Annotated in this window: 59 protein-coding genes (1 of these 59 running past the window's edge); 32 read left to right on the forward strand and 27 right to left on the reverse strand. The window is 70.0% G+C overall.

Features of this window, described 5'->3' with window-relative positions; genetic code table 11:
* Positions 1-312 precede the first annotated feature (312 nt).
* From obgE to WDW90_RS14905, 13 genes are all read left to right on the forward strand, one after another.
* Positions 313-1350: a GTPase ObgE gene (gene obgE, locus WDW90_RS14845; protein WP_336488171.1), complete on the forward strand. Its 1038-nt coding sequence runs from the start codon at positions 313-315 to the stop codon at positions 1348-1350.
* 130 nt (positions 1351-1480) lie between these two features.
* The gene (locus WDW90_RS14850; RefSeq protein ID WP_336488172.1) at positions 1481-1663 is read left to right on the forward strand and encodes a hypothetical protein; all 183 of its coding nucleotides are present in this window, start codon (positions 1481-1483) and stop codon (positions 1661-1663) included.
* 119 nt (positions 1664-1782) lie between these two features.
* Entirely contained in the window at positions 1783-2094 is a 312-nt protein-coding gene (locus tag WDW90_RS14855; protein ID WP_336488237.1) for a type II toxin-antitoxin system VapC family toxin, read from the forward strand.
* Between the two features lie 7 nt (positions 2095-2101).
* Positions 2102-3223, forward strand: coding sequence for a glutamate 5-kinase (gene proB / locus WDW90_RS14860; protein WP_336488173.1), 1122 nt, complete (start codon positions 2102-2104; stop codon positions 3221-3223).
* Between the two features lie 102 nt (positions 3224-3325).
* Positions 3326-4624 carry a glutamate-5-semialdehyde dehydrogenase gene (locus WDW90_RS14865; RefSeq protein ID WP_336488174.1) on the forward strand — a complete coding sequence of 433 codons (1299 nt, stop codon included), beginning with the start codon at positions 3326-3328 and terminating at the stop codon, positions 4622-4624.
* Positions 4625-4651: 27 nt separating this feature from the next.
* Complete coding sequence (locus tag WDW90_RS14870) at positions 4652-5245, forward strand: nicotinate-nucleotide adenylyltransferase (protein WP_336488175.1); 594 nt, start codon at positions 4652-4654, stop codon at positions 5243-5245.
* Positions 5246-5365: 120 nt separating this feature from the next.
* Positions 5366-5752 (forward strand): ribosome silencing factor, encoded by a 387-nt coding sequence (rsfS, locus tag WDW90_RS14875; RefSeq protein ID WP_336488238.1) that lies wholly within the window; start codon positions 5366-5368, stop codon positions 5750-5752.
* Between the two features lie 10 nt (positions 5753-5762).
* Positions 5763-6272, forward strand: coding sequence for a 23S rRNA (pseudouridine(1915)-N(3))-methyltransferase RlmH (gene rlmH / locus WDW90_RS14880; RefSeq protein WP_336488176.1), 510 nt, complete (start codon positions 5763-5765; stop codon positions 6270-6272).
* Between the two features lie 29 nt (positions 6273-6301).
* Positions 6302-7651 carry a murein hydrolase activator EnvC family protein gene (locus WDW90_RS14885; RefSeq protein ID WP_336488177.1) on the forward strand — a complete coding sequence of 450 codons (1350 nt, stop codon included), beginning with the start codon at positions 6302-6304 and terminating at the stop codon, positions 7649-7651.
* Positions 7651-8973, forward strand: a complete 1323-nt coding sequence (locus tag WDW90_RS14890) for a S41 family peptidase (protein WP_336488178.1) — start codon at positions 7651-7653, stop codon at positions 8971-8973. Before WDW90_RS14885 ends, WDW90_RS14890 begins: the two co-directional genes overlap by 1 nt.
* A 162-nt stretch (positions 8974-9135) precedes the next feature.
* Positions 9136-10392, forward strand: a complete 1257-nt coding sequence (locus tag WDW90_RS14895) for a divergent polysaccharide deacetylase family protein (RefSeq protein WP_336488179.1) — start codon at positions 9136-9138, stop codon at positions 10390-10392.
* Between the two features lie 69 nt (positions 10393-10461).
* Positions 10462-11019: an RNA pyrophosphohydrolase gene (locus WDW90_RS14900; protein ID WP_336488180.1), complete on the forward strand. Its 558-nt coding sequence runs from the start codon at positions 10462-10464 to the stop codon at positions 11017-11019.
* A gap of 30 nt (positions 11020-11049) precedes the next feature.
* Positions 11050-11670, forward strand: coding sequence for a DUF2939 domain-containing protein (locus tag WDW90_RS14905; protein ID WP_336488181.1), 621 nt, complete (start codon positions 11050-11052; stop codon positions 11668-11670).
* An 80-nt stretch (positions 11671-11750) separates the two neighbouring features.
* On the opposite strand, the gene WDW90_RS14910 is transcribed toward WDW90_RS14905, so the two are convergent.
* Entirely contained in the window at positions 11751-12113 is a 363-nt protein-coding gene (locus WDW90_RS14910; protein ID WP_336488182.1) for a photosystem reaction center subunit H, read from the reverse strand.
* A 40-nt stretch (positions 12114-12153) separates the two neighbouring features.
* Positions 12154-12582, reverse strand: a complete 429-nt coding sequence (locus WDW90_RS14915; RefSeq protein WP_336488183.1) for a response regulator — start codon at positions 12580-12582, stop codon at positions 12154-12156.
* A 207-nt stretch (positions 12583-12789) separates the two neighbouring features.
* Between WDW90_RS14915 and WDW90_RS14920 the strand changes: the two genes are divergently transcribed.
* From WDW90_RS14920 to WDW90_RS14940, 5 genes are all read left to right on the forward strand, one after another.
* On the forward strand, positions 12790-13458 hold the full coding sequence (locus WDW90_RS14920; protein ID WP_336488184.1) for a YoaK family protein: 669 nt from the start codon (positions 12790-12792) through the stop codon (positions 13456-13458).
* A gap of 71 nt (positions 13459-13529) precedes the next feature.
* The gene (locus WDW90_RS14925; protein WP_336488185.1) at positions 13530-14549 is read left to right on the forward strand and encodes a WD40 repeat domain-containing protein; all 1020 of its coding nucleotides are present in this window, start codon (positions 13530-13532) and stop codon (positions 14547-14549) included.
* A gap of 6 nt (positions 14550-14555) precedes the next feature.
* Positions 14556-14819 carry a hypothetical protein gene (locus WDW90_RS14930; protein WP_336488186.1) on the forward strand — a complete coding sequence of 88 codons (264 nt, stop codon included), beginning with the start codon at positions 14556-14558 and terminating at the stop codon, positions 14817-14819.
* 65 nt (positions 14820-14884) lie between these two features.
* Complete coding sequence (locus tag WDW90_RS14935) at positions 14885-15409, forward strand: DUF2937 family protein (protein WP_336488187.1); 525 nt, start codon at positions 14885-14887, stop codon at positions 15407-15409.
* 166 nt (positions 15410-15575) lie between these two features.
* Positions 15576-16814 (forward strand): peptide ABC transporter permease, encoded by a 1239-nt coding sequence (locus WDW90_RS14940; RefSeq protein ID WP_336488188.1) that lies wholly within the window; start codon positions 15576-15578, stop codon positions 16812-16814.
* Positions 16815-16850: 36 nt separating this feature from the next.
* On the opposite strand, the gene WDW90_RS14945 is transcribed toward WDW90_RS14940, so the two are convergent.
* From WDW90_RS14945 to argB, 3 genes are all read right to left on the reverse strand, one after another.
* On the reverse strand, positions 16851-17264 hold the full coding sequence (locus WDW90_RS14945; protein WP_336488189.1) for a metallopeptidase family protein: 414 nt from the start codon (positions 17262-17264) through the stop codon (positions 16851-16853).
* Entirely contained in the window at positions 17261-17998 is a 738-nt protein-coding gene (locus WDW90_RS14950) for a pyrimidine 5'-nucleotidase (RefSeq protein WP_336488190.1), read from the reverse strand. Before WDW90_RS14950 ends, WDW90_RS14945 begins: the two co-directional genes overlap by 4 nt.
* Before the next feature lie 105 nt (positions 17999-18103).
* Entirely contained in the window at positions 18104-18997 is an 894-nt protein-coding gene (argB, locus tag WDW90_RS14955; RefSeq protein WP_336488191.1) for an acetylglutamate kinase, read from the reverse strand.
* A 473-nt stretch (positions 18998-19470) separates the two neighbouring features.
* Between argB and WDW90_RS14960 the strand changes: the two genes are divergently transcribed.
* Together WDW90_RS14960 and WDW90_RS14965 are read left to right on the forward strand one after the other, a co-directional pair.
* On the forward strand, positions 19471-19680 hold the full coding sequence (locus WDW90_RS14960) for a hypothetical protein (RefSeq protein ID WP_336488192.1): 210 nt from the start codon (positions 19471-19473) through the stop codon (positions 19678-19680).
* Between the two features lie 231 nt (positions 19681-19911).
* The gene (locus WDW90_RS14965) at positions 19912-20154 is read left to right on the forward strand and encodes a hypothetical protein (protein ID WP_336488193.1); all 243 of its coding nucleotides are present in this window, start codon (positions 19912-19914) and stop codon (positions 20152-20154) included.
* Between the two features lie 72 nt (positions 20155-20226).
* On the opposite strand, the gene WDW90_RS14970 is transcribed toward WDW90_RS14965, so the two are convergent.
* Complete coding sequence (locus WDW90_RS14970; RefSeq protein WP_336488194.1) at positions 20227-21006, reverse strand: MOSC domain-containing protein; 780 nt, start codon at positions 21004-21006, stop codon at positions 20227-20229.
* 198 nt (positions 21007-21204) lie between these two features.
* Here WDW90_RS14970 and clpB point away from each other — a divergent pair, with 198 nt between their 5' ends.
* From clpB to WDW90_RS14985, 3 genes are all read left to right on the forward strand, one after another.
* On the forward strand, positions 21205-23835 hold the full coding sequence (gene clpB / locus WDW90_RS14975) for an ATP-dependent chaperone ClpB (RefSeq protein ID WP_336488195.1): 2631 nt from the start codon (positions 21205-21207) through the stop codon (positions 23833-23835).
* Positions 23836-23885: 50 nt separating this feature from the next.
* The gene (locus WDW90_RS14980) at positions 23886-24602 is read left to right on the forward strand and encodes a metallophosphoesterase family protein (RefSeq protein ID WP_431311042.1); all 717 of its coding nucleotides are present in this window, start codon (positions 23886-23888) and stop codon (positions 24600-24602) included.
* A gap of 176 nt (positions 24603-24778) precedes the next feature.
* The gene (locus WDW90_RS14985) at positions 24779-25804 is read left to right on the forward strand and encodes a glycoside hydrolase family 191 protein (RefSeq protein ID WP_336488196.1); all 1026 of its coding nucleotides are present in this window, start codon (positions 24779-24781) and stop codon (positions 25802-25804) included.
* A gap of 16 nt (positions 25805-25820) precedes the next feature.
* On the opposite strand, the gene WDW90_RS14990 is transcribed toward WDW90_RS14985, so the two are convergent.
* Positions 25821-26384: a sugar O-acetyltransferase gene (locus tag WDW90_RS14990; protein ID WP_336488197.1), complete on the reverse strand. Its 564-nt coding sequence runs from the start codon at positions 26382-26384 to the stop codon at positions 25821-25823.
* Between the two features lie 543 nt (positions 26385-26927).
* Between WDW90_RS14990 and WDW90_RS14995 the strand changes: the two genes are divergently transcribed.
* The gene (locus WDW90_RS14995; RefSeq protein ID WP_336488198.1) at positions 26928-28817 is read left to right on the forward strand and encodes a putative bifunctional diguanylate cyclase/phosphodiesterase; all 1890 of its coding nucleotides are present in this window, start codon (positions 26928-26930) and stop codon (positions 28815-28817) included.
* A 6-nt stretch (positions 28818-28823) separates the two neighbouring features.
* On the opposite strand, the gene WDW90_RS15000 is transcribed toward WDW90_RS14995, so the two are convergent.
* The 12 genes from WDW90_RS15000 to WDW90_RS15055 form a co-directional block, all read right to left on the reverse strand.
* Positions 28824-29198, reverse strand: coding sequence for a DUF423 domain-containing protein (locus WDW90_RS15000; RefSeq protein WP_336488240.1), 375 nt, complete (start codon positions 29196-29198; stop codon positions 28824-28826).
* A gap of 10 nt (positions 29199-29208) precedes the next feature.
* Complete coding sequence (gene yihA / locus WDW90_RS15005; protein WP_336488199.1) at positions 29209-29862, reverse strand: ribosome biogenesis GTP-binding protein YihA/YsxC; 654 nt, start codon at positions 29860-29862, stop codon at positions 29209-29211.
* Positions 29863-29924: 62 nt separating this feature from the next.
* Positions 29925-31769: a membrane protein insertase YidC gene (gene yidC / locus WDW90_RS15010; RefSeq protein WP_336488200.1), complete on the reverse strand. Its 1845-nt coding sequence runs from the start codon at positions 31767-31769 to the stop codon at positions 29925-29927.
* A complete protein-coding gene (rnpA, locus tag WDW90_RS15015; RefSeq protein WP_336488201.1) occupies positions 31759-32310 on the reverse strand; it encodes a ribonuclease P protein component in 552 nt (183 codons plus the stop codon). Before rnpA ends, yidC begins: the two co-directional genes overlap by 11 nt.
* 70 nt (positions 32311-32380) lie before the next feature.
* Positions 32381-32515, reverse strand: coding sequence for a 50S ribosomal protein L34 (gene rpmH / locus WDW90_RS15020; RefSeq protein ID WP_012253788.1), 135 nt, complete (start codon positions 32513-32515; stop codon positions 32381-32383).
* Positions 32516-32694: 179 nt separating this feature from the next.
* Positions 32695-33240: an adenine phosphoribosyltransferase gene (locus tag WDW90_RS15025; RefSeq protein ID WP_336488202.1), complete on the reverse strand. Its 546-nt coding sequence runs from the start codon at positions 33238-33240 to the stop codon at positions 32695-32697.
* A 99-nt stretch (positions 33241-33339) separates the two neighbouring features.
* On the reverse strand, positions 33340-33558 hold the full coding sequence (locus WDW90_RS15030; RefSeq protein WP_336488203.1) for a hypothetical protein: 219 nt from the start codon (positions 33556-33558) through the stop codon (positions 33340-33342).
* A gap of 69 nt (positions 33559-33627) precedes the next feature.
* Positions 33628-34422 carry an inositol monophosphatase family protein gene (locus tag WDW90_RS15035; RefSeq protein WP_336488204.1) on the reverse strand — a complete coding sequence of 265 codons (795 nt, stop codon included), beginning with the start codon at positions 34420-34422 and terminating at the stop codon, positions 33628-33630.
* 173 nt (positions 34423-34595) lie between these two features.
* Entirely contained in the window at positions 34596-35810 is a 1215-nt protein-coding gene (locus WDW90_RS15040) for an NADP-dependent isocitrate dehydrogenase (protein ID WP_336488205.1), read from the reverse strand.
* Positions 35811-35967: 157 nt separating this feature from the next.
* The gene (locus tag WDW90_RS15045; protein ID WP_336488206.1) at positions 35968-37299 is read right to left on the reverse strand and encodes a pilus assembly protein TadG-related protein; all 1332 of its coding nucleotides are present in this window, start codon (positions 37297-37299) and stop codon (positions 35968-35970) included.
* A 54-nt stretch (positions 37300-37353) separates the two neighbouring features.
* Positions 37354-38076, reverse strand: a complete 723-nt coding sequence (locus tag WDW90_RS15050) for a TadE/TadG family type IV pilus assembly protein (RefSeq protein WP_336488207.1) — start codon at positions 38074-38076, stop codon at positions 37354-37356.
* Positions 38077-38078: 2 nt separating this feature from the next.
* Positions 38079-38702 carry a TadE/TadG family type IV pilus assembly protein gene (locus WDW90_RS15055; RefSeq protein WP_336488208.1) on the reverse strand — a complete coding sequence of 208 codons (624 nt, stop codon included), beginning with the start codon at positions 38700-38702 and terminating at the stop codon, positions 38079-38081.
* Positions 38703-38958: 256 nt separating this feature from the next.
* Between WDW90_RS15055 and WDW90_RS15060 the strand changes: the two genes are divergently transcribed.
* Complete coding sequence (locus WDW90_RS15060; RefSeq protein WP_336488209.1) at positions 38959-39714, forward strand: RNA methyltransferase; 756 nt, start codon at positions 38959-38961, stop codon at positions 39712-39714.
* Positions 39715-39785: 71 nt separating this feature from the next.
* Complete coding sequence (locus WDW90_RS15065; RefSeq protein WP_336488210.1) at positions 39786-42131, forward strand: putative bifunctional diguanylate cyclase/phosphodiesterase; 2346 nt, start codon at positions 39786-39788, stop codon at positions 42129-42131.
* A gap of 14 nt (positions 42132-42145) precedes the next feature.
* Here the strand turns inward: WDW90_RS15065 and WDW90_RS15070 are convergent, their stop codons facing one another.
* The 5 genes from WDW90_RS15070 to WDW90_RS15090 all read right to left on the reverse strand — a co-directional run bounded on the left by WDW90_RS15070 (position 42146) and on the right by WDW90_RS15090 (position 47560).
* Positions 42146-43438 carry an O-acetylhomoserine aminocarboxypropyltransferase/cysteine synthase family protein gene (locus WDW90_RS15070; RefSeq protein WP_336488211.1) on the reverse strand — a complete coding sequence of 431 codons (1293 nt, stop codon included), beginning with the start codon at positions 43436-43438 and terminating at the stop codon, positions 42146-42148.
* Positions 43439-43472: 34 nt separating this feature from the next.
* The gene (locus WDW90_RS15075) at positions 43473-43859 is read right to left on the reverse strand and encodes a response regulator (RefSeq protein WP_336488212.1); all 387 of its coding nucleotides are present in this window, start codon (positions 43857-43859) and stop codon (positions 43473-43475) included.
* Between the two features lie 100 nt (positions 43860-43959).
* Complete coding sequence (locus WDW90_RS15080; RefSeq protein ID WP_336488213.1) at positions 43960-44283, reverse strand: YnfA family protein; 324 nt, start codon at positions 44281-44283, stop codon at positions 43960-43962.
* 59 nt (positions 44284-44342) lie between these two features.
* Positions 44343-45644 carry a sensor histidine kinase gene (locus WDW90_RS15085; protein WP_336488214.1) on the reverse strand — a complete coding sequence of 434 codons (1302 nt, stop codon included), beginning with the start codon at positions 45642-45644 and terminating at the stop codon, positions 44343-44345.
* Between the two features lie 284 nt (positions 45645-45928).
* Positions 45929-47560, reverse strand: a complete 1632-nt coding sequence (locus WDW90_RS15090) for an ABC1 kinase family protein (protein ID WP_336488241.1) — start codon at positions 47558-47560, stop codon at positions 45929-45931.
* Positions 47561-47779: 219 nt separating this feature from the next.
* On the opposite strand from WDW90_RS15090, the gene WDW90_RS15095 reads away from it, so the two are divergent.
* Positions 47780-49060 carry an O-acetylhomoserine aminocarboxypropyltransferase gene (locus WDW90_RS15095; RefSeq protein ID WP_336488215.1) on the forward strand — a complete coding sequence of 427 codons (1281 nt, stop codon included), beginning with the start codon at positions 47780-47782 and terminating at the stop codon, positions 49058-49060.
* Between the two features lie 79 nt (positions 49061-49139).
* On the opposite strand, the gene WDW90_RS15100 is transcribed toward WDW90_RS15095, so the two are convergent.
* Entirely contained in the window at positions 49140-49682 is a 543-nt protein-coding gene (locus WDW90_RS15100; RefSeq protein WP_336488216.1) for a cyclase dehydrase, read from the reverse strand.
* Positions 49683-49695: 13 nt separating this feature from the next.
* Positions 49696-50868, reverse strand: a complete 1173-nt coding sequence (locus WDW90_RS15105; RefSeq protein ID WP_336488217.1) for a zinc-dependent alcohol dehydrogenase — start codon at positions 50866-50868, stop codon at positions 49696-49698.
* A 205-nt stretch (positions 50869-51073) separates the two neighbouring features.
* Here WDW90_RS15105 and WDW90_RS15110 point away from each other — a divergent pair, with 205 nt between their 5' ends.
* Positions 51074-52360: an MFS transporter gene (locus tag WDW90_RS15110; RefSeq protein WP_336488218.1), complete on the forward strand. Its 1287-nt coding sequence runs from the start codon at positions 51074-51076 to the stop codon at positions 52358-52360.
* 24 nt (positions 52361-52384) lie between these two features.
* On the opposite strand, the gene WDW90_RS15115 is transcribed toward WDW90_RS15110, so the two are convergent.
* Positions 52385-53656 carry a hypothetical protein gene (locus WDW90_RS15115; RefSeq protein WP_336488219.1) on the reverse strand — a complete coding sequence of 424 codons (1272 nt, stop codon included), beginning with the start codon at positions 53654-53656 and terminating at the stop codon, positions 52385-52387.
* 214 nt (positions 53657-53870) lie between these two features.
* On the opposite strand from WDW90_RS15115, the gene flgB reads away from it, so the two are divergent.
* The 4 genes in view from flgB to fliQ are tightly spaced (at most 43 nt apart) and all read left to right on the forward strand, a layout consistent with a single transcriptional unit that may run on beyond the window.
* A complete protein-coding gene (gene flgB, locus WDW90_RS15120; protein ID WP_336488220.1) occupies positions 53871-54281 on the forward strand; it encodes a flagellar basal body rod protein FlgB in 411 nt (136 codons plus the stop codon).
* A 34-nt stretch (positions 54282-54315) separates the two neighbouring features.
* Positions 54316-54723, forward strand: a complete 408-nt coding sequence (flgC, locus tag WDW90_RS15125; RefSeq protein ID WP_336488221.1) for a flagellar basal body rod protein FlgC — start codon at positions 54316-54318, stop codon at positions 54721-54723.
* A 10-nt stretch (positions 54724-54733) separates the two neighbouring features.
* Positions 54734-55051, forward strand: a complete 318-nt coding sequence (gene fliE, locus WDW90_RS15130; RefSeq protein WP_336488222.1) for a flagellar hook-basal body complex protein FliE — start codon at positions 54734-54736, stop codon at positions 55049-55051.
* A 43-nt stretch (positions 55052-55094) separates the two neighbouring features.
* Positions 55095-55181: the 5' portion of a flagellar biosynthesis protein FliQ gene (gene fliQ, locus WDW90_RS15135; protein WP_147027942.1), read on the forward strand. Its footprint extends 180 nt past the window's final position; 87 of the gene's 267 nt are visible here — the first part of the coding sequence; its start codon is at positions 55095-55097; the stop codon falls past the right edge of the window.

Below are 55181 nucleotides of genomic sequence, written 5' to 3' on the forward strand. Positions count from 1 at the left end.
CAGCGCCGACCGCGAAGAGAAGCGCGTGACCTGCGGGAGCGATACATCCGGGACCGATGAGGATCAGGAGTAGCTTGCCTCACTGCCCCCAATCAGAGAGGCTCCGAGTTCGCGCCGTTCCCGGCGCGCGGGAGCGATCTGCCGGTCGACCGCTACCGCCTCGATCGGCGCATGTGGGAGCGCCGCCACGATTCGTGGAGCCCGGAGCTTTTGGCGGTGCACGCCTGATCCCGTAGGATCGGGCCCGACCCTTGCTGACCCCCGGTGCCCGCTCTCCCTGCGGGCACCCCCACCGACGATGAGCCTGACCCCGTGAAATTCCTCGACGAAGCCAAGGTCTACGTCCGCTCCGGCGACGGGGGCGCGGGCTGCGTATCCTTCCGCCGCGAGAAGTTCATCGAGTTCGGCGGCCCGAACGGCGGCGACGGCGGCCGCGGCGGCGACGTCTGGGTGGAGTGCGTCGAGGGACTCAACACCCTGATCGACTACCGCTACCAGCAGCATTTCAAGGCCCGAAAGGGCGAGCACGGCATGGGGTCGAACCGGCACGGCGCCAAGGGCGCCGACGTGGTGCTGAAGGTCCCGGCCGGCACCGAGGTGCTCGCGGAGGACGGCGAGACCCTGATCGCGGACATGACCGAGGTCGGCCAGCGCGTGCGCCTGGCAAAGGGCGGCAACGGCGGCTTCGGCAATGCCTATTTCACCACCTCGACGAACCGGGCCCCGAAGCACGCCAATCCCGGCCTCGAAGGCAGCGAGCAGTGGATCTGGCTGCGCCTCAAGCTCATCGCGGATGCCGGCCTCGTCGGCCTGCCGAATGCCGGCAAGTCGACCTTCCTCGCCACGGTGACCGCGGCCAAGCCCAAGATCGCCGATTACCCCTTCACCACGCTGCACCCCGGCCTCGGCGTGGTGCGGGCGGACGGGCGCGAGTTCGTGCTCGCCGACATACCGGGCCTGATCGAGGGCGCGCACGAGGGCGTCGGGCTCGGCGACAAGTTCCTCGCCCATGTCGAGCGCTGCCGCGTGCTCCTGCACCTCGTCGACGGCACGAGCGAGCATGCCGGCAAGACCTACAAGCTCGTGCGCGGCGAGATCGAAGCCTACGGGCACGCGCTGGCGGAGAAGCCTGAGATCGTCGCCCTCTCGAAGGCCGACGCGCTCGATCCCGATACCCTGAAGGAGCAGGTCGCGCGCCTGAAGCGGGCCGCTAAGCGCGCGCCCCTCGTCCTGTCCTCGGCATCCGGCCAGGGCGTGCCGGAGGCCCTGCGCGCCGTGATGGCCGAGATGGATGCGGCGCGTGCCATCGAGGCCGAGCGGGCGACGCCGGTGGCGGCGTGGCAACCGTGATGTGGTAGGCTGCCGCGGAGCGAATCCGCGACGGGCCTGGACGACGACGAAACCGCTGATCATCCGGAGCGAGGAAGCCTAGCGGCTCGCCGGTGAGATCGCCGAGCGGCTCGCGACGGATCTCGACGACGTGATCGTCAGGGCTCTGCGCGCCTACGAAGCGACCGTGCTCCGGCCACACACAACGGCGGCGGAGCAGAGGGCGACTTACGAGGCGCTCCGCGCCGTCGCCCTGTGCGGCGAGGCCGACAGGCGGCCCGGCGCAACGTCCGATCACAGCGATTTCTACGACGAGTTCGGTCTTCCAAAGTAAGTCGGCTGGAACGGGTCGGGACGCCGTGATCGCGCTAGATACCTCGGCCATCGTGGCAATCGCGCTCGGGGAGCCGGAAGCCGGATGCCTTCTCGAACCTGATCGCGGCCCACCGAACGATTAGCGGCGCTCCAACCGCCCTGGAGGCACGAATGGTTCTCGAAGGGCGGATGCGGACCCTGGGCGAGGCGCAACTCCGGACGATCCTGCAGGCCGGCCTGGTCATGGTCGTTCCGTTCGATGCAGCGATGTACGAGCTTGCCTCCGGGGCCTTCCTGCGCTTCGGAAAGGGTCGCGGCCATCCGGCCCGGCTCAATTTCGGCGATTGCCTCGCCTACGCGGTGGCGCGCAGCCATGCGGTCCCGCTCCTGTTCAAGGGCGACGACTTCGTGCACACCGATCTGGAGCCAGCGCACCGCCAACGTCCCTGACCCCGCGATGACCCCGAGCCTCGAAGATTTCCGCCGCATCGTCATCAAGGTCGGCTCGGCGCTCCTCGTCGACCGCGCCCGCGGGCGGCTGCGCCATGCCTGGCTCGCGGCGCTCGCCGAGGACATCGCGGACCTGCACGCGCGCGGGGTCGACGTGCTCGTCGTCTCCTCCGGCAGCATCGCGCTGGGGCGGACCGTGCTCGGCTTCCCCCCCGGGGCGCTGCGGCTCGAGGAGAGCCAGGCCGCGGCCTCCGTCGGGCAGATCGCGCTCGCCCGCCACTGGGCCGAGGCTCTGGGTCACCACGGCATCGTGGCGGGCCAGATCCTGGTGACGCCCCAGGACACCGAGGAACGCCGCCGCTACCTCAACGCGCGCGCCACGACGCTCAAGCTCCTGGAAGTCCGCGCGGTGCCGGTCGTCAACGAGAACGACACGGTGGCGACGAGCGAGATCCGCTACGGCGACAACGACCGCCTCGCCGCCCGCGTCGCCACCATGATCGGCGCCGACGTGCTGGTGCTGTTCTCGGACATCGATGGACTCTACACCGCGCCGCCGAAGTCGGACCCGGACGCGCGGCACCTGCCCGTCATCGAGCGCATCACCCCCGAGATCGAGGCGATGGCGGGCGGGCCGGCTTCCGACCTGTCGCGGGGCGGCATGCGCACCAAGGTCGAGGCGGCAAAGATCGCCGCGGGCGGTGGCACCCACCTGATCATCGCAGACGGGCGCGAGAAGAATCCGCTGCGGGCGATCATGGAGGGCGGGCGCTGCACGTGGTTCCTGTCGGGCTCGACGCCGACCGCCGCGCGCAAGACCTGGATCGCGGGCTCGCTGGAGCCGCGCGGCAGCCTGATCATCGACGACGGCGCCGCCCGCGCGCTGCAGGGCGGGGCGAGCCTGCTGCCGGTGGGCGTGCGCGCCATCGAGGGCAGCTTCGGCCGCGGCGACGCCGTCCTGATCCGCGACCTGGCGGGGCGCCATCTCGGGCGCGGCCTCGTCGCCTACGACAGCGCGGAGGCCGCCCTGATCATCGGGCGCCCCAGCAGCCATATCGCCGACCTGCTGACCCATCCGGGCCGCTCGGAGATGGTGCACCGGGACGACATGGCGATGTTCGCGGAATGACCGGTATTCGCGGGCCCGGGTTGTTTCGCCCGGTCCGTCCGTGCGAATACGGGGCACATTTTTAGGCGGCCACGGATCTCACGAGCCGCGAGGATCGCCGCCGTGCCCGTTCTGAACCTGAAATCCGACCTCGCGAACGCCGATGACCTGGGCGCCCAGATGGCGGAGATCGGCCGGCGCGCCCGCGCCGCCGCCCGCCAGATGGCGCTCGCCTCCGCACAGACAAAGGACATCGCGCTGCGCGCCATCGCCGAGCGGATCCGGGCGAGCGGCGAGGCGATCCTGCGCGAGAATGCCCGCGACGTCGCCGCCGCGCAGGCCGCCGGGCAGACGCCCGCGCTCATCGATCGCCTCACCCTCGACGAGGCGCGGCTCGCGGGGATCGCCGACGCGGTCGAGAAGATCGGCGCGCTGCCGGATCCCGTCGGGCGCCAGCTCGCCGCCTTCGAGCGGCCGAACGGGCTCCTGATCGAGCGCATCGCCGTGCCGCTCGGCGTCGTCGGCGTCATCTTCGAGAGCCGCCCGAACGTGACCGCCGATGCCGGAGCGCTCTGCCTCAAGGCCGGCAACGCCGCGATCCTGCGGGCGGGCTCCGACAGCCACCGGACCGCGCTCGCCATCGCGCGCGCCATGGGGGAGGGGCTCGCCGAGGCGGGCCTTCCCGCCGACGCCATCCAGATCGTGCCGACCCGCGACCGCGCCGCGGTCGGCGCCATGCTGAGCGGCCTCGACGGCTGCATCGACGTGATCGTGCCGCGCGGCGGCCGCGGCCTCGTGGAGCGCGTCCAGGCCGAGGCCCGGGTGCCGGTCTTCGCCCATCTCGACGGCATCTGCCACGTCTACGTGGCGGCCGGCGCCGACCTCGACATGGCCCGCACCGTGCTCCTGAACAGCAAGCTGCGCCGCGTCGGCGTCTGCGGGGCGGCCGAGACGCTCCTCGTCGACCGAGCCTGCGCGGATACGCACCTGAAGGCCCTCGTGGCGGCGCTCCTCGACGCCGGCTGCGCCGTGCGGGGCGACGAGGCGGTGCGCGCCGCCGATCCCCGCGTCACGCCCGCCAGCGAGCAGGATTGGCGCACCGAGTATCTCGAGGCCATCATCTCGGCCCGCGTGGTCGACGGGCTCGACGCCGCGATCCAGCATATCGAGGCGAACGGATCCCACCACACCGACGCGATCATCACGGAGGACGCCGCCGAGGCGACGCGCTTCCTCGCCGAGGTCGATTCGGCGATCGTCACGCACAACGCCTCGACCCAGTTCGCCGATGGCGGCGAGTTCGGCTTCGGCGCCGAGATCGGGATCGCGACGGGCCGGATGCATGCCCGCGGCCCGGTCGGCGTCGAGCAGCTGACGACCTTCAAGTACCGGGTCCACGGCAACGGCCAGACCCGCCCGTGATCGGACGCGCATCGGCCTGAGCCGGCGGTGCCCGTCCGCCTGCCGCCCTCTGCGCCGGGCCAGCGGATCGGCCTTTACGGCGGCTCCTTCAACCCGGCCCATCTCGGCCACCGGCACGTCAGCCTGACGGCGCTGCGGCGCCTCGGGCTCGACCGGATCTGGTGGCTCGTCACGCCCGGCAACCCGCTGAAGGATCGCGGCCTGCTCGCGCCGCTCGCCGCGCGCGCCGCCCTGGCGCGCGAGGTCGCCGCCGACCCGCGGATCGCCGTCACCGCCTTCGAGGCCGAGATCGGTGCGCGCTTCACGCGCGAGACCCTGCGCTACCTGCGGGCGCGGCGGCCGGGCGTCCGCTTCGTCTGGATCATGGGCGCCGACAGCCTCGCGAGCTTCCACCGCTGGCGCGGATTCCGGGAGATCGCCGGTCTGATGCCGATCGCGATCGTCGACCGGCCGGGCTTCACGCTGCCGGCGCCGGGCGCGCCGGCCGCCCGGGCGCTGGCGCGCTACCGCGTCCCGGAGCGCGACGCGCTGCAGCTCGCCACGATGACGCCGCCCGCCTGGATCTTCCTGCACGGCCCGCGATCACCCATGTCCTCGACGGCCCTGCGGACGGCCGGATGAGCCGGGCTTAACGCGACTTGGCAACTTGAAAACGGGCGTGGAACCATCCACTCTCTGATCTGTACGGGCGAGACCCCGTCATCCGTCGTCATTCGAGGAACCAGGACGCTGTCCGAGACGATCCAAACGGGAACCAACGGTTCCGAGAACGCCGCCCTCGCCAGGGCCGAAGATCTGAAAGCGCTCGCGCTCGGCTGCCTCGACGAGATGAAGGCCGAGGAAACCATCGAGATCGACCTCGTGGGCAAGACATCGATTGCCGACACGATGATCGTGACCTCGGGCCGCTCGCAGCGCCACGTGGGTGCCATCGCCGACAAGATCATCCAGGACATGAAGGACAAGGGCTTCGGCACCGCGCGTGTCGAGGGTCTTCCGGCCTGCGACTGGGTCCTGATCGATGCCGGCGACGTGCTCGTGCACATCTTCCGGCCGGAAGTCCGCGGCTTCTACAATCTGGAGAAGATGTGGGGCGCCGACCGTCCGGTCGGGCGCCTCGCCGGCTGACCCTCGGCCGTTGCGTCTTCTCGTGGCCGCCATAGGTCGCCTGAAGCAGGGCCCTGAGCGGGACCTCGCCGCGCGATACCGCGAGCGCGCCGCCGCGCTCGGCCGGGGCCTCGGCTTCGCCGCCTGCGACGCGATCGAGATGCCGGAGAGCCGGGCCCGGCGCGCGTCCGACCGCTGCGCGGAGGAGGCGGGCGCCATCCTCAGCCACCTTCCCACCAACGGTGTGCTGCTCGCCTATGACGAGCGCGGGCGCTCCGACCTCCCGAGCGAGCGGCTGGCCGAACGGGTCGGCGCCTGGCGCGATTCGGGGCGGCCGGTCCTCGTGGTGGCGATCGGCGGTGCCGACGGGCTCGACGAATCCGTACGCAACCGCGCCGACCTGACGCTCTCGTTCGGGGCTGCGACACTTCCCCACGGGCTGGTGCGCGTGCTTGCCTTCGAACAGCTCTATCGCTCGCTCACGATCCTCGCCGGCCACCCGTATCACCGCGGCGACCCGGGCGGGCAGCAGCCGGCATGAGGCAACGGGCGAGCCGGCGGGGGGACCGCATGCGGCGTAGATTCGGGGAGGCCCTCGGTGTCGTGATCGTGCTGGCCGGCGGCTTGGTCGGCGGCTTGGCCGGGCCATCGGCGCGCGCCGAGCCCGCCGCTGGGGCAGCCGATCCGGACAGGATCCGGCGCGCGACCGAGGAACGCGACCGCCGCTCCGAGAACCTGAAGCGGATCGAGGAGGCGCTCAGTGCGAGCGGCAGCGCCCGCGCCCAGCTCGAAGCCGAGGTCGCCGCCATCGGCAGCGATCGAGCGAAGCTCAACGCCGCCCTCCTCGACGCGGCGCGCCAGTCCCAGGCCACCGAGGACCGGATGAGCCGGCTCGAGGAGCGCCTCAGGACGATGGGCGCGAGCGAAGCGGCGATCCGTCGATCGCTGGAAGCGCGCCGCGGCGTGATCGCCGAGATCCTGGCCGCTCTGCAGCGCATGGGCCGGCGCCCGCCGCCCGCGGTGCTGGTGCAGCCCGAGGACGTGCTCGCGGTCATCCGCACCTCGATGCTGCTCGGCGCCGTCGTGCCGGAGCTGCGGGGCGAGGCGGAGACGCTGGCCAGCGATCTCGCCGAGCTGATGCGGCTGCGCGGGCTGATCGCGGCCGACAAGCAGGGGCTGCAGAACGACCTCGCCGGCTGGGCGAAGGAGCAGCAGCGGCTGAACGCACTGCTGACGGCGCGCCGCGCGCGGCTGGCCGAGATCGAGAGCGGGCTCGCGGCCGAGCGCACCCGCGCGGCCGAGCTCGGCGTGCAGGCCAAGAGCCTGAAGGACCTCGTCGACCGGATGGAGTCCGAGGTCGGCGCCGCTCGCCGCGCCGCCGAAGAGGCCAAGAACGCGGAGCTGCGCGAGGCGCGGCTGACGCAGGAGCGCTTCGCCGCCGCGGGCTTCCGCGACCCGGCCCGGCTCAGCCCGAAGGTGAAGTTCGCCGAGGCGCGCGGCGACCTGCCGAGGCCGGCGAGCGGGCGGCTTCTGCGCGGCTTCAACGTGCCGGACGGCAATGGCGGGATGACGCGCGGCATTTCGCTCTCCACCCGCCCGAGGGCCGTCGTGTCATCGCCCGCGGACGGATGGGTCTCCTTCGCCGGGCCGTTCCGCTCCTTCGGCCGTCTCTTGATCATCAATGCGGGCGATGGCTACTATCTCTTGTTGGCAGGTATGGATCAGATCAACGTCGAGGTTGGCCAGTTCGTGCTCGCTGGGGAGCCGGTGGCCAGCATGGGCGAGGGCGGGCCGAATCCGCCGGCGAGTGACGGTGACCGCGGCGATCCTGTCCTGTACGTCGAGTTCAAGAAAGATGGCGGCTCCATCGACCCGGAGCCTTGGTGGGCGAAGGGCCCCAGCGAGAAGGTTCGCGGATAATGCGCAAGATGTCCCTCCTGATGCTCGGCGCGTTGCTCGGCGCGGGCACGTCGATGCTGGCGACGCAGACCCAGTTCCTGTCCGGCCCGAGCGCCGTGGCCGCCTCCGCCGAGACCTATCGCCAGCTCAGCCTGTTCGGCGACGTGTTCGAGAAGGTGCGCACCGACTACGTCGAGAAGCCCGACGAGTCGAAGCTGATCGAGGCCGCCGTCAACGGCATGCTCACCTCGCTCGACCCGCATTCGAGCTACATGGACGCCAAGGCGTTCCGCGACATGCAGACGACGACGCGCGGCGAGTTCGGCGGCCTCGGGATCGAGGTCACGATGGAGGACGGCCTCATCAAGGTCGTGACCCCGATCGACGACACCCCGGCCTCGAAGGCGGGCCTGCTCGCCAACGACGTCATCACGCAGATCGATGACGACCAGGTCCAGGGCCTGACCCTCAACCAGGCCGTCGACAAGATGCGCGGGCCGGTGAACTCGCCGGTGAAGCTCAAGATCACGCGCAAGGAGGCGAAGGACCCGATCGAGGTCACGCTCACCCGCGACGTGATCAAGATCAAGCCCGTGCGCTCCCGCACCGAGGGCGGCGACGTCGGCTACATCCGCCTGACCCAGTTCAACGAGCAGACCTTCGACGGCCTGCGCTCCTCGATCGACAAGCTCTCGGCCGAGATCGGCAACGACAAGCTCAAGGGCTACGTGATCGACCTGCGCAACAACCCGGGCGGCCTGCTCGACCAGGCGGTGATGGTGTCGGACGCCTTCCTCGACCGCGGCGAGATCGTCTCCACCCGCGGCCGCAACCCCGACGAGACGCAGCGCTTCTCGGCGAAGTCCGGCGACCTCACCAAGGGCAAGCCGATCGTGGTCCTGGTCAACGGCGGCTCGGCCTCGGCCTCGGAGATCGTGGCCGGCGCCCTGCAGGATCACAAGCGCGCGACGATCCTCGGCACCCGCTCCTTCGGCAAGGGATCGGTGCAGTCGATCATCCCGCTCGGCGGCTCGGGCGCGCTGCGCCTGACCACGGCGCGCTACTACACGCCGTCCGGCCGCTCGATCCAGGCGAAGGGCATCGAGCCCGACGTCGAGGTGATGCAGGACGTGCCGGACGAGCTGAAGGGCAAGGACGAGACCAAGGGCGAGGCCGGCCTCAAGGGCCACCTCAAGCAGAAGGACACCGAGGAGCGCGGCGGCTCGTCCGCCTACATCCCGCCGGACCCGGCCAAGGACAAGCAGCTGACCGCGGCCTTCGACTTCCTGCGCGGCATCCAGAAGGGTGCGGCCAACACGCAGAAGCCCAGCCTGCCGAACTGACGCGCCGCGTCGACGGCACCGCTCGCGACAAGCCCCCGCCCGGTCCGCCGGGCGGGGGTTTTCGCGTCTTAAGCCGACATTAACCATGACCGTCCGCAATAGGCGGGGGCCGCGCGATGCGGTCGACGGCCGGATCGCCGGCCGGCCCTGGCCGAGGACGCGGTGAGCGAGCCCTCCGACGATATCCTGACGCGGCCCCTCGGGGTCGCGGAGCCGGCAGCAATCGGCTTCAAGGCGCGGCTCGCGAGGCGGGCCGCGCTGCTGCGCGCGGCCATCGGCGCGCGCCACGTCGCCGTCGCCGCCGCCGGTGCGCTGGTCCTCCTGACCGGATCTGTCTGGCTCACCGGCGACCCCCGCGGCGGCGAGCCGCGCGTGCGCGTCGCCATCGAGCTGCGCGAGCCGGCCCCCGCCGAGCCTCGGCCGCCCGAGGCCGGGACCGCCCAGGTGCCGGAGGCGGAGATCGCGCCCCCGTTGGCCGCCCAGCGCACCGCCGAGGAGGTCGAGAGCGCCTCCGGGGTCATCGTGGTGCGGCCCAGCGGAACCGCTGCGCCGACCGACGCGGTGGTGATTCGCGTTCCCACGCCCTCCGTGAAGCTCGCTCCCGCCCCCGATCCGCGCCTGACCGAGCGCGGCCGCCACGGCAGCCTGCCCCGGATGGGGGAGGGGCGCCTGCGCGCGCTCGACGTCTACGCCCGGCCGGAGGGCGAGGCCGCGACGGGACCGCGCGTGGCGATCCTGCTCACCGGCCTCGGCATCGGGCAGGCCGCGACCGCGAGCGCCATCGTCAAGCTGCCGCCCGCGATCAGCCTCGCCTTCGCGCCCTACGGCGGCGAGGTCGAGCGCGCCGCCGCGCGCGCCCGCGATGCCGGTCACGAGGTGCTGCTGCAGGCACCCATGGAGCCCTTCGACTATCCCGACAGCGATCCCGGCCCGCAGACGCTGCTGACGTCCCTGCGTCCGACCGAGAACGCCGACCGCCTCGCCTGGGTGATGAGCCGGTTTCCCGGCTATGTCGGGCTCGTGAACTTCATGGGCGCCAAGCTGATGAGCGATGCCGGCACGGTCGAGCCGGTGCTGAGGGAGATCGCCGCGCGGGGCCTCGGTTTCATCGACGACGGCACCTCGGCGCGCGGCCTGCCCGCCGGGCTTGCGGCGAAGGCTAAGCTCCCGGCGGCCCGCGCCGAGATCGTCCTCGACGCGGTGCCGCGCCCCGACGCCATCGACAGGGAGCTCGCGCGCCTCGAGGCGCAGGCGCGCGCCAAGGGCTTCGCGCTCGCCTCCGCCACGGCCCTGCCGCTCACCATCGACCGCATCGCGCGCTGGTCCCGCGACCTCGAGGCGCGCGGCATCCGCCTCGTGCCGGCGAGCGCGGCCCTGCGCGGTTCGGGCACCGGCACGCGCCTCTCGAAGGCCGAATAGGCACGATCTGGGGGTGCGGCCCGCTTCCGCCGTTGCCGCTTCGGGAGCAGCTGCCTATGGTCGCGCGCGATGACGAGCGACGAGACCCCTAGCGGCGACCGGGCCGAGCCCGGACTACCCTACCGCCCCTGCGTCGGGATCGCGCTCATCAACCGGTCCGGCCTCGCATTCATCGGGCGCCGCCGCCGCGAAGGCGGCCCGGAGCACGTCGCGGGCGATTATTCCTGGCAGATGCCGCAGGGCGGCATCGATCAGGACGAGGATCCGCGCGCCGCCGCGATCCGCGAGCTCTACGAGGAGACGAACGTCGCCGAGGGGTCGCTCCGCTTCCTCGCGGAGGCGCCGGGCTGGCACGCCTACGACCTGCCGCCCGACGTGATGAAGCAGGCCTGGAAGGGCCGCTACCGTGGCCAGACGCAGAAATGGTTCGCCTTCGGCTTCCTCGGGGCCGACGACGAGATCGACGTGCTGCGTCCCGGTGGCGGGCGGCACAGATCCGAGTTCGAGGCTTGGCGGTGGGAGCCCTTCGCGGGGCTGCCCGACCTGATCATCCCGTTCAAGCGACCGGTCTACGAGGGCGTCGTCGCGGCCTTCTCGGGACTCGCGGCGTGGCACGCGGGGGCGTGATCACGCCCCGGACCGCCTGAGGCCCGGGCCATGCGCTGGTGGTCGATCCCGATCCTGCTCGCCCTCGGCTGGTTCGCCTTCACGCTGACGCCGTTCTGGGCGCTCTACGACCTCGCCCGCGCCGTCGAGGCGCGGGACGTCGATTACGTCGACCGGCACGTGAACTTCCGGACCCTGCGGCTCTCCCTGGTGCGCCAGACCACGGCGGCGGCCCGCGACGCGATCTCGGGCGATCCGAACCTCGAGCCGCGCGAACGGCAGACGCTCAACGACGCGGCGACCGCGCTGGCGCTGGCGCTGGCCGAGACGATGGTGACCGCGAAGACCGTGGTCGATCTCCTCGACGACGGTTGGCCCGAGACTCTCGACGTGCCGAGGCCCGCTTCGGCGACCCCGGCCACGGGCCTCCACATCGGCAGCCTGTCGCGCCTCGTGCCCTACTACCTGCATTCGGAGATGCGAGGCTTCCGGACGGTCGTCATCGCGGTGCCGCCCGAGGCGCCGCGCAGCCGTCAGCTCCGGATCCGCCTGCGCATGCGCGGCTGGGTCTGGCGCCTCGTCGACATCGAGGTGACGGAGGAGCTGCGCGCCGAGATGGCCCAGAAGCTCGCCCGCACCCTCGCCAAGGCGCGGGCCGGCGAGCGGCGTTAGCTGCCGTGGCAGGGGTCGGGCGAGGGTGCGGGCAAGCGGTCGGGCGAGCCTTGCTCCCGGAGGGCCGGCTCCCGCCCGCCCTATTGCGGCTTGGGGGCCGAGGCCGCCGGCAGCTTCGGCTCGCGAGCCTCTTCCAGGTTCTCGGCCTTCTCCTCGTCGGTGTCGCCGCCCTGCTCGATCGCCTTGTCGGGGTTGGCCGCGAGCGCCTTCACGATCTCGATCAGGCGCTCGCATTCGGCCCCGTACCGGTAGGCATCGAGGATGATCGCGGCGTCGCGGAGCGTGCGCAGGTCGCGCACGGTCTGCTTGTTGGCGGTCTCGCGCAGCTCGCTCTTCTGCGCGATGGCCTCTTCGAGCTTGGCGCCCTTCACGTCGCAGGCCGCCTCGGCGGCGCCTGCGAGGATAATCAGGGCGAGCGCGGGGATGGAGATTGCGAGGCGCATGGTCTGGGCTCCGGCCTAAGGCCTGCCGGAACGCGGCCCCTCAGGCGTGATGGGGGTTGGAGCGGCGCAGGAGACCGTTCGTGAGTTCCACGAGCTGGCTCGGCCGGTAGGGCTTCGGGACGAAGATTGACTTGGCAACGGTCTCGGCCTGGGAAAGGCTCCCGCGGCCGCCCGACGTGTACACCACCGGCAGGTCCGGGCACTGGCTGCGGGCGCGGCGGGCGAGGGCGAGCCCGTCCGTGTTGCGGGCGAGATCGATGTCGGTGAAGAGGAGATCGACGCTCTCGCGCGCCAGGATCGCCTCGGCCTCGACCGCGTCGGCCGCGGTCAGGACGCGGTAGCCCTCGTCGAGCAGGGCTTCGGCGGCAAGCTCGCAGACGATGGCCTCGTCCTCGACCACGAGGACGGTCTCGGCAACGCCGTCGAGGAAGGCGGGAACGGCGAGGGCGGCGTAGGCGGCAGTGATCATGACGCAACTCCAACTCACCCGGCGCGCGGCAACGGCCGCGATACCGGATCGGCGGACCAACGGGTCCGCTCGCGCCGGCGTTCGCCGTGTCTCCATCGAATTGCTCAGGTTTGGTGAGCGAAGCCTTAACCCTGCCTGCCCGTGCCCCCACGGAGCTCCCGAAATCGTTAACGAAACGTTATCGCCCGTACTTGGCCATACAGATTCATGAACAGATCCCTGCAATTGACTTACGGTCTGATCCTCACGGCGCTGGCCGGCTACGTGGATGCGCTGGGCTTCATCCGGCTCGGCGGCCTCTACACCTCGTTCATGAGCGGCAACACCACGCAGCTCTCGGTGGCGCTCGGCCATCAGGAGTTCCGCCACGCGATCCTGCCGGCTCTCCTGATCTTCATGTTCTTCCTCGGCGCGATGCTGGGGGGCGGCCTCTCGGTGGTCACGGCGCCGCGCTGGGCGACGCCGGTGGTGCTCGCCTTCGAGGCGCTCGTGGTGATCGGCGCCCTGTCGATCGGCGTCGCGACTCCCGATCTCGGCCTCGCCTCGCTGTTCATGGCGCTGGCGATGGGCGCGCAGAACGCGGTGCTCGTGCAGGTACAGGGATTTCGGGCCGGGACGACCTTCGTGACCGGGGCCCTGTTCAGCTTCGGCCAGAAGGTCGCGCTCGCCCTGTCGCGGCGGGGACCGGCCTACGCCTGGGTCGGTGACGGCGCGGTCTGGCTCGCCCTCCTCGCCGGGGCGGCGGCCGGCGCGATCGTGTACGGACGGATCGGCCTGCTCGCCCTCGTGGTTCCGGCCGCGGTCACGGGCTTTCTCGCCGTCGTCTCCGCCCTGGTGATCGTCCGGCGGCCGCCCGCGGCGGCGAACGCCCCTTGAGCTCAGGCCCGGCTCCGGTATCGAGAGCCTGATCGCCGCGAGCCGAGACGCGTTCATTCGAGAGTCCATCCATGAGTTCATCCCCGACATCCAGCGCCCCGTCCCTCACGAGCCACGTCGCGCCGATCGAGGCGGGTGCCCACGTCACCGCCGCCCATTGGCTGATGGACGCGCTGGCGCTGGCGCTTGGCGACGGGCGCGTGCGGCTCCTGCGCGACGGCGCGGAGGAGGATGTCGCGGCCCATCCGGAGGGCGGGATCCTGGTCGCGGCCGGCGATGCCGTCCGCCTCGTCACGGGCGGCGACGACGGCCGCGTGGTCGAGATCCGGGCCGACGGCCGCGCGAGCGAGCTCGCGACGGCGAAGGGCGGGGCCTGGATCGACGCTCTGGCGCTGCACGCCGACGGCGGGCTCGCCTACTCATTCGGCCGCAACGTCGTCGCGCGCGATGCGAAGGGACGTGAGCGGACGCTGACCGCGCCCTCGAGCGCCCGCGGCCTCGCCTTCGCACCGAAAGGCTACCGGCTCGCGATGGCGCATTACAACGGCGTGAGCCTCTGGTACCCGAACCACGAGACGCCGCCCGAGATCGTCGAGTGGAAGGGCTCGCACATCGACGTGACCTGGTCGCCGGACGGGCGCTTCGTCATCACCACCATGCAGGAGAACGCGCTGCACGGATGGCGCCTCCAGCCGGACCGCGGCCACATGCGCATGTCCGGCTACCCGGCCAAGGTCCGTTCGGTCTCGTGGTCGGCCGACGGCCACTGGCTCGCCACGAGCGGCGCCGAGGCCGCGATCGTCTGGCCCTTCGACTCGAAGGAGGGGCCCACCGGCAAGGCGCCGCGCGAGTGCGGCGTGCGGCCCGCGCGGGTCTCGCGGGTGGCCTTCCACCCGAAGGCTCCGGTTCTCGCCATCGGCTACGAGGACGGCTGCATCCTGCTGGTGCGCTTCACCGACGCCTCCGAGCTGCTGGTTCGGCCGGCCGCCAAGGGCGGAGCGGTCACGGCGCTCGCCTGGGACGCGCGCGGTGGGCGCCTCGCCTTCGGCTGCGCCGAGGGTGCGGCGGGCCTTCTCACGCTGCCGGGCTGACGCACCATGCGCTTCTTCCGGGCGGGCCGCCCGAAGCCCGAGGCGGTGTCGCGTGCCCGGGTCGAGGCCTGGGCCCGGGAGGCGGGGGCGCTCGCGGAGGGCACGATCGTCAAGGCGAGCGAGCTGCTCTGCCCCGATCCGGCCTGCCCGGGCTACGAGACGGTCATCCTGGTGATGGAGCCCGGGCGCCCGAGCCGGGCCTGCAAGGTGGTCAAACCCCTCGACGCGGTGACGCGGGAGGACGTGGCGGCGGCGTTCCGCGCAACTTGAGCGTGTCTGGAACCTTGCCGGGGCTCGTGCTCTTCTGCCAGGACGTCGTCGCGGAGGTGAGGCCCTTGTTCCGAGTCGTCCGCACCTTCGGCCTCGCGCTCGGCCTTCTCGGCGGCGTGGTCGCCGCGCAGGGCCCCGAATTCGCGCAGCAATACGCCCAGCGCCTCGGCGGGACGGTGGACGAGTTGCGCCGCCAGGTCCGGAGCTTCGAGGACGACGCGCGCGCGACGGGCAACAGCCGCGACGGGGCGGTCGACCGCCTTCGCAACAACGCCGACGCCCTCGTTGCCCGCCGCGGCGAGGCCGCCCAGTACGATATCGAGCGCCTCGCCCGGCTCGACGCGCAGCAGCGGTCGCTCGCCGAGGCGACGAGCCCGCTCGGGCGCCTCGTCGCGCTGGTCCGCGACCCCGACCTGTCGCTCGCCCGCGCCACCTATCAGGACTACAAGCCGGCCGTGCCGACGACTGCGGATGGCCTCGTGGCCGGGCTCCTCGGCTTCCTGGCGAGCTGGGGCGGTTGGCGGGTGCTCTCCGATCTCGGCCGCCGCGTGGCCCGCCGGCGCCCGCGCGCCGCGCCGACGGTTGCCTGAGGCGCGCTGCCCGGCTTCCGTGCAGGGGTGCCCTGCACAGGCGCGGGCGGTTGTGACATCATGTGTGGCCCGGGGTCTACAGCAGACCCGGTGCAGCTGATCTACGAGAGACGGGCACGCGCGCGGACGAGGGCCCCCGCGCGCACACGGTTTGTTCAGTCGCATCATGGCGCGCGCGTCCAACCCCACCGTCGATCCGGCGCTCGATGCGGCGGCGCTCCTGCGCCGCGTCGGGTTCTTCGGGCTGTTCGTGATCGTGCCGGTGGTGGCGCAGGTGGCGCGCCGCGCCACCGTGGTGCTCGCGCCGATCGCCGTCATCCTGCTGATCCTGGCAAGCGCGATCGACAACCGCCAGCGTCCCTTGCGGCCCGCCGCCGCGCGGCTCCTCACGGCGCCGGCCTTCCTGGCCGGCATGCTGGTGATCCTGTGGTCGGCGCTCTCGCTGATCTGGACGCCGTTTCCGGGCCCGGCCACCGAGCGCCTGCTCAACCTCGTGGCCACGATCCTGCTGACGCTCGCGGGCTACCTCGCCCTGCCCGACCGGATGCGCTCGGCGAATCTCTACCTGCTGCCGCTCGGGGTGACCGCGGCCGCGATCGTCGCCATCATGATCGGGCTGTTCGGCGACACCCTCATGCGGGGCGGGACCGAGGAGGACAACGCGCTGGACCGCGGCCTGACTCTGCTGGCGCTGCTCGCGTGGCCGGCCGTCGCGTGGCTGCGCTCGCGCCACCGCGACCGCGAGGCCCTCGCCACCGGCCTCGTCGTGGCGGCCGCCCTCGTGGTCTCGCCGAACTCCACGCAGATCGTGGCGCTCGCCATCGGGGCGCTCGCCTTCGCGCTGACGAGCCTGCGCCCGGGCCTCGGCGTCGCGGCGACGGCCTGTCTGTCGGCAGCCCTCCTCGCGCTGGCGCCGCTCCTGCCCTTCGTGGCGCGGCCGATCGGAGCCGCCGTGCTCGGTCCGGTCTCGCCGGGCGTGCTCTCGCTCAAGGCGTGGCAGAAGGTCGTCACGACCGAGCCCGTGCGGCTCGTGACCGGGCACGGCTTCGAGACGGCCCTGCGCGGCCGCTTCGTCGGGCTCCTGCCCACCAATGCCCCGACCACGATGCTGTTCGAGTTCTGGTACGAGCTCGGCATCGTCGGCGCCTTCGCTGCCGCCTTCGCGCTCTACGCCTCGATCCGCCGCAGCGGCCGCGACGTTCCCGCGCTCGTGCCCGGCGCGATGGCGGCCTTCGCCACCGCCTTCACCATCGCGTGCGTGGGCGTCGGCCTGACCGTGATGTGGTGGCTCACGACGCTGGCGATCACGATCCTGGTCTTCGTCTCGATCGAGCGCGGCCAGTTCCGCTCCCGCCGCCCGAAGGTGAGCCTGCTCCGGCGCGTGCGGGACGAGAAGGATGCCTGAAGGGTCCTCCGTGACCCGGGAATCGTCGACGACGCGCTAGGCATCCGCCGCCGCCTCGAGCGCCTCCATGTCGGCGTCCGACAGGCCGAAATGGTGGCCGATCTCGTGGACGAGGACATGGGTGACGAGATGGCCGAGGGTCTCGTCGTACTCGGCCCAGTAGTCGAGAAGCGGTCGCCGGTAGAGCCAGACGGCGTTCGGCATCTGGCCGGTCACGACCTCGCCGGACTGCGCGAGGCCGATGCCGCGGAACAGCCCGAGCAGGTCGAACTCGCTCTCGCACCGCATCTCGGCCAAGGTCTCGGAATCGGGAAAATCCTCGACGACGATCCGGACGCCCGCGCAGAGGGCCCGGAATTCGGCCGGCAGCCGGGCGAAGGCGTCGAGCGCCAGCGCCTCGATCTCATTGAGGCCCGGGGCCTTGGCGTCGGCGAGCCACCTCGCCCTCATGGCGCCTCGCCCGAGACCGGCAGCACGCAATCCTGCAGAAAGGCCGCGAGGTCGTTGGTGATGTGGTCGATATGCGGCTCGCGCACCGCCTCCTGCTCGAAGCTCTCGCGGAACGGGTCGAGGATGCGGGGCACCACCAGGACCGTCGCCATGCCGAGGTCGTGCGGCACCGCGAGGTTGCGCGCGATGTCCTCGAACAGTGCCGAGCGGTGCGGATCGACCCCGTGGCGCTCGAGGAAGCGCTCGTAGGTCGAGCGCTCGGGCTTCGGCACGAAGTCGGCGGCGGCGATGTCGAACACGTCCTCGAAATGGTCGAGGATGCCGAGCTTGGCCGCGACGCGCTCGGCGTGGCGGCGCGAGCCGTTGGTCAGGATCAGCTTGCGCCCGGGCAGGCGCTCGATCGCGTCGCCGAGCGCGGTGTCGAGCTTGATCGCCGAGTGGTCGATATCGTGCGCGAAGTCGAGGAAGTCGTGCGGGTCGACGCCGGCTTCCACCATCAGCGCCTTCAGGGTGGTGCCGTAGCGATGGTAGAAGTGCTTCTGCAGCGCGCGGGCCGAGAGGCCGTCGAGCCCGTAGAGCCGCATGACGTAGAGCGTGATGCGCTCGTCCACCTGCGGCCAGACCCGCGCGTCGCTCGGATAGAGCGTGTTGTCGAGGTCGAAGACCCAGGTATCGACCTCACGGAATCCGCGGGATTCGGGGGTGGTGAAGTGGCTCTCGCCGGAAAGGAACAAGGCTCTCGCGTTTCGTGGCGGCCGCGCGGGCTTGCGCGGCCAAGGCAGTGTAAGATGGATGCCCCGGCGGCGAAAGGAAACCGCCGCGGCGAGAGCGGGGACGGCTCAGCTTCGCCGGATCAGGGTGCCGGCGCCGTAATCGGTGAAAAGCTCGAGCAGCACCGCGTGATTGACCTTGCCGTCGAGGATGACGACCGCCTCGACGCCCTGGTCGATGGCGTAGATGCAGGTCTCGACCTTGGGGATCATGCCGCCCGTGATGGTGCCGTCCGCGATCAGGCGACGGCAATCCTCCACCGTCAGCTCGGGGATCAGGTTCTTGTCCTTGTCGAGAACGCCCGGCACGTCGGTGAGCAGCAACAGGCGCTTGGCGCGCAAAGCCCCCGCGATCGCGCCCGAGAAGGTGTCGGCGTTGACGTTGTAGGTCTGGCCGTCCGCCCCGTAGGCGACGGGGGCGAGGACCGGGATCAGCTCGGCCTTCAGCACCGCGTCGAGGACGCCGCGCTCGACGTGGTCGGGCTCGCCGACGAGGCCGAGATCGAGCGCCTTCTCCTCCTGGCTCTCGGGGTCCTTCACGGTGCGCAGCGCTCGCTTGGCGCGCACCATGTTGCCGTCCTTGCCGCACAGGCCGATGGCGCGGCCGCCCTCGGCGGAGATCCAGCCGACGATCTGCTTGTTGATGGAGCCGGCGAGAACCATCTCGACCACCTCGACGGTGGCCTCGTCGGTGACGCGTAGCCCGCCGCGGAATTCGGACTGGATGCCCAGCCGCTCCAGCATCCGGCCGATCTGCGGGCCGCCGCCGTGCACGACGACCGGCTTCAGGCCCGACTGCTCCAGCAGCACGATGTCCTCGGCGAAATCCTCCGCCGCCGCGCGGTCGCCCATGGCGTGTCCGCCGTACTTGATGACCACGATCTCCTGATCGTAGCGCTGCATGTGCGGCAGGGCCTGCGCGAGGACTTCGGCGCGCACGTGCACGTTCGGCAGATCGGTCATCGTGGTCCTCTGGCAACCGGGCGGGACGGCGGACGCGGGCGGGCTTCTACATGAGTGCGGGCGGCCTGCGAAGTCTTAAGAGCCACGAAATCGGATCCCGGCCGCTTCCGTGAACCTCGGCGGCTTCCCGGCAGTTCCTGGGCGGCGTCGACTTTGCCGGGCATGGATGTCCGGCGCACCCCGTCCGCACCGCGGACGGCCCGGCGCAACCCCGCGAGCGTGATCGGGCATGGCCCTCGCCGGTTAACGAGGGCCGCGACCCGGCATTCGGCCCGCCGCAATCAGCGCGCGGGGCTCGGGACGTGATGATCGGCGAAGCCGCGACACGCGAACAATTTGCACTCGTCAGACCGAACGAAACATCGATTTCTGAAACGATAATGTTCCCGCCATCCTAACGGCCATGAAGTCTGTCAATGGCCCATTAACCATGTGGCCCGATCCTGACATGGTCGCCCAGGATCTCGAGACCGATGCTCAACGCCGATCCCCTCTTCACCCGCCCGACGCTGACGAGCCCCCATCTCCTCTCGAGCGCGCTGGAGCGCTTCCGGCGAAGCGCCAGCTCCCCGGCCGAGGTCTGGCGCATGCTGACCGAGAGCTACACCGTCGACCTCGACGCGGTGGCGGTCCTGTTGCCCTCCGAGGAGCCGGAGCCGACCTGGCTCCCCGCGCGCGACTGACGAGCGGGACCTCGCGGCCGGAGCCGATGCCGGCCGCCCAACGCCTTCGAACGGGTGAGACCTGCGGGTCACGCAGATCATCGATCGCAGGAGGCACCACCACGCTGGCACATGCCGTGCTTCGTGGAAGACCGGGACTAGTGAGGAACACGCCGAGGCAATAATCACGCGGCGGCTCGAACGCCAGAGCACCACCGCGGACCTTTCGACCATTCGAACAAGGGGTCCGTCATGTCTGAACTGCTCTCGGTCGCGCTCGTCTGCGCCGGCACGCTGCTGGCCCAGGATTGCTCGCGTGAAACCGCGCTCGACGTCATCGTGTCTCCCGCCCGCACGCCGATGGAGTGCATGATGCACGCCCAGACCGTGGCGGCGGCGGCGGGGCTGCCCGGCGGCGACCAGCGCTACCTCAAGATCACCTGCGAGCGCCGGCACGCCGAGGTTCCGGTTCTCACCGCCGGGCGCGCCTCGTGAGATCCCGGTGCCGCCCGTGCCCGGCCGCGCCTCGCGCGCCGGGCGCGGTCGCCCGCCGGCCGTTCCGATCCCTCAGCCGACGACCGTGAGGGTGCCGCCGGGCCGAAGCGTGCCGCCCGCGAGAACCTCCGCGTAGACGCCGCAATCGCGGTGGCCCAGGCGCTCGTCGAGCGTCCAGGGGATCTCGAGGTCGCGCAGACCGCTCACGGGATCGACATTGGTCGCCGCGCAGCGCTGCGTGCGCTGGGTGATGCGCAGGCGCAGCCCGTCCTCGCCCTCGAGAACGGCGCCGACCAGGGCAAGCTCGGCCCATGGCTCCAGGCCCTCCACCATCAGGTTGCCGCGGAAGCGCAGGGGGTCGACCGGCGCCCCGACGAAATCCTCGATGGCACGCACGCTGGCGAGGTTGATCAGCGAGACGAAGCCGGTGGCGGAATCGGTGAACCGGTATTGCGGGGGCGCCGCGAGCACGCGCGGCTCGCCGCGCAGCGCGTCGGGCAGCGTCCGCCGGATCACCTCCTCCAGCCTCGCGCGGCCTTCCGGAGTCCCGAGGTCGGCGGCGAGTGCCCTGCCGTCGCCGGTCTCCACGGTCAGGGTCGCGCTCGCCTCGTCGTAGCGGGTGCGCAGGCGCGCCAGCGCCTCGTCGCGCATCAGCATGACGTACTTGGTCTTCGGCAGATGGCGCGGGGCGACCGGGTTGAAGCCGGACGGGCCGTTCTCGATCGCGTAGAGCCGATCGCCCGGGAAGTAGCCGCTCGTCTCGAGCGTAGCGGCGTCGAGGCGCTCGGGGCTCAGCCCCTTCACGGGATAGCGGTAGAGGGCGGCGAGGCGGAGCGTGCTGTGCGCGGTCATGCGCCGAGCGTGACCCTGAAATTCAGCTTGGCGCAAGTCCGCACCATCCCCTTGTGGTGCCGATCTGCAACACCACATCCCGGGTACCGGTGGCCCGAGGCGCCGGGTTCCTCAGCGGCACGAGCCGGAGGACGTCGTTTCGGCGAGGCCGCGCCGCGAGGCGGGCGGCGGATCGCCGGTACGGGGAGGTCGAGACACGTGAATTTCGAGAAGTATACCGAGCGCGCCCGCGGCTTCGTTCAGGCGGCACAGAACCTCGCGATGCGCGAGGGCCACCCGCAATTGCAGCCGGGCCACCTGCTGAAGGTGCTGCTCGACGATCCCGAGGGCCTATGCGCCGGGCTGATCGACCGGGCCGGCGGTCAGTCCCGGGTGGCGCTGGCGCAGATCGAGAGCTGGCTCGACAAGTTGCCCAAGGTTTCCGGCAACGCGGCGCCCCCGCAGGCGACGCGCGAGCTCGTGCGCCTGTTCGACACGGCCGAGAAGGCCGCCGAGAAGGCGGGCGACAGCTACGTCACGGTCGAGCGGCTGTTGCTGGCGCTCGCGGTGGAGAAGGACACGGAGGCCGGGCGTGCGCTCACCGCGGCGGGCGTCACCGCGGCCTCGCTCAACGCGGCCATCAACGCGCTCCGCAAGGGCCGCACCGCCGACAACGCCAATGCCGAGAACGCCTACGACGCGCTCAAGAAATATGCCCGCGACCTCACGGAAGCGGCGCGCGATGGCAAGCTCGACCCCGTGATCGGGCGCGACGAGGAGATCCGGCGCACGATCCAGGTTCTGTCCCGGCGCACCAAGAACAATCCCGTCCTGATCGGCGAGCCCGGTGTCGGCAAGACCGCCATCGTCGAGGGGCTGGCGCTGCGCATCGTCAACGGCGACGTGCCGGAATCGCTTCGCGACAAGTCGCTGCTCGCCCTCGACATGGGCGCGCTGATCGCGGGCGCGAAGTATCGCGGCGAGTTCGAGGAGCGGCTCAAGGGCGTGCTCTCCGAAGTGACGGCGGCGGAAGGCGGCATCATCCTGTTCATCGACGAGATGCACACGCTCGTCGGCGCGGGCAAGGCGGACGGGGCAATGGACGCCTCGAACCTGCTGAAGCCGGCGCTCGCCCGGGGCGAGCTGCACTGCGTCGGCGCCACCACGCTCGACGAGTACCGCAAGCACGTCGAGAAGGATGCGGCGCTGGCGCGGCGCTTCCAGCCCGTCTTCGTGTCGGAGCCGACCGTCGAGGACACGGTCTCGATCCTGCGCGGAATCAAGGAGAAGTACGAGCAGCACCACGGGGTGCGCATCCAGGATTCGGCGCTGGTCGCCGCCGCCACGCTCTCGAACCGCTACATCACCGACCGCTTCCTGCCCGACAAGGCGATCGACCTTGTCGACGAGGCGGGCTCGCGCCTGCGCATGCAGGTGGATTCGAAGCCCGAGGAGCTCGACAACGTCGACCGCGAGATCGTGCGCCTCAAGATCGAGGGCGAGGCGCTGAAGAAGGAGACGGACGCGGCGTCCCGCGACCGCCTGCAGCGGCTTGAGCGGGAACTCGCCGATCTCGAGGAGCAATCCGCCGCGATCACCGCGCGTTGGAAGGCCGAGAAGGACAAGCTCGGCGCGGCCGCCGACCTGAAGAAGAAGCTTGACGAGGCGCGCACCGAGCTCGCGAGCGCCCAGCGCCAGGGCCAGTACCAGCGCGCGGGCGAGCTCGCCTACGGCGTGATCCCGGGTCTCGAGAAGCAGCTCGCCGAGATCGAGGCGCAGGCCGAGAGCGCGGTCGCGCGGGACGGCATGATGGAGGAGGCCGTGACGCCGGCCCATATCGCGGGCGTGGTCTCCCGCTGGACCGGCGTGCCCGTCGACAAGATGCTGGAGGGAGAGCGCGAGAAGCTGCTCGCCATGGAGCAGGCTCTGGCCAAGCGCGTCGTCGGCCAGCAGGAGGCGGTCGAGGCCGTCTCGACGGCGGTCCGCCGGGCGCGGGCCGGCCTGCAGGATCCGAACCGGCCGATCGGCTCGTTCATGTTCCTGGGGCCGACCGGCGTCGGCAAGACCGAGCTGACCAAGGCGCTCGCGGGCTTCCTGTTCGACGACGACACGGCGCTCGTGCGCATCGACATGTCCGAGTACATGGAGAAGCACGCGGTCGCCCGCCTGATCGGCGCCCCGCCGGGCTACGTGGGCTACGAGGAGGGCGGTGCGCTCACCGAGGCCGTGCGGCGGCGGCCCTATCAGGTCGTGCTGTTCGACGAGGTCGAGAAGGCCCATCCGGACGTCTTCAACGTCCTCCTGCAGGTGCTCGACGACGGGCGCCTGACGGACGGGCAGGGCCGGACGGTCGACTTCCGCAACACGCTCCTGATCATGACCTCGAATCTCGGGGCCGAGTATCTGGTGAACCAGCCCGAGGGCCAGGACACGGATGCCGTCCGCGACGAGGTGATGGGTGTGGTGCGCAGCCACTTCCGGCCCGAGTTCCTGAACCGGGTCGACGAGATCATCCTGTTCCACCGCCTCAAGCGGGCGGAGATGGGCGCGATCGTCGACATCCAGCTCCAGCGGCTCAGCCGGCTACTGGAGGAGCGCAAGATCACCCTCGATGTCGACGGGGAGGCGCGTGCCTGGCTCGCCGACAAGGGCTACGACCCGGCCTACGGCGCGCGGCCCCTGAAGCGCGTGATCCAGAAGACCGTGCAGGATCCGCTCGCCGAGCTGATCCTGTCCGGCAAGGTCCATGACGGCGAGACCGTACCGGTCCATCTCGGGCCGATGGGACTGATGATCGGCGACACCGCCGTCGGCGCCGAGCGCCGCCCGGCCAACGTCACGCTGAACTGACCGCGGACATCCGGGCCCCGGCGCTCCGAAAGCGAGCGCCGGGGCTTTTCATGAACGCCCCGCGCGCGGACAGTGCCGGGGCGATGACCGACCTCCTCACCTACGCGATCGGCGACGTTCACGGCTGCGCGGACCTGCTCGACGCGCTCCTGGAGCGCATCGAGGCGCATCGGGCCGGGCGCCCGCACCGACTCGTCTTCCTCGGCGACTACATCGACCGCGGGCCCGACAGTGCCGGGGTGGTGCGCACCGTGCGGCGCCTCCACTGGAGCGACCCCGAGGCGGTGACCTGCCTCCTCGGCAATCACGAGGCCATGCTGCTCGCCTGCCTGCAGACGCCGGGGGCCGCCGATCACTGGCTGCGCAACGGTGGGATCGAGACGCTCGCCTCCTACGGCCTCGACGCGATCGAGGATTTCCCGGGCGACGTGCTCGACTGGATCGAGACCCTGCCGAGCGTGCACGCGGATGCGCGGCGCTGGTACGTCCATGCAGGCTTTCGCCCCGGCTGCACCCCGCCCGATCCCGACCTGCAGAACCGCATCTGGATCCGCGAGCCGTTCCTGTCGGAGGACCACGATTTCGGTCGTCACGTGGTCCACGGCCACACGCCTCGGCTCTCGGGTGCGCCGGAGGTGCGCCGCCACCGCACCAACCTCGATACGGGCGCGGTCTATGGCGGTGCCCTGACCGCTGGCGTGTTCACGGATCGCCAGGGACCGGCCGTGGAGTTCATCGCCGTTCCGGCTCGGCGCTACGCGGAGTAGGGCGCCGCCCCGCAGGCAGAGCGCGGCACGAGCCGCTCGATTGCCGGGGCGTATGATTCAGTACATATTCAATTTGATTACTCAGTTGACACGATTTAGCCACATTTTATACAGTATATCAAGTTAATAACAATTCTTAACTTGAGGATTTTATGCCCGACAGGGGTCGATGCCTCTTGCAGGGTCTGACGCCGGCGCAGATTGCCGCATCGCCGTTCGACGTCAGGGTGGTCGATCCGCACGATCGCGGCGGCAGCGCCTGGACGCCGGAGCAGATCCGGGTGATGGGAGCCGGCACGGCGAGCCCCCATCTCGTGCTCGGCTCCCTCAATATCGGCGAGGCGCAGTCTCAGCGCAGCTATTTCCGGGCGATCCCGCGCGCGGCGCTGGGCCCCGCGAGCCCGCATGCGCCCGCCCATTTCGCGGTGGCCTTCTGGGCGCAGCCGTGGCGCGTGATGGCGATGCGCAGCATCGATCAGCTGATCCGGACCGGCTACGACGGCGTGTGCCTCGACGCGGTCGATGCCTGCCACTCCACCTGGGCGCGGAGCCAGGGCGTCAATCCGATGGCGGCCATGGCCGCGCTCGTCACCGATCTCGCCGGCTATGCCCGAGCCCGCAGGCGCGGCTTCAAGGTCTGGGCGATGAACGGGGAGGCGCTCCTGGCGAGCGAGCCCGTCCTCGCCGGTCTCGACGGGTTGTTCCGGGAGAACCTGTACGTCACCGCGGCGGGCCGGAGGCGGCCGGCCGAGGAGATCGCGGCGAGCCTGGCGCTTCTCAAGCGCATGATCGCGGCCGGAAAGGACGTGATCGCGGTCGAGCGGGTGGACAGCGCCGAGATGGCCGCCGCGATCGATGCCGCGGCGGAACGCGACGGGCTCGGCAGCTACATCGGGCGTCTCGAACCGGGCGCGGGCGCCGAGAGCGAGCGCGGCAACCGGCCCCCGGTCCCGGCTCCGAGAACGCCGCCCGTGCCCCCGCGCCGCCGGGAACTCGGCGAGCCGACGCGCGGCGCCGCGGCGTTCCAGCCGGATACGTTCACATTCGGCCCGGCCGAGACCGGGGCGATGCCGCACGGGCTTCGGCCGGCGCCGCGCGGCCCCGTCCAGCTCCAGGCGGATTCGAGCGGCCCAAGCGCGATGGGCCTGTACCTGCAGCGCAGCTGCGGCGCCGATCACCCCGACTTCCGGGCCTCGCGCTGAACCGCGGCCCAGGGCGTCAGCCGGCCTTCGGACGCACGGTCCGCGCCGGGTTGCCGACCACCGTCGCGCCGGGTGCGACGTCCCGCGTCACCACGCTGCCCGCGCCGATGATGGCATCGTCCCCGACGGTCACTCCCGGCATGATCAGGGCGCCGCCGCCGATCCAGACATTGCGGCCGATGCTGACCGGGCGACCGGATTCGAGGCCGGAGCGGCGGATTTCGGGATCGCGCGGATGGTCGGCCGTGAGGATCTGAACCAGCGGCCCGATCTGCGCGCCATCGCCGATCGTCACGCTCACCACGTCGAGGATGACGCAGTTGAAGTTCAGGAAGACGTCGGCCCCGAGCACGATGTTGTAGCCGTAATCGCAGTGGAAGGGCGGCCGGATCACCGCGCCGGTGCCGACGGCGGCCAGGCGCTCGACCAGAAGCGCGCGGCGCTCGGAGGGGGAGAGACCGAGCGAGGCATTGTAGCGGACGAGCCATTCCCGTGCGGCCGCCGCATCGGCCTGAATCTCGGGCGAGCCGGCATGGTAGAGCTCGCCAGCCAGCATCTTCTCCTTCTCAGTCCGCGCCATCCGCCCTCATGCCTGTCTACGCGCCCGCGCTGTGCGGGCCGGGTTTCGAGCCATGGCACGGAAGCGCCGATCCCCCAAGAATCCGGTCCCCCAGGTATCCGGCCTGGACCCGGCGTCGGGGCAGACGCCGGGTTCGGAGCCGATCCGCGGGATGGCGACTACGGCGCACGTCGCCGAGGTCACTTATAGCCCAGGATCACGCGTGATCGCGACGGCCGAGCACAGAAGCGTCCGGCGCGCTGGCGCGGCGCTGCGGCCGTCTCTGCAATCCTGAGAGTGAAACAACCCTAGATTTATACCTCGCCGTGCCCAAGATATCGCCCCGAATTCCTGTATCCGTCCGACTGAGCAAAAACTACTCTCCCGGATACCGGACAAGAGCAGTGTAGGCTCGCTCGCTTTCACGCTTCCTTCCGAGTTGCCTGTCACTGTCGGGGAGCGCGAAGTCCCACACCACCGAGCGACCCGGCACCGATGAAGGCTCTCGACATGCGGCTGGGCATCAAGGCCGATCGGCCTCCATCACGGATGAGGATCGTCCAGATGAAGGCGCTCGCGCGGAACGTGCCCGTCTTCTACGGGGTCCATGCCTGCAATGCCGTGCTGCTGGCGCATGCCTTTCGCGACGCGGCCCCGGCCCTGCTGACGGGCGCCCCCCTGCTTCTCCTGCTGGTCGGGTATGGGCTGCGCGTCGTCACGGCCCTCTCCACGGCGCGCAGGCCGATGACGCCGGAGATCGCCGACAGGCATTACCGGCGCCTCCATGTTCTGACCGCGCTCCTCATCTTGTCCAGCTGCCTCTGGAGCTTCGCGCTCTCGCAGTACGGCACCGCGGCCTTGCAGATGCATGGGCTGATCTACCAGGCCCTCTCGATCCTGCTCTGCGCGATCAGCCTCATGCACATCCGGTCGGTCAGTCTGATCGCGATCTCCGCCCTTCTCCCGGTCGGCGCAATCGCCCTCGCGACCGGCGAGAGCACGATGCGGATCACCGCTCTGACCGTCATGATCACGGGGCTGGCGGTCTTCTACCTCATCGTCCTCTATTCCAGGAGCTTCCGCGACCTCGTGAACCAGCACGGCGAACTGAAGCGCCTCAGCGGGGAAACGGCGCTGCTGGCGAAGCTCGACCAGCTGACCGGGCTGCCGAACCGCAACGCCTTCTTCGCCGAGCTTCAGGCGCTGCTCGGCGCGGCGGGTGAAAATGGCGAGATCCACGTCGCGGTCATCGACCTCGACGGCTTCAAGACGGTGAACGAGATGTACGGGCATGCCGTCGGCGACGGCGTGCTGCGCGAGGTCGCCCTGCGTCTGCGCGGGCTTCACGGCCCCGGGCGCCATCTCGGACGCCTCGGTGGCGACGAATTCGGCCTCGTGATCTCGGGCGGCGAGAGCGCCGACGAGGCGCAGGGGATATGCCACGCGGTCCTCGCCGCGATCCGCGAGCCTGTTCTCCTCGATGCCCACACGGTGCGGGTCGATGCCTCGATCGGGCTGGCGAGCGCGACGGCTGCCGGTGGGAATGCCGCGCAGCTGCACGAGCAGGTGCACTACGCGTTGCGCCAGGCGAAGTCCGGCGAGGTGAAGGGCTGCGTGCGTTTCAGCCGCGATGTCGAAGATCGCATGCGCCGGGCCAACCAGCTCGCCCATGCCCTGCGGAGCGCCGATCTCCAGAGCGAGCTGAGCCTGCAGTTCCAGCCCGTGGTCGATGCCACGCACGGCCGCATCATCGCCTTCGAGGCGCTGGCGCGCTGGACCAGTCCCGAGATCGGCCCGGTTTCTCCGGCCGAGTTCATCACGGTGGCCGAGAACAGCGGCCTGATCGGCCTGATGACGGACGTGCTCCTGCTGAAGGCCCTGCAGGCCGCCGCGACCTGGCCGGCCGACATCCAGCTCTTCTTCAACCTGTCGGCGCGCGACATCGTCGTGCCGGGATTCGCCGAGCGGATCGCCGAGATCATCGCGGCAAGCGGCCTGGCTCCGCGCCGCGTCGCCTTCGAAGTCACGGAAACGGCCCTCGTCCGCGACTTCGCCGCGGCCAGGCAGACGCTCAGGGCGCTCAAGGAACTCGGGGTCTCGATCGCGCTCGACGATTTCGGGACCGGTTTCTCGAGCCTGAGCTACGTGCACCGCCTGCCGATCGACAAGCTCAAGATCGATCAGTCCTTCGTCAGCGAGATCACGACCAGCCGGACCTGCCGCGACATTGTCCGCGCGGTGATCGCCATGTGCCGCAGCCTCGGCATCGCCACGGTGGCCGAAGGCGTCGAGACGCGCGAGCAGATGCTCCTGCTCGGCCGCCTCGGCTGCAGGACGATGCAGGGCTACCATTTCGGCAAGCCCCTGCCCGTCGCGGAGGCGGAGCGGCTCGCGTTGCGGCCGGATTTGCTCGGGCTCGAGGGCGCGCTCGCCGCCCCGGCCTCGGCGGCCTGAGCCGCGTCAGGCGCGCGCCGGCAGGAAGGCGGCCACGATACCGCCGATCCAGCCCGCCATGAGAAGGAGGCCCCCGCTCGGGGCCGCCATCGGGAACAGGGCGTGCTGCGCGAGCGCCCGCGTGGCGAGATCGCCGCTGAACAGACAGAGGCCGGCGAGGAGGGCGCCGGCCGCGATCCGGGCGGCCGAGCCGCGCACGAGCCCCGCCGCGCCGAGCGCGGTCAGCGCCATCACCGCGGGCGCGTGGAACAGCAGGAATTGCCCCGCGATCCGGAGCGTGTCGCCGTCGCCGGGCCGATGGGCGGCGGCGGCGCTCGCGGCGACGCCGAGCAGCCCGGCCAGGGCCGCAAGCGCGATCAGGGCACGGTCCGGGCCGCGCACGGTGCCGGCCTCAGCCGCCATGCTCGGCCAGGAGCCGCGCGATGCTGGCGCGCAGTTCCGGCACGCCGCGGTCGTCGCGGCTCGAGGTCAGCAGGATCTCGGGATAGGCGGCCGGGCGCCGGGCGAGCGCCGCCTCGATGCCGCGGATGCGGGCCTCGATCTCGGATTTCCTGAGCGCGTCGCCCTTGGTGAGGACGATCTGATAGCTCACCGCCGCCTTGTCGAGGCCGTCGAGCACGTCGGTGTCGATCGCCTTCAGGCCGTGGCGGGAATCGATCAGCATGTAGACGCGGGCGAGATTGGCTCTGCCCTTTAGGTAGGCGTGGATCAGGGCGGTCCAGGCCGCGACCTTCGCCTTCTCCACCGCCGCGAAGCCGTAGCCCGGCATATCGACGAGCGTCAGGCGCCCGCCAATGTCGAAGAAGTTGAGCTGCTGCGTGCGCCCCGGCGTGTGCGAGGTGCGCGCCAGCGTGTTGCGCCCGGTCAGCGCGTTGACGAGGCTCGACTTGCCCACGTTCGAGCGGCCCGCGAAGGCGATCTCGACGCCCCTCATCGCCGGCAGGCTGCCGAGGGAGGGGGCGGCCGCCACGAAATCCGCCGCTCCGGCGAAGAGCAGGCGCCCGGATTCGACGAGGGTCGGATCGATGTCGTTCGGCTGGTTCATGCGCCTGTCCGGGGCCGGCTTCGCGCCCGGCCCCCGTTTCGCCTTCGATCAGACCCGGCGGATCAGCTCTTCGCCGCGGCCTTCTCGGACGCGCTCTTCCGGAACGTGCCCTTGAGGTTGTCCCAGAGCTCGACCTTCACCCCGTTGCGCCGCATGATCACGTATTGCTGGATCACGGAGAGGGTGTTGTTCCAGGCCCAATAGATCACCAGACCCGCCGGGAACGAGCCCAGCATGAAGGTGAAGATGATCGGCATGAAGGTGAAGATCTGCGCCTGGACCGGGTCCGGCGGCGCGGGGTTCATCTTCATCTGCACGAACATCGTCACGCCCATGATGAGCGGCCAGATGCCGAGGTGGATGAAGTCCGGTGCCACGAAGGGAAGCAGCCCGAACAGGTTCAGAATGCTCGTCGGATCGGGCGCGGCGAGGTCCTGGATCCAGCCGAAGAACGGCGCGTGCCGCATCTCGATCGTGATGAACAGCACCTTGTACAGCGCGAAGAAGACCGGGATCTGAATCAGCACCGGCCAACAGCCTGCGACGGGATTGATCTTCTCCTTCTTGTAGAGCTCCATCATCGCCTGCTGCTGCTTCATCTTGTCGTCCGCGTAGCGCGAGCGGATCGACTGCATCTCCGGCTGGACGGCCTTCATCTTGGCCATGGAGACATAGGAGCGGTTGGCGATGGGCAGGAAGAAGATCTTCAAGATCAGCGTGACGACGAGGATCGAGACACCGAAATTGCCGAACAGGTGGTAGAAGAAGTCCAGCGCACGGAACATCGGCTTGGTGATGAAGTGAAACCATCCCCAGTCGATCATCAGGTCGAACTGCTTGATGCCGAGGTCGCGCTCGTAGGCGTTGATGGTGTTCACCTCCTTGGCGCCCGCGAACAGGCGCTGGGTCGAACCGACGCTGGCGCCGGGCTCGACGGTGCGGGCATCGGCCCGCACGCTCGCCTGGTAGACCTTGGTCGCGCCGTCCGTTCGCTCCGTGAAGGCGCCGGTATAGGCGGTGCCCTGGTCGGGGATCGCGGCGGCCGCCCAATACTTGTCGGTGATGCCGACGAAGCCGCCGGTCACGTTCGCCCAGGCCTTGCCCTTGGTGTTGGGGCCGCCATAGGCTGGCTCCTTGGCGAGGTGGTCGTAGGTGTATTCCTGCAGCCCGTCGCCGCCGAGCACGCCGATCAGGCCCTCGTGCAGGACGTAGTATCCCTGCGTATGCGGCTTACCCCAGCGCGAGACGAGGCTGTAGGGATAGAGCGAGACCGCGCCCGAGCCCTTGTTCTCAACCTCGTCGCGGACCGTGAACATGAACTTGTCGTCGACCGCGAGGATGCGGCGGAAGAGCAGGCCCGCGCCGTTGTCCCAGGACAGGGTCACGGGCTTGCCGGGCGAGAGCACCTCGCCGTCGGCCGTCCAGACGGTCTCGTTGTTCGGCAGCGGGCCCGCATTCGAGCCGACCCAGCCGAACTCGGCGTAGTAGGGCGTCTCGGTGCCGGCGGGCGAGAGCAGCACGATGCGCGGGCTCTTGTCGTCGACGGTCTCGTGGTAGTTCTTCAGCGAGACGTCATCGATGCGGCCGCCCTTGAGCGCGATCGAGCCGGAGAGCGCCGGGGTCTCGATGCGGATGCGCGGCGAGCGCGCGAGCGCGGCCTCGCGCGACACCGGCCCGGCCTGGTTCGGCACCGTGCCGGGCGCGGGCGCCGCGGGACCGCCCTCCTTCGGGCTCGGCGAGGGGACGCCGTCCGGGCTCACGCCCGGGCTCTGTTGCGCCCCTTGGGTCTGAGCGGTTGCCTGGCGCTGCTGCTCCACTCGGGGCGCGGCCACGAAGTAGTTCCAGCCGAGCAGGACCACGAGCGACAGCGCGATCGCCACGATCATGTTGGTCTTGTCATTGCCCATCGCTGGATCCGTCGCACGCGTGTCTGTCGGGGGAGGGGAGGCGGAGCGCGGCCGCCTCGGACGCATCGGGTCTGGTCTCTGGTCCGGCCGCGCGCCCGCGCGGCCGTCGCGAATCGTGCCTGGAAGGTGTGGGCTCGCGCCGCTCTCCGCCAGAGGGGCCGCTCCGCTCCGGTTTGGGCCCGCGCGGCCGCGTCACCGTCGCGAGGGCGCGCCGGAGATCGTCCTTCAGGATGTCGAAGGGCGCGGTCAGCGCCGGGCGCCGCGCGATCACGACGATGTCGGCGGCGATCACCGGGGCCTCGACGGCGACGGCATCGACGGCCTCGCGCAGGCGGCGCCGGATGCGGTTTCGCTCGGTGGCATGGCCGACCCGCTTGGTGATCGTGAACCCGAGGCGCAGCCCCGTGGCGGGGGATCCGTCGCGCGACTCGCCCGAATCCCGCAGGCGACCTTGCGCCGTCATGCGCTCGGTGTGGAAGCGGCGCCCGCCGGCCGCCGCCAGGAAATCGGATCGCCGCTTCAGCCGTTCGATGGTCGACACTGCCGGTCCGATCCCGCGAACCGCCTCGCGCCGGGCCGTTCGCGCACCGAGGAATCGCGGCGCGTCGCGCTCAGGCCGAGAGGCGCTTGCGGCCGTGCGCGCGGCGGGCGGCGATGACCTTGCGGCCGCCGGCGGTCGCCATGCGGGCGCGGAAGCCGTGGCGGCGCTTGCGCACGAGCTTGCTCGGTTGGTAGGTTCTCTTCATGGCTCAAGGCCTCCAAAGGTCGAGGCGCGATCGCGGGCGGCTCAATCCGCGCCGGACCTTCGCGTCCTGAAATTGTCTGCAAGCGCGAAGGGCGCCCGAAAAGGGCGCCGCGTCGCAACGAGCCGGCTTATGGCGGAAGGGGTGCCCTGAGTCAACGTTTCCTCACCCCGGCGGCGCCCTCAGTGGCCCTCGAACTCCATCAGCGTCCGGACCGGCACGCCGAGGTCGCGCAGGCGCTGCGCGCCGCCGATCTCCGGCAGGTCGATGACGAAACAGGCCGCCACCACCTCGGCGCCGATCCGGCGCAGCAGGTTGACGGCGGCCGTGGCGGTGCCGCCGGTGGCGATGAGGTCGTCGACGAGGAGGACGCGGTCGCCCGGCTTGATGGCGTCGACGTGGATCTCGATCTCGTCGGTGCCGTACTCGAGCGCGTAGGCGATCGAGACGGTCTTGTGCGGAAGCTTGCCCTTCTTGCGGATCGGCACGAAGCCGGAGGAGAGCTGGTGCGCGACCGCGCCTCCCAGGATGAAGCCCCGCGCCTCGATGCCCGCCACCTGGTCGATCCGCCCGCCGGCGAACGGGTGGACCAGGGCATCGACCGCCCGACGGAAGGCGCGCGGGTCGCTCAGCAGCGTCGTGATGTCCCGGAAGATGATGCCGGGCTTCGGGTAATCGTGGATCGAGCGGATCGATTCCTTCAGCGCGACGTGGCGGCGGGCATCCATGCGGAGAGCCTTCTGAGACGAGAGCAGCGCGGGTTGTGGCAGAAGCCGAGCCCGCTGACCAGCTTGTCCCGGCGCGCCGCCCAGGGCCGCCCGGCCGCCTCAGTGCTTCTGCTCGGCCGGCCCGTGGCTCTGCGGCCGGTGGCCCTCCTGGCCCGGATTGTTGTGCTTGTTGTGGTCGCGGCTCTCCTGCTGCGAGGTGGCGCGCGGCGCCCGCTCCGGGCTGTTGCGGATCCTGGCGCCGCCGCCCGCGGGCACGTTCGGACCGTCCCTGTGCTCGATGATCCGGATCTGCTGATCGTGTGTCTTGTCGCCGGCCATGGACCGCTCCGGGTTGAGGGAGATGTCCTGGGCCAACCCGGCGCCCGTGCGCCTGTTCCGGCACGCCGTTCAGGCGTTGCACTTCCTCAGGATGCCGACGAGCTCCCGGTGCAGCGCCTCGTTGCCGCAGGCCACCGAGCGCGTCGCCAGCGCCTCGGCGGCTCCGTCCGCCGAGGTCACGAAGCCGCCGGCCTCCCGCACCAGGATGATGCCGGCCGCGAGGTCCCATGTCTGCAGGTCGCGCTCCCAGTAGAGGTCGAGGCGGCCGCAGGCCACGTAGGCGAGGTCGAGCGCCGCCGAGCCCTGGCGGCGGGTCCCGCCCGTCACCGCCATCACGGCCGCGACCTCGCGCAGAAGGCGCGGGTGGTTGCCGCGCCCGAGATAGGGCGTGCCGTAGGCCGCGAGCGCGTCGGCCATGTCGGCGCGGCCGGAGACGCGCAGGCGCCGGTTGTTCAGGTAGGCGCCCTTGCCGCGCTCGGCCACGAACAGCTCGTCCTTGATCGGGTCGTAGACGACGCCGGCCACGATCTGCCCCTCGCGCTCGAGGCCGACCGAGATCGCGAAATGGGGGATGCCGTGCAGGAAGTTCGTGGTGCCGTCGAGCGGGTCGACGTGCCAGGTGTGGCTCTTGTCCTGGCCCTCGATGGTGCCGTGCTCCTCCATCACCAGCCCGTAGCCGGGGCGCGCCCGCATCAGCGCGTCGCGCAGCACCTCCTCGGCCTTGCGGTCGGCCGCCGAGACGAAGTTGCCCGGTCCCTTGCGGGAGACCTGCAGGTTCTCGACCTCGCCGAAATCGCGCTTGAGGCCGCGCGCGGCCTTGCGCACGGCGTCGACCATCACGGTCATGAGGGGGGAGGAGATCATGGCTGTCGGGCTCGCAAGAGGTTTCGGGCCGGATTCCCGAGGTTGCGCGGGGTTTAGCGCAACGCGCGAAAGAATCGACCCCGCTCCGCCGCGGGGCGGACATGCGGCCCGGCGCGCGCCTCGCCTCTCCCAGGCGGGAAAGGCGAGGCGCCGTGCTGCTCCGCCGGACCGACTCAGCGGGACATCGCGGCCTTGAGGTTCTCGTCGACCTTGTCGAGGAAGCCGGTGGTCGAGAGCCACTTCTGGTCCGGGCCGACGAGGAGCGCGAGATCCTTCGTCATGAAGCCGGCCTCGACCGTGTCGATGCAGACCGTCTCGAGGGTTCCGGCGAACCTGGCGAGGTCCGCGTTGTCGTCGAGCTTCGCCCGGTGGGCGAGGCCGCGGCTCCAGGCGAAGATCGAGGCGATCGAGTTCGTCGAGGTCTCCTTGCCCTTCTGGTGCTCGCGGTAATGGCGCGTCACGGTGCCGTGGGCGGCCTCGGCCTCGACCGTCCGGCCGTCGGGGGTGAGGAGCACCGAAGTCATCAGGCCGAGCGAGCCGAAGCCTTGCGCCACCGTGTCCGACTGCACGTCGCCATCGTAGTTCTTGCAGGCCCAGACGTAGCCGCCCGACCATTTGAGCGCGGAGGCCACCATGTCGTCGATGAGGCGGTGCTCGTAGGTGATGCCGGCCGCGTCGAAGCGCGCCTTGAACTCGTTCTGGTAGACCTCCTCGAACAGGTCCTTGAAGCGCCCGTCATAGGCCTTGAGGATGGTGTTCTTGGTCGACAGGTAGACCGGGTACTTGCGGTTGAGGCCGTAATTCATCGAGGCGCGGGCGAAGTCGCGGATCGAGTCGTCGAGGTTGTACATCGCCATCGCGACGCCGGCCTCGGGGAACTTGAAGACCTCCCGCTCGATGACGGTGCCGTCATCGCCCTCGAACTTGACGGTCAGGCGGCCCTTGCCCGGCACCTTGAAGTCGGTGGCACGGTACTGGTCGCCGAAGGCGTGGCGGCCGACGACGATCGGCTGCGTCCAGCCCGGCACGAGGCGGGGCACGTTCCGGCAGATGATCGGCTCGCGGAAGATGACGCCGCCGAGGATGTTGCGGATGGTGCCGTTCGGCGACTTCCACATCTCCTTGAGGCCGAACTCCGCCACGCGCGCCTCGTCCGGCGTGATGGTGGCGCATTTCACGCCGACGCCGTGACGCTTGATGGCGTTCGCCGCGTCGACCGTGACCTGGTCGTTGGTGGCGTCCCGGTGCTCGACGCCGAGGTCGTAGTATTCCAGGTCGACGTCGAGGTAGGGGTGGATCAGCTTGTTCTTGATCTCGGCCCAGATGATCCGGGTCATCTCGTCGCCGTCGAGCTCGACGACGGGGTTCGCCACCTTGATCTTCGCCATGATCGTCCGTGCCTTCCTGATCCGGTGTCCTGCCGCGGCCCCCACGCAAGGCGGCTGCCGCGCCCGGCGCCGTCCATAGCGCGGTGCGGCATGAGGGGGAAGGCTGGCGCGCCGGTCCCGCCCGTGACAAGCCCGGGGTCCTGTCAGGAGCCCGGGCTCACTGGGTCAGGCGCGCCGCGGCTGTGGCCTGGGCGAACATGGCGTTGAGCGCCGCCGTGATCTCGTCGGAGGTGCTGGCGGTGCGGAAATAGCCCGGCGAGGCGCAACTCCGGAGCGTATCCGGTACGCTCGGGATGAGGCCGTTCACGCGATCGTTCTCATAGCCGACATTGGTGTTGTAGGGTTGGGCAATAGGTACGTAGGGAATGTAGAGGACCGAGATCGTGATGCCGCGATTTTTCAAAGGCGTGCAGAGATTGGGGTCGAGCAAATTTGCCTTCGAACCCGTCCAGCCGAAACTGTTGGACCAGTACTGATCGTTCTGGACGCCGTCGGTGACGAGGAAAATGAACGGCTGCGGCGTGAGGGAACTCGATCCGTCGCCCGACCGTGTGATCTTGCTGTTGATCGTCGGGAAGAGGTTCTCGAAATGGGTGCCGCCGCTTCCGCGCGGCCGCGATGAATCGCCGATGTCCATATAGGCTTCGAGACCGGCCGCGATCGGTTGTAGCGAGTCGAGGTCGGTTGTCGCGTCGGCCGCGGTTTCCATGTAGCTCACGAACGGAAACAGACCGACGCGATACTGGTTCGGTATGGTCTGATTCTGCTTGGCCGTGGTGAGAAGCTGCGCGACGGCGTTTCCGACCGTCTCGATCCGCAATGTGATTTTATTGGGTTTTGCGATCGAGTATCCAACAAAAGACGGAAAATGGCATGCGAAAGCGCAATTGTTCTTTGTCTGTCCCCAGTTCATGTCGGGATTAATTCTCGCGAAATCGAGTTGTTGCTGCGCACTGGTCGGGAAGCCCATCGATCCGGACGTGTCGAGCAGCAAGTAGAAGTCAAGGTAGGAGCCCATCGTGACGCTGGAGGCTGCGCCCCCGGACAAGGCGACCGTGCTTGTGCCAAACAGCTTTCCGAACGCGCTCGGGTAGCTGCCTGCGTATTGAACGTTCGCGGTGAAGGTCTGTCCTTGGCGTGCCATCCGAACGGTTGGGACGGCAGGGACAGTAAGTGTCACCTTGCCGGCATTCGTCGCGAAGGCTTTCGCGCCCAGCGCCGTGCCGGCGGCAATCGCGCCGTCGGTCAAGGCTGCGCCGCTCTGCGATCCCGAGTTCTGGGCGACGTAATCGCTGGCTCCCTTGATCGCCGCGATGGCCGCGGCGTCCGCCGCGGCGTCCAGGCGGTTGCGAAATACAGTCCTCTGGCCGTGCTCGATCCCCAACCCCAGGAGTCCGATGGTCGGAAGCGCGGCGAGCGCGAATACGATAGCGACGTTGGCGCTCTGGTCGCAGCGCAATCGCGCAGCCTGCCGGACAGTCCAGCGCAAAGCCGCGTGTCGTGCGCGGGGCCTTGTGCATGCTTGCTTCATGGCGGCGAACCTTTACATGTGGCAATCGACGATATAGTTTCCCTGACTGTAATCGAATGATATCGTTGAGACATATCGCGGAGCCAAATAGTAGGTCCGACTGATGAATTTTTTTCTGATAAAGGAACTTCCGACGAGCGGCGTGTACCAGTATGCGGCCTGGACCACGATGAGCGACCCCGGGCCAAAAGTGTCGGTCGGTAACGTCGTCGATGTCGGGTCCGCCGTATCGGGCGCCGGCAGCATCGGTACGTAACATGAAAGTGGATATGCGCCGTAGGACCAAGACAGAAAGGCAGTGTAACTGCAGTCCTTCGTGCAAGATGGGATCGTTCTAAAGAACTTCACGAATGCAATCGTAAATGAAATATTTTGATACCAGGGAATACCGCGTTGCTTTGCTTCCTTGAGCACTTCAGGGAATATAACCATCGAAGAATCATTATAGAAAAACAAATCAGCTAAATTAACAGAACCACTCTTGTTTTGGGCGAGCATCCCGGCTGTGGCACGAGCGATTTCAGAGACTTTGCGCGTGTAGTTGATGTACCGGCCGACCTCGACCCCGCTGAGCAAAAGGGCCAGGATGACAGGCGCGATGACTGCGAACTCGACGGCCGAGGCAGCACGCGCATCCTTCGCAAGATCCTCGGCGTGCGTCCGCAACGCCCTTGCGAGGCGATTGCTTCGAGTCCAGGATGGACATCGGCGGATATGGTCTCGGTCTGCGATCATGGTCAGCAACTCGCCTGAGGCTGGCTGCCCGATGCGTATGGCTCGTTGCGAAACACGGACGACGCGTTGAGAAACCGGATGCTGTTGCCGTTCCGGAGGGAGGCCAGCAACTTCCAGGCGGGGCTGAAGACCGGCATCGCGTAGGCGACCTGCACGTAGACGTACGATCCCGGTTGACCTGGGCAGTACGGGGTCTGCGATCCATCGGTTTTCACGCGTATGATATCGCTCTGATCTGGCAACACGTAGGCATAGAATCCGTTCGGCGCTGTCCCCAGCGGAACCGTCTGAATGCTCACGGTGACGTCGGTGCAACTCATGGCCCCGCCGAGCAACGGGCACAGGAACTGCGTCTTGAAATCGGAGGCCGAAGCGGCCGTATTCGCGACGGAGCCGACCTGAATCTGGCGAGTCGCGCTCGACGTGGCCTGGCCGAGCCGGAAGGTCTCGTAGAAATACAGGCCGATCTGCATGAATTCGACGATGGTCAGGATAACCAGCGGGGCGACCATCGCGAACTCGACGGCGCTCGCGCCGGAGAGGCATCGCGCAAGCGTTCGGCGCGCTCCGGTCGGGAGCCGTTCTGTCCGGCGCACGTGCGGCAATCGCAGCGATAGATGGTGCATGTGCTACAACTAGACGCTGTACATCTGGCGATGTCCTTGTAAATTCAGTCTTGAGGCAAACATCCTAAGAAAAAATTGCCGTCGATATATTGTGCTCGACGATGTCTGAGCTTTGCCGGTTCCCTCGCAGGAACGGATACGGACGTCAGCGGAAGCGGTCGATTCCCCGTCCCGATCGTCGAGGCCTCCGGCCGCGCTGGAAACCGCCCGATCTATCGGGCACAAGGCCGGCGTCCCCTCTTGCAGGCTTCGTTCGATGGTGCGTTCAAGCGAGCTGGCGGTCGCCGCCCCCGCCATCATCTTGGTGGAGCCGCAGCTCGCCGAGAATATCGGCATGACGGCCCGCGCCATGGCGAATTTCGGGCTGTCGGAGCTGCGCCTCGTCAACCCGAAGAACGGCTGGCCGAAGAAGGGGGTGCGGGAGGCGGCCTCGGGCGCCACGCACGTGCTCGACGCGGCCAGGATCTACGCCAGCGTGCCGGACGCCATCGCCGATCTGCACCACGTGCTCGCCACCACCGCCCGCGAGCGCGGGCAGATGAAGCGGGTCCTTGCGCCGGATGCCGCCATGGCCGAGATCGCCGGGCGCGGCGGGCAGCGGGTCGGCGTGATGTTCGGGCGCGAGCGGGTCGGGCTCACGAACGACGAGGTCTCGCTCGCCGACGCGATCGTCACCTTTCCGGTCTCGCCGGACTTTCCCTCGCTCAACCTCGCGCAGGGGGTGCTGCTCGTTGCCTACGAGTGGCGCCGCGCGGCCGGTCGAGCCGTGCTGCCGTTCTCGGGCGAGATGCTCTCGCCGCCCGCGACCCGCGAGGCGCTCCTGTCGCTGTTCGCAAGCCTGGAGGACACGCTCGCCCGGGCCGGATTCTATCCGCCGGAGAAGCGCGAGATCATGGCCCGCAACATGCGCGACATGCTCCACCGCATGGCGATGACCGAGCAGGATGTGCGGACGATGCGGGGCGCCCTGCGCGCGCTGACCGGCCGGGCCGGCCGCCCGCCGGCCGATTGACGCAATCCGCGCCTGCGGGGTCAGGCCGCATTAACCCCCTCAACAGGATTGGCTGCGACGATGCCGGCGCCATGCAGCGCTTCTCACTCAGCACGATCAGCGGCGAGTTCGCCAGCGCCAAGCGCGAGGCGGCGTTCCAGGCCGAGCGCCTGCCCGAGACCGCGCGCCATGCGCGGCTGCTCTTCGCGCTCGCGGCGATCCTGAACTTCCTGTTTCTGGCGAGCGACTGGCGCTTCCACGGCGAACCGCATTTCTTCGTCGCGGTGCCGGCCCGGCTCGGCGTCGTGGTGGTCTCGCTGCTCTGCCTCGGCCTCGCGCCGCGGGCCCGCAGCTTCGCGGCCCTCCAGCGCCTGATCCTGTGCTGGGAGGCGGGGGCCGCCGTCGGCGTGGCTTTCCTCGTCTCCTCCCGCTCGGACATCGCCCTGTTCGTCGTGCTGATGCTGCCGGCGGTTTTCCTGCTCGTCGCGCCGACGAGCTTCCGCTGGACCGTCGCGGTCGGCGTCCTGTCCTCCACCATCCTGCTCGCGGCCTATGCCCTGCCGCCGCCGCTGCCGGCGACGAGCCTCGGGCTCGGGCTCGCGGCCCTGATGTCGAACGTGGCGCTCCTGCTCGTCGTCGTGCGCTCGAACCGCCTGCGGCGGCTCGAATGGACCGCCATGCAGGCCGAGCGCCGCGCCAACGCGGATCTCGACGAGAGCCGGCAGCTTTTCGAGGCCCTGTTCAAGGCCGTGCCCATTCCGGTCGTCGTCTCGGAGAGCGCGGAGGGCCGCTTCGTCAGCATGAACGATAGCGCCCGACGCTTCTTCGGCGTCGAGAGCCCGGACGCCGTATCCAAGATCACCACCCGCGACCTGATGGGGACGGCCGAACGCCGCTCGGTGCAGGACGCCCTCGACCGGCAGAAGACGGTGCGCGACCTCGAAGTCTCGGTGAGAGCCGCCGGCGCCGCCTACCGCGACGTCCTGCTCTCCGCCGATTCCGTGGAGATCGGCGGCTGCCCCTGCGTGATCTCGAGCCTCGTCGACATCACGAGCCGCAAGGCCGTCGAGGAGACGATCCGCGAGGCCGCCCATCACGACGTGCTGACCGGCCTCCCGAACCGGGCGCTGTTCCACGCGACCCTCGACGCGGCGGTCGCGCGCGCCGAGGCCGCGGCCTCCCGCGTCGGGCTGATCCTGCTCGATCTCGACGCCTTCAAGGAGGTCAACGACACGCTCGGGCACGACGCCGGCGACATGCTTCTCAAGGAGGTCGCCCGGCGCCTCTCGGCCATTATCGGGCCGGACGACCTCGTGGCGCGCCTCGGCGGCGACGAGTTCGTTCTGATCACCGCAGGGGAACCGGACCTCGGCCTCCCGAGCCGGCGCATCCACGAGGTCGAGGCCGCCGTCCTCGACGTGCTCGGGCCCGCCGTCTCGATCGCGGGCCGCAGCGTCTCGCCGCGGGCGAGCCTCGGCCTCGCGCTCTTCCCGGAGCACGCGCGCAATGCCGCCGACCTGCTGACCAACGCCGACCTCGCCCTCTACGCGGCCAAGGCGGCCGGCCGCAACCAGGCCTGCCTGTTCCGGCCGGCGCTGCGGGCGAGCATCGAGGAACGCGTCACCGTGGCGCGCGAGATCCGCACGGCGCTGGAGGAGGGCTGGATCGTGCCCCACTACCAGCCCAAGGTCAGCCTCGCGACCGGGGCCGTGGTCGGGTTCGAGGCGCTGGCGCGCTGGCAGCACCCGACCCGGGGCCTGCTTGCTCCGGCCGCCTTCGCCTCGGCCTTCGACGATCCTGAGATCGGCGCCGCCCTCGGAACCCGCATCGCCCAGCAGGTCGCGCTCGATCTGCGCCGATGGCTCGCCCGCGGCCTCGATCCGGGCCGTGTCTTCGTAAACCTGTCGACCGCGCAATTCGCCGAGCGCGACCTTGCCGAGAACATTCTCGGCCTGCTCGAAGCGATCGGCGTTCCGACTTCGAGATTCGGCGTGGAAGTGACCGAGACGGTGCTCCTCGGCGGCCGCGGCGAGCGAGTGGCGGAGGTCCTCAAGCGCCTGCACGGCGCCGGCATCCGGGTCGCGCTGGACGATTTCGGGACCGGCTACGCCTCTTTGACCCACCTGAAGCGGTTCCCGGTGGACGAGATCAAGGTCGACCGCAGCTTCGTCAACGACCTGACCCGCGACCTGAACGACGCGGCGATCGTCAGCGCCGTGCTGCAGCTCGGGCGCAGCCTCGGCCTCGACGTGACCGCCGAGGGCGTCGAGACGCCCGAGCAGGCGCGCTTCCTGATGGCCGGTGGCTGCACCTTCGCCCAGGGCTACCTCTACGCGAAGCCGGTCGCGGGCAGCCGGGTGCCGTGGCTCCTGCAGAACGGGGCCGCGGCGCCGTGCCTGTCGGAAGCCGCCGAGCCGCGCCGCGCGGCCACGGCCTGAGCGGCGGGCGCCCCTCAGTCGACCTGCGCCAGAGCCTGCTCGACATCGGCGATCAGGTCCTCGACCGTCTCGAGCCCGATCGAGAGGCGAACCGTCTCGGGCCCGACGCAGGCCGCCGCCTTCTCGCTCTCGTCGAGCTGGCGGTGGGTCGTCGTGGCCGGATGGATCGCGAGCGACTTGATCTCGCCGATATTCACGAGGTGCGAGATCAGCTCCAGGCTGGTGATGAACTTCAGCGCCGAGGGCTCGCCGCCCCGCAAAGCGAAGGTGAAGATCGAGCCCGGTCCCTGCGGCACGTAGCGGCGGGCGAGGTCCTCACCGTTCTGACCGGGCAGACCGGGATAGCTGACCCAGGCGACCTTCGGGTGATCCTTGAGGTAGGCCGCGACCGCGCGGGCATTCGCGCAGTGGCGTTCCATGCGCAACGGCAGGGTCTCGATGCCGGTCAGCGTCAGGAAGGCGTTCATCGGCGAGAGCCCGGGGCCGAGGTCGCGCAGGCCGAACAGGCGGCAGGCCACCGCGAAGCTGATCTCGGGGAAGCGCTCGGTGATGACGAGGCCGTCGTAATCGGGCCAGGGATCGGTGATGAGGTTATAGTGGCCGTGCTTCGTCCAGTCGAAGCTGCCCGCATCGCAGATGATGCCGCCGATCGTCTGGCCGGAGCCGCCGAGGAACTTCGAGGTCGAGTGCACCACGATGTCGGCGCCGTACTCGATCGGCCGGATCAGGGCCGGGGAGGCCAGCGTGTTGTCGACCACGAGGGGCAGGCCATGCCGGCGCGCCACCGCGGCGATGCCCTCCAGATCCATCACGGTGGCGCAGGGATTCACGATCGACTCGCACACGATCGCCCGGGTCTCCGGCGTGATCGCGGCCTCGAAATCCTCCGGCGTCAGGCCCCGGGCGAATTGAGGCTTCAGGTCGTAGCGGCCGTCGAGGCGCCGCATCAGGCCGAGCGAGCCGCCGAACAGGCGCGGCGAGGACACATAGGCGTCGCCGCTCTTCATCAGGGTCATGAGGACGAGCAGAACCGCCGACTGGCCCGAGGAGACGGCGATGGCCGCCTTCGCGCCCTCGAGGGCCGCGACGCGCCGCTCCAGCGCCGCCACGGTCGGGTTCGAGCCGCGGGAATACGAGAAGCCCGTCCGCCGCATGGCGAAGATGTCGGCCGCCTGCTCGGTCGAATCGAAGACGAAGCCGTTCGTGAAGTAGATCGGCTGGACCCGCGCGCCGGTGGCGGGGTCGGGCGCGGCGCCGGCATGGATGGCCTGAGTCGCGAAACGGGGGGGTCGGGTATCGGCGGACATCGGCTCTGGCTTCGGTCTAGCGGCGGGCGGGGCCTCAGGCGGCGCGGCGGACGCAGGCGCGCAGGGTCCGCACCAGGGTCGTCGGCTCGTAGGGCTTCGGGATGAACCGGGCCCCGTCGGGCATGTCGTGCGGGCCCGGCGTGCCCATGCCGGAGACCACGAGGACGGGGATGGCGGGCCAGCGGTAGGCGACGAGGCGGGCGAGCGCGAAGCCGTCCATCGAACCCTGCGGCATGTCGACATCCGTCATCAGAATGCCGACATCGTCGCGATTTTCCAGGACTTTCAGGGCCTTGTCGGCATGGCTCGCTTCCACGACCGTGAAGCCGGCATCGGCGAGCGTGTCGGAGGCTTCCATCAGAAGAAGGCCGTCATCCTCCACGAGAAGCACGACGGGTTGTTCGGACGGATGATCAGTCATCAGGCCTGCGGAGATCCCTGGAACCGGAGTCCGGGGCCTATTCCCCGCGCTCCCCCCCGTCAAGGACCGGGGCCCATGGCGGGCGCCGCCGCCCGCATGCTCATGTGCGCGGACCGAGCAGAATGACGGCGGCGCCCCCCAGGCAGATCCCGGCGCCGGCGAGATCCCAGCGGTCCGGCCGCTGCCCCTCGACCACCCAGAGCCAGACGAGCGAGGCCGCGATGTAGACGCCGCCATACGCCGCGAAGGCCCGGCCGGCCGCCTCGCTGTCGACCAGCGTGAGGAGATAGGCGAAGAGCGCGAGCGACAGCCCACCGGGCAGGAGCCACCAGGCGGACTGCCCGAGGCGCAGGCAGGCCCAGACGGCGAAGCAGCCGGCGATCTCGGCGAGCGCGGCGGCGGCATAGGCGAGGAGTGTCGTCATCGGCGCCCCCTCGCATGCCGGGAGGCGGGGCGCCAAGCCCGTGCGGCCCGTCGGGCGGATCAGGTTACCTCGCCGACGACCGCCGCCAGCGGCGCCTCCATGGTGAGGACGACGCCGGTCGGCGGATAGGTCAGGCGTACGTTCCCGGCAAAGCTGTGCACAAGGCTGCGCTCGATCAGACGCGTCCCGAATCCGGTGCGGGTCGGGTGCGACACGGGCGGCCCCCCGATCTCCTCCCAGCGGAACAGGAGGTGATCCTCGCCGCGCAGAGACGCGATCTCCCAGGCGATCGCCACGTGGCCGGCGGGCGAGGAGAGCGCGCCGTACTTGGCGGCGTTCGTGCCGAGCTCGTGCAGCATCAGCGCGAGGGTGAGCCCCGGGCGGGCCGCGAGCGTCACCTCCGGTCCGCCGACGTGGAAGCGGTCCGGCGCCCCGTCGCCGTGAAGCGCGACGGCGCCGTCGACGAGCCGGCGCAGGTCCGTGCTCGACCAGGCACCCTGCATCAGGACGTCGTGCGCCTGCGCCAGCGCGAGGAGGCGGGCCCCGAGCGCCTCGCCGGCCGCCTGGAGGGAAACCGCGTTGCGCAGGGTCTGGGTCGCGACGGCCTGCACCATTGCCAGGGTGTTCTTCACCCGGTGGGCGAGCTCCTGCATGAGCAGGGTCTGGCGAGCCTCGTTCTGCTTCAGTTCGGAGATGTCGCGCGAGACGGCGAGGATCCGCTCCGGGCGCCCGTCGTTGCCATCCACCGGCGTGACGGCGATGTCCCACCAGGTGACCGTGGCACGGGCAGGCCCCGTCTCCAGCACGGCCTGGAAGCGCGAGGGGCGGCCGGCGCGGGCCGCGTCGAGGGCCTTCGCGATGCTGGCGCGGCTCTCCTCGCAGGACCAGAACCCGATCCAGGGCCGGCCGATCAGCTCGGCGAAGTTCGCGACGCCGAACACTTCCGGGCCGTTCGCGCTGAGAGCGATCAGGCGCCCGTCGAGGTCGAGCACCTTCACGCAATCCGTGGTCGTCCACAGGATTCGGCGGTTCAGCTCCTCGCTGGCGCGCAATTGCGCGTTGAGCTCCTCGACGTTCGCGAGGCGGACGGCGCCGTCCGCGAGGCTGCGCTCGTACCGGGCGGCCGCGGATTCCGCCTCCGCCAGCACCCGCGCCTTCTCGGCTGCGACCCTGTCGGCCTCGTCGCGGCTCGCCCGCCGTTCCGCGTCGAGGAAGCGGCCGAGGCGCTCCTGACGCTCGGCGTCGGCGGCCGCGCGCCGATGCGCCCGCAGGAGCAGGGCGCGCAGATGCGCGTTCTCGGCCTCCAACGAAGCGACCCGCCGGTCGTCGGTCGAGCTTTCGGGATAGGTGCTCGTGTACACCGCCACGCTCCCCTTGAGCGCCGGATATGGGCCGCCTCGAGCCAGATTGTGCGGACGCCAGCCAGCGCGTGGACCTGCCGACCGGCGAGACGTGGCGGCTTGCTGCCGACGGTTCGGCGGAAACTGGCGGATTGATCCGCTTCTCGCCCCGCCGCCTGCTCGACGACTCGCGATTCGGTGGTGATCGCACCCTACCATGCCGGCCCGGATCCGCAAGTAACCGATCGGCGGTTAACAGTGTTCAGTGAACTGTTGACTTTCGAAGAACTCGGATGGGGAGCCTGTCATTTGTTGCGGCCGAGCAGGACCAGCCAGCCGACGCCGATCGTGAACACCATCAGGCCGATGGTGATGAAGACCGGCGTGCCGAGGTCGATCAAGCGCGGTGCGAGCTGCGTCGCGAAGGCGGCCACCACGAGCGCGACCGCGACGCGGGCCGCCGCCCGCTCGATGCCGCGGGTGACCTTGTCGAGACCCTTCACCTCGATCTCGACGGTGACGCGGCCCTGCTTCAGGCGGACGAGCATCAGATGGATCAGGGTCGGCAGTTCGGAGGCCGCGCCGAACAGGCCGACCCCGAGGGCCTCGGCCTTGCGCCGGATGCCCCGCAGCGAGAACTGGGTCTGCATCGTCGAGCGCACGGTGGGTCCGGCGGCGGCGAACAGGTCGAAGTTCGGGTCGAGCTGGCGCATCACGCCGTCGGCGGTGACGAGGCCCTTGAAAAGGATGGCGAGGTCGGTCGGCATCGCGAGATCGTTCTCGCGGGCCATCGTCATGAAGTCCGTGAGCACGAGGCCGAGGTTGAGCGGGATCGAGGAGTGGCTCTCGACGAAGGCCTGGGCGGAGGCCTCGAGCTTTGTGAGGTCCGGGTTGCTGGCCCCCGTCCAGTCGAGGAGGACGGCCATGAGCCCGTCGGCGTCCTGCTTCAGCATGGCGCCGATGAGCACGAGGAGCTGGTTGCGCCGCTTCTGCGAGAGGCGGCCGATGATGCCGAAATCGATGAAGCCGATGCGGTCGCCGGACATCGCCAACAGGTTGCCGGGATGGGGATCGGCGTGGAACACCCCCTCGATCAGCGCCATCCTGAGGAAGGCGTCGGTGCCCTTCTGGGCGAGGAGCTTCTTGTCGACGTTCGCGGCCCTCAGCCCCGCCTCGTCGCTCGGCGAGATCCCGTGGATGAATTCCTGCACGAGCACCCGCTCGGAACACCATTCCCAGTAGATTTTCGGGAACACGATGTCGTCGCGGCCCTCGAAGATGGCGGCGAGAAGCTCGCAGTTGCGCGCCTCGTTGAGGAGGTCGAGCTCGCCGTTGAGGCCGGCCGCGAGATGGCGCATCTGCTCGCGCGGCTGGTAGCGGGCCATGTCGGGCCACTCGGTCTCGACGATGCGGGCGCCGTGCGCCATCAGGCGCAGATCCGCCTCGATGATCTTGCGCAGGCCCGGCCGCAGCACCTTGACCACGACCTCCTCGCCCGAGTGCAGCCGCGCCCGGTAGACCTGCGCGATCGAGGCCGAGGCGATCGCGTCGGTGTCGAACTCCGCGAAGACCTCGAAGGGCGAGGCGCCGAGGTCGGTCTCGAGCTGCGGCCGGATCTGCTCCCAGGGCATCGGCGAGACTTGGCTGTGCAGCTTTTCCAGCTCCTCCGTCCAGGCCGGGGAGAGGAGGTCCGGCCGGCTGGCCAGCACCTGCCCGAACTTGATGAAGGTCGGTCCGAGCGCCTCGATGGCCCGGCGCAGCCGCTCGGGCTGGGACAGGCGGGTGACGTCGACGCGCGGGCCGCGCCGCGGCAGCAGCGGGATGTAGCGCAGCCCCAGCCGGTCCACGACCTTGTTGACGCCGAAGCCGATCAGGATCGTGGCGATCTCGGACAGGCGCTGACGATCGCGCGCGGCAACGAAGGCGGTTTTCAGCATTGAGCGGTACGACCCGTGCAGGCGCCGGTATCGGCGCTTCCGCCCGAACATCACGCGGTTCGGACTTTTTTAGGGACGCGACTCGCGGAAGGAAGGGTCGGGACGGAATCGCGCCCTTCCTCGCCGGGCCGCGCGGGGCAGCCCCTTGCGCGCAACGCCTTGCGCCGCTCTCGCGCCCGGGCGTAAACGGCTCGGATGGGCCTGCCCGAGGAGACATCGATGACCGACCGCCTGCCCGGCTTCAACACCCTGGCGATCCACGCAGGCGCGAGCCCGGACGCGGCGACCGGCGCCCGCGCGACACCGATCTACCAGACCACGAGCTTCGTCTTCGACGACGTGGACCACGCCGCCTCGCTGTTCGGACTGCAGGCCTTCGGGAACATCTACTCGCGCATCACCAACCCGACGAACGCGGTGCTGGAGGAGCGCATCGCGGCGCTCGAGGGCGGCACGGCGGCCCTCGCGGTCGCCTCGGGCCACGCTGCCGAGTTCCTGACCATGCATGCCCTGATGCAGCCGGGCGACGAGTTCGTGGCGGCCAACAAGCTCTACGGCGGCTCGATCAACCAGTTCAACCATTCCTACAAGAACTTCGGCTGGTCGGTGGTCTGGGCGGACACGGACGATCCGTCCTCCTTCGAGCGGGCGATCACGCCCCGCACCAAGGCGATCTTCTGCGAGTCGATCGCCAATCCGGGCGGCGTGATCACCGACATCGCCGCGATCTCCGAGATCGCGAGGCGTCACAACATCCCGCTCATCGTCGACAACACGATGGCGACGCCATACCTGATCCGCCCGTTCGAGCACGGCGCCGACATCGTGGTGCACTCCGCCACGAAGTTCCTGGGCGGCCACGGCAACTCGATCGGCGGTCTCATCGTCGACGGCGGCCGCTTCAACTGGGCAGGCGACGAGCGCTACCCGATGTTGAGCCGGCCGCGGCCCGAATATGCCGGCATGGTCCTCTCGGAGACCTTCGGCAATTTCGGCTTCGCGATCGCCTGCCGGGTGCTCGGCCTGCGCGATCTCGGGCCGGCGCTCTCGCCCTTCAACGCCTTCCTGATCCTCAACGGCATCGAGACCCTGCCGCTGCGCATGCAGCGCCATTCGGACAACGCGATGACGGTGGCGACCCACCTCGCGGGCCACGAGGCTGTGGCCTGGGTGAGCTATCCGGGGCTCGAGACCGACCGGTACCACCAGCTCGCACGGCGCTACACGCCGAACGGGGCAGGGGCGGTCTTCACCTTCGGGCTGAAGGGCGGCTACGAGGCGGGCGTCAAGCTCGTCTCGAACCTGCAGCTCTTCTCGCACCTCGCCAATATCGGCGACACGCGCTCGCTCGTGATCCACCCGGCCTCGACGACGCACCGCCAGCTCACGGACGCGCAGAAGACGGCCGCCGGGGCCGGGCCGGAAGTGGTTCGGCTGTCGGTCGGCCTCGAGGATCCGGCCGACCTGATCGAGGATCTCGACGCGGCGCTGCGGGCCTGACCGAGCCGGTGTGGCCGCGCCCCCGATCGGGCGCGGCGCGCTCGTGTTCCGGCGGAGCCGTGGGGCCCCGCCGCGAGGTTCAGGCCGCGAAAGGCCGCAGCGCGTCCGCGGTCCGGAAGCCCTTGGGCACCGCGAAGTCCTTCGCGGCGCCACGCGAGGCCGCGAGACCCTTCGGGTAGCCGCTGCGGCCGCGATAATCCGCCAGCGGCCGCAGCGGCCGCCTCGTCTCCCGGCTCAGCGTGTCGGCGCAGATGATGTCGACCGCCGTCACGCCCGCGACCGCGGCGATCGCGATCATGAGGTTGTCCATGCGGCGGTTGCGGTTGTTCAATCCGCTGGCGAGGGTGGCGAGATCGAGGGCATCGCCCGCGACCCGGGCCCAGATCCAGGGAGCGGGATCGTCCGCCGCCAGGATCCCGAATCCGGTCCCGATCTCGCGCAGGCCGTAGGCGCGGATCAGATCCTCCTGCCCCCTGAGGCCGAGGCCCCGCGCGAGGCGCCTGCCCGCGACGAGTTCGGTCAACCCGAGGCCGATCGAGAACCAGCCGAGGCCCCGGGCGAGCGCGTCGGTCGCCTCGTCGGGGTGGCCGCGGCGACGGGATCGCGGTCCTTCGTAGCGCATGCCTCAACCTCCCTCAGGGCCTGATCACGACCTTGATGCAGCCGTCCTTCTTGTCGCGGAAGGTCTTGTACATCTCCGGACCCTGCTCGAGCCCGACCCGGTGGGTGATCACGAAGGAGGGGTCGAGCTGGCCGTCATCGATCCGCTTGACGAGGTCGTCGGTCCAGCGGTTCACGTGGGTCTGGCCGGTGCGGACGGTCAGGCCCTTGTTCATGAGCGCGCCGAACGGGATCTTGTCGAGCAGGCCGCCATAGACGCCGGGGATCGACAGCGTGCCGGCCGGGCGGCACACGTAGATCATCTCGCGCAGGACGTGAGGCCGGTCGCTCTCCAGCATCACGGCCTGCTTCGCGCGATCGTACATCGAGTCGATCGTCGCGGTGGCATGGGCCTCCATGCCGACGGAGTCGATGCACTTCTCCGGGCCCTTGCCGGCGGTGAGTTCGTTGAGGCGCGCGATCACGCTCTCTTCCGCGAAGTTGATCGTGATGGCGCCCCCCGCCCGAGCCATGTCGAGCCGCTCCGGCACTCTGTCGATGCAGACCACCTGCCTGGCGCCGAGCAGGATCGACGAGCGGACCGCCATCTGGCCGACCGGTCCGGCGCCCCAGATCGCGACCGTGTCGGTCGGCTCGATCTCGCACTGGACGGCCGCCTGCCAGCCGGTCGGCAGGATGTCGCTCAGGAACAGCACCTGCTCGTCACTGAGCGAGTCCGGCACCTTGATGTGCGTCTTGTCGGCGAAGGGCACACGCAGGTACTCGGCCTGCCCGCCGGGATAGCCGCCCGTGAGATGAGTGTAGCCGAACAGGCCCGCGGCGGTGTGGCCGAAGGCCTTCGCGGCCAGGTGCTTGTTGCGGTTCGAGCGCTCGCAGACCGAGAAGAACCCGCGTTTGCACTGGTCGCACTCGCCGCAGATGATCGTGAAGGGCACGACGATCCGGTCGCCCTTCTTGAGGGCGCCGTTCATGCCGCGCCCGACTTCCACCACCTCGCCCATGGTCTCGTGACCCATGACGTCGCCCGATTTCATTCCGGGCATGAAGTGGTCGTAGAGGTGCAGATCGGACCCGCAGATCGCGCAGGCCGTGACCTTGATGATGGCATCACGCTCGTGCTCGATGCGCGGATCTGGAACGGTGTCGCAGCGGATATCCTGGGTGCCGTGCCAGACCAATGCTCTCATGCCTGTTCCCTCCACGCTTCGTGCGGCGTCATCGCCTTCAACGAACCCCCGAGATTCCAGCAAGTTTCAAAGAAAGCTCAAGATTGACATGGGTTAATCTCGGCAGTCCGAGACGATGCGGGCGCGCTCCGCGCGCCGGGCCTCTGGGCAATCCGGCCGCGCTGCTCTAACGAGGCGCGCCGACACGCGAGACCGATCCGCGACCATGCTTCAGACGATCCCCCAGGCCGGCGGCCTCTCCGCCCGCCGCATCCTCGCGGCGAGCTTCGTCGGCACGGCGATCGAGTTCTACGACTTCTACGTCTACGCCACGGCCGCCGCGCTGGTGATCGGGCCGATCTTCTTCCCGCCCGGCGCGCCCGGCGTGCAGCTCCTCAGCGCCTTCGCGACCTTCGCGATCGCCTTCGTGGCGCGCCCGATCGGGGCGGCCCTGTTCGGGCATTTCGGCGACCGGGTCGGCCGCAAGGCGACCCTCGTCGCCTCGCTGATGATCATGGGCATCTCGACCGTGCTGATCGGCTGCCTGCCGACTTACGCGGCGGCGGGCTGGCTCGCGCCCGCGGCCCTGTGCCTGCTCCGGTTCGGCCAGGGGCTCGGCTTCGGCGGCGAGTGGGGCGGGGCGGCGCTCCTCGCGGTCGAGAATGCGCCGCCGGGGCGCCGGGCGTGGTACGGCATCTTCCCGCAGCTCGGCGCGCCCGTCGGCTTCATCTCGGCCAATCTCTGCTTCCTCGCGCTGAGCCTCGGGCTCGATGCCGAGAGCTTCCAGAGCTGGGGCTGGCGGCTGCCCTTCCTGGCCTCCGCGGCGCTCGTCGGCGTCGGGCTGTACGTGCGCCTGAAACTCACCGAGACGCCGCTCTTCAGGGCCGCGATGGCCCGCGAGGCGCCCGAGCGCGTGCCGCTCGCGACGATCCTCACGCAGCACGGGCGCGCCACGCTCCTCGGCACCCTCGCGATGGTCGCCTGCTACGCGGTCTTCTATCTCTCGACGGTGTTCGCGCTCGGCTACGGGACCACGGCGCTCGGCTATTCGCGCTCCACATTCCTGCTCTTCGAGTGCATCGCCGTATGCTTCATGGCGCTCGGCATCCCGCTCTCGGGCGCGGCCGCCGACCGTTTCGGACGCCGCCCGGTGCTCCTGACGGGGCTGCTTGCCACGATCGGCCTCGGCTTCCTGCTCGGCCCGATGCTCGCCAGCGGGCAGGGCGCCCTGGTCCTTGGCTTCCTCTGCCTCGGCCTTCTCGCCATGGGCTGGCTGTTCGGGCCGATGGGCGCGCTCCTGCCCGAGCTGTTCCCCACACGCGTGCGCTACACGGGCGCCTCGGTGACCTACAACCTCGCAGGCATTCTCGGCGCTTCCGGCGCCCCCTACCTCGCGCAACGCCTCGTCGATTGGGGCGGGATCGCCTGGGTCGGCGCCTATCTCGGCATCGCCGCGGCGCTCAGCTTCTGCGCCGTGGCGCTGATGCCCGAGACGCTGCGGCGGGAGGTCTGAGGCCGGCGCGGCCGCTTCAGTTCTTCAGTTCTTCTTGTCGAGGGGCCGGCCGAGAAGCCTCGCGAACTCGGCCTCGATCTCCTCGACAGAGAAGGGATTGGCGGGTTGCGCCGGCTTCGCGGGCGCAGGCCCGGCCGCGGGCTGAGATGCGACCGGCTCGGTCTTGGCGGTCTCGGTCTTGGCCGTCTCGGTCTTGGCCGTCTCGATCTTGGCCGTCTCGGTCTTGGCGGTCGGCGCGGTGTCAGGCGGATCCGGCAGGAACGGCCTCGGCTCGGGGCTCGGCGCGGGCGCGGGCTGCTGCGGGATCGGCGGCGCTGCGCGCGCCGGCATCTCGGGCGAGCCGTCCCGCTCGATCGGCGCCTGGGACGCCGCCATCGCGGCGGCCATCGGGTCCGTGACCGGGCGGTCCACGGGTGCGGCCGTCACGGGCGGCGGGGGCGGCATCGGCGCCGGGCCTGGCGCCGGACGCGCGGCGGCCTTGGCCGATCCGGGCGGCGGCGTCACCGCTGATGACGGCCGGGCCAGGGCGATCTCGAGCTGGCGAGCCATGTCGGACAGGATGCTGGCGTCGACGGCGCGCGGCTCCGCGGGTGCCGTGACGGGCGGCGCGGCGGCGCGCAGCGGAGGCTCCGGCGGCGCCGCCGTGAAGACCGGCTCCGACCGGGCCCGCTCGGACGCGACGTCGGGGCGCGGATTGACGAGCGGGGGCGTCGTCCGGCTGAGGGGACGCTTCGGCGGAACGTCCGCGCGCCGCGGCGCGGGCTCCGGCGTTGATTGCGCCGGCACCTCCTCGAATTCCGCGTCGGTCGCGAGCGCGGCGTCGTCGAGCGGATGCGTCACCGGCGGGGCCGCCTGCGAACCCGGCACGGCCGCCGGGACGACCATCGGCATCGCGAAGGCAGGGTCGAACAGGGGCGGTTCCGGTCGACGGGGCTCGAACTCGGCCGTCGGCTCCGCCATAGGCTCGGGCCGCAGGAGCGGGTCGGCCGCGGCGCGCAGGCCCCGCTGGATGTGGCGCTCGATCACCACGTCGTTCGGGCCGCCGACGAGAAGGAGGTGCTCCACGTTGTCGCGCCGCAGCAGGATCAGCTGCCGCTGGCGGTCGAGTTCGTAGACGTCGACGATGCCGAGCCGGGGCTGGCGGCCCCGCGGCGTGCTCTTCGCGGAGAGCGTCAGGCCCTTGCCCGAGAAGCGGCGCACGAGCAGCACGCCGGCCGTGAGCAGGGCGAGGATGACGAGGAAGATGACGGCGAACTGGAGGACGAAGGAGCCATCCGAGCCGAAAAACGCTGACAAGGCGGAAGTCTCTCTTTACCTGGGCGACCCGACGTAGGCCCGTCAATATCACGAGCGGGCGCCGGGCGGGCAATCAACCTTAAGACTTCGTTAACAGCTTTACCCGGGCTCACGCGCAGCGCCGCAAGCTTAACCCGGCGTTAACCATGCGCCCGGCAGATTTTGCCGACCGTACGGGAGCGTTCCGGCGGGCTTCGAACCGAGCGCAGGCGCCGTGGCCGTCACCGACCTTCCGATCCTGAGCATGATGCGGACCCGGATGCAGTGGCATCAGGCGCGCCAGAAGCTCATCGCCGAGAACGTCGCGAATGCCGACATGCCGGGCTTCCGGCCGCGGGATCTCGCGAGCCCGCGCTTCGACGCGGCGACGGGCGAGCTCGTCCAGGGCGGTGCCGGCGTCGCGCTCGCCCGCACCAGCGAGAGCCACATCGTGCCCGCCGGCAGCGACGGCCCGGGAGCCGATCCGCGCCGGGTCAAGGGCTTCGAGATCCGCCCGAGCGGCAACGGCGTGAATCTGGAGGAGGAGATGCTGAAGGCCGGCGACAACCAATCCGACTACCAGCTCGCCGCCTCGCTCTACCAGAAGAGCCTCGACGCCCTGAAGATCGCGGTCGGCAAGCGCTGACCCCGGACACATCTGAGCCGCCGGAGACCGCGCCGTGGATTTCATGAAATCGCTCACTATCGCGGCCTCGGGCCTGAAGGCGCAGTCCGGCCGCATGCGCATCATCGCCGAGAACATCGCGAACGCGGATTCCGCGCCCTCGAACCCCAATGCTGAGCCGTACCGGCGCAAGATCCCGACCTTCGGCCAGCATTTCGACCGCGAGACCGGCGCCACCCTCGTGGAGGCCGGCCGCGTGCGCCGCGACGCGACGGCATTCCGCACGAAGTACGACCCGGGCAATCCGGCCGCCGACGCGAAGGGCGAGGTGCGGATGCCGAATGTCAATTCGCTCATCGAGAACATGGACATGCGCGAGGCCCAGCGCTCCTACGAGGCGAACCTCAACATGGTCACGGCGACGCGCCGGATGATCTCGCGCACCCTCGAGATCCTGAAGTAGGGGCCGCAGCATGGCGACGAGCAACTTCGCGGCCGGGGCCTACGCCGCCGTCCAGAACGTCGGCGGCCTGAAGGGAGCGCCGAAGGTTCAGCCGCCGCAGGGCGCGGGCGGTGCCAACTTCTCCTCGCTGCTGGGCTCGGCCCTCGACGGCGTCGCCGAGGCGGGCCGCAAAGCCGATGCGCAGTCTCTCTCGGTCGCCGCCGGAAAGGCGAACGTGGTCGATGTCGTCACCGCCGTCGCCGAGAGCGAGACGGCCCTCCAGACCCTCGTCGCCGTGCGCGACCGCATGATCTCGGCCTACGAGGAGATTATGCGGATGCAGATCTGAGGCGCCGGACGCCCGCCCCGCCCCGAACCGAAGAAGCGTTCCCATGACCGGTCTCGCCATCCTCGACGTCGCCCGCGACGGCATCTTCGTCTTTCTGAAGGTCGCCGGCCCCCTGATGATCGTCGCCCTC

This window comes from Methylobacterium nigriterrae, from assembly GCF_037106235.1.
In the GTDB taxonomy this organism is placed as follows: Bacteria; Pseudomonadota; Alphaproteobacteria; order Rhizobiales; family Beijerinckiaceae; genus Methylobacterium; species Methylobacterium nigriterrae.

Coding starts and splice junctions, on each gene's coding strand:
- proB (WP_336488173.1), top strand. CDS start 2,102: ATGACCCCGAGCCTCGAAGATTTCCGCCGCATCGTCATCAAGGTCGGC.
- WDW90_RS14885 (WP_336488177.1), top strand. CDS start 6,302: ATGCGGCGTAGATTCGGGGAGGCCCTCGGTGTCGTGATCGTGCTGGCC.
- WDW90_RS14890 (WP_336488178.1), top strand. CDS start 7,651: ATGCGCAAGATGTCCCTCCTGATGCTCGGCGCGTTGCTCGGCGCGGGC.
- WDW90_RS14900 (WP_336488180.1), top strand. CDS start 10,462: ATGACGAGCGACGAGACCCCTAGCGGCGACCGGGCCGAGCCCGGACTA.
- WDW90_RS14905 (WP_336488181.1), top strand. CDS start 11,050: ATGCGCTGGTGGTCGATCCCGATCCTGCTCGCCCTCGGCTGGTTCGCC.
- WDW90_RS14910 (WP_336488182.1), bottom strand. CDS start 12,113: ATGCGCCTCGCAATCTCCATCCCCGCGCTCGCCCTGATTATCCTCGCA.
- WDW90_RS14915 (WP_336488183.1), bottom strand. CDS start 12,582: ATGATCACTGCCGCCTACGCCGCCCTCGCCGTTCCCGCCTTCCTCGAC.
- WDW90_RS14920 (WP_336488184.1), top strand. CDS start 12,790: ATGAACAGATCCCTGCAATTGACTTACGGTCTGATCCTCACGGCGCTG.
- WDW90_RS14925 (WP_336488185.1), top strand. CDS start 13,530: ATGAGTTCATCCCCGACATCCAGCGCCCCGTCCCTCACGAGCCACGTC.
- WDW90_RS14930 (WP_336488186.1), top strand. CDS start 14,556: ATGCGCTTCTTCCGGGCGGGCCGCCCGAAGCCCGAGGCGGTGTCGCGT.
- WDW90_RS14940 (WP_336488188.1), top strand. CDS start 15,576: ATGGCGCGCGCGTCCAACCCCACCGTCGATCCGGCGCTCGATGCGGCG.
- WDW90_RS14945 (WP_336488189.1), bottom strand. CDS start 17,264: ATGAGGGCGAGGTGGCTCGCCGACGCCAAGGCCCCGGGCCTCAATGAG.
- argB (WP_336488191.1), bottom strand. CDS start 18,997: ATGACCGATCTGCCGAACGTGCACGTGCGCGCCGAAGTCCTCGCGCAG.
- WDW90_RS14960 (WP_336488192.1), top strand. CDS start 19,471: ATGCTCAACGCCGATCCCCTCTTCACCCGCCCGACGCTGACGAGCCCC.
- WDW90_RS14965 (WP_336488193.1), top strand. CDS start 19,912: ATGTCTGAACTGCTCTCGGTCGCGCTCGTCTGCGCCGGCACGCTGCTG.
- WDW90_RS14970 (WP_336488194.1), bottom strand. CDS start 21,006: ATGACCGCGCACAGCACGCTCCGCCTCGCCGCCCTCTACCGCTATCCC.
- WDW90_RS14980 (WP_431311042.1), top strand. CDS start 23,886: ATGAACGCCCCGCGCGCGGACAGTGCCGGGGCGATGACCGACCTCCTC.
- WDW90_RS14990 (WP_336488197.1), bottom strand. CDS start 26,384: ATGGCGCGGACTGAGAAGGAGAAGATGCTGGCTGGCGAGCTCTACCAT.
- WDW90_RS14995 (WP_336488198.1), top strand. CDS start 26,928: ATGAAGGCGCTCGCGCGGAACGTGCCCGTCTTCTACGGGGTCCATGCC.
- yihA (WP_336488199.1), bottom strand. CDS start 29,862: ATGAACCAGCCGAACGACATCGATCCGACCCTCGTCGAATCCGGGCGC.
- yidC (WP_336488200.1), bottom strand. CDS start 31,769: ATGGGCAATGACAAGACCAACATGATCGTGGCGATCGCGCTGTCGCTC.
- rpmH (WP_012253788.1), bottom strand. CDS start 32,515: ATGAAGAGAACCTACCAACCGAGCAAGCTCGTGCGCAAGCGCCGCCAC.
- WDW90_RS15025 (WP_336488202.1), bottom strand. CDS start 33,240: ATGGATGCCCGCCGCCACGTCGCGCTGAAGGAATCGATCCGCTCGATC.
- WDW90_RS15030 (WP_336488203.1), bottom strand. CDS start 33,558: ATGGCCGGCGACAAGACACACGATCAGCAGATCCGGATCATCGAGCAC.
- WDW90_RS15035 (WP_336488204.1), bottom strand. CDS start 34,422: ATGATCTCCTCCCCCCTCATGACCGTGATGGTCGACGCCGTGCGCAAG.
- WDW90_RS15040 (WP_336488205.1), bottom strand. CDS start 35,810: ATGGCGAAGATCAAGGTGGCGAACCCCGTCGTCGAGCTCGACGGCGAC.
- WDW90_RS15050 (WP_336488207.1), bottom strand. CDS start 38,076: ATGATCGCAGACCGAGACCATATCCGCCGATGTCCATCCTGGACTCGA.
- WDW90_RS15055 (WP_336488208.1), bottom strand. CDS start 38,702: ATGCACCATCTATCGCTGCGATTGCCGCACGTGCGCCGGACAGAACGG.
- WDW90_RS15060 (WP_336488209.1), top strand. CDS start 38,959: ATGGTGCGTTCAAGCGAGCTGGCGGTCGCCGCCCCCGCCATCATCTTG.
- WDW90_RS15065 (WP_336488210.1), top strand. CDS start 39,786: ATGCAGCGCTTCTCACTCAGCACGATCAGCGGCGAGTTCGCCAGCGCC.
- WDW90_RS15070 (WP_336488211.1), bottom strand. CDS start 43,438: ATGTCCGCCGATACCCGACCCCCCCGTTTCGCGACTCAGGCCATCCAT.
- WDW90_RS15075 (WP_336488212.1), bottom strand. CDS start 43,859: ATGACTGATCATCCGTCCGAACAACCCGTCGTGCTTCTCGTGGAGGAT.
- WDW90_RS15080 (WP_336488213.1), bottom strand. CDS start 44,283: ATGACGACACTCCTCGCCTATGCCGCCGCCGCGCTCGCCGAGATCGCC.
- WDW90_RS15090 (WP_336488241.1), bottom strand. CDS start 47,560: ATGCTGAAAACCGCCTTCGTTGCCGCGCGCGATCGTCAGCGCCTGTCC.
- WDW90_RS15095 (WP_336488215.1), top strand. CDS start 47,780: ATGACCGACCGCCTGCCCGGCTTCAACACCCTGGCGATCCACGCAGGC.
- WDW90_RS15100 (WP_336488216.1), bottom strand. CDS start 49,682: ATGCGCTACGAAGGACCGCGATCCCGTCGCCGCGGCCACCCCGACGAG.
- WDW90_RS15105 (WP_336488217.1), bottom strand. CDS start 50,868: ATGAGAGCATTGGTCTGGCACGGCACCCAGGATATCCGCTGCGACACC.
- WDW90_RS15110 (WP_336488218.1), top strand. CDS start 51,074: ATGCTTCAGACGATCCCCCAGGCCGGCGGCCTCTCCGCCCGCCGCATC.
- fliE (WP_336488222.1), top strand. CDS start 54,734: ATGGCGACGAGCAACTTCGCGGCCGGGGCCTACGCCGCCGTCCAGAAC.